This is a genomic window from Nesterenkonia sp. YGD6 (assembly GCF_022565895.1).
Lineage (GTDB): Bacteria > Actinomycetota > Actinomycetes > Actinomycetales > Micrococcaceae > Nesterenkonia.
In genome coordinates this window covers 741,436-785,714 of record NZ_JAJOYY010000001.1, presented here as the reverse complement: position 1 = coordinate 785,714, position 44,279 = coordinate 741,436, and the positions used below count along the sequence as shown (strand labels likewise).

At 68.1% G+C, this 44,279-nt stretch carries 40 protein-coding genes, 1 pseudogene and 3 riboswitches (1 of these 44 running past the window's edge); of the genes and pseudogenes, 24 read left to right on the top strand and 17 right to left on the bottom strand.

Annotated features, from left to right (window positions below; all coding sequences use genetic code 11):
• Positions 1–828, top strand: an 828-nt coding sequence (locus LTI14_RS03535; RefSeq protein WP_241475815.1) for an IS481 family transposase, incomplete at its 5' end; no start/stop codon positions are given.
• Positions 829–834: 6 nt separating this feature from the next.
• On the opposite strand, the gene LTI14_RS03530 is transcribed toward LTI14_RS03535, so the two are convergent.
• From LTI14_RS03530 to LTI14_RS03520, 3 genes are all read right to left on the bottom strand, one after another.
• Complete coding sequence (locus LTI14_RS03530) at positions 835–1,671, bottom strand: ABC transporter permease (protein ID WP_241475814.1); 837 nt, start codon at positions 1,669–1,671, stop codon at positions 835–837.
• A complete protein-coding gene (locus LTI14_RS03525) occupies positions 1,668–2,747 on the bottom strand; it encodes an aliphatic sulfonate ABC transporter substrate-binding protein (protein ID WP_241475813.1) in 1,080 nt (359 codons plus the stop codon). The genes LTI14_RS03530 and LTI14_RS03525 overlap by 4 nt, the downstream gene beginning before the upstream one ends.
• A gap of 223 nt (positions 2,748–2,970) precedes the next feature.
• Complete coding sequence (locus LTI14_RS03520) at positions 2,971–3,858, bottom strand: ABC transporter ATP-binding protein (protein WP_241475812.1); 888 nt, start codon at positions 3,856–3,858, stop codon at positions 2,971–2,973.
• 9 nt (positions 3,859–3,867) lie between these two features.
• A riboswitch (SAM riboswitch) is annotated at positions 3,868–3,980 on the bottom strand.
• A 121-nt stretch (positions 3,981–4,101) separates the two neighbouring features.
• Positions 4,102–4,201: riboswitch (SAM riboswitch) on the top strand.
• Between the two features lie 7 nt (positions 4,202–4,208).
• Here LTI14_RS03520 and LTI14_RS03515 point away from each other — a divergent pair.
• The 6 genes from LTI14_RS03515 (at position 4,209) to LTI14_RS03490 (ending at position 10,399) form a co-directional block, all read left to right on the top strand.
• Entirely contained in the window at positions 4,209–5,123 is a 915-nt protein-coding gene (locus LTI14_RS03515) for a methionine ABC transporter ATP-binding protein (protein ID WP_241475811.1), read from the top strand.
• Positions 5,123–5,791: a methionine ABC transporter permease gene (locus LTI14_RS03510; protein ID WP_241463620.1), complete on the top strand. Its 669-nt coding sequence runs from the start codon at positions 5,123–5,125 to the stop codon at positions 5,789–5,791. Before LTI14_RS03515 ends, LTI14_RS03510 begins: the two co-directional genes overlap by 1 nt.
• Positions 5,792–5,998: 207 nt before the next feature.
• Positions 5,999–6,871, top strand: coding sequence for a MetQ/NlpA family ABC transporter substrate-binding protein (locus tag LTI14_RS03505; protein WP_241463621.1), 873 nt, complete (start codon positions 5,999–6,001; stop codon positions 6,869–6,871).
• The gene (locus LTI14_RS03500; RefSeq protein WP_241475810.1) at positions 6,868–7,770 is read left to right on the top strand and encodes a MetQ/NlpA family ABC transporter substrate-binding protein; all 903 of its coding nucleotides are present in this window, start codon (positions 6,868–6,870) and stop codon (positions 7,768–7,770) included. The genes LTI14_RS03505 and LTI14_RS03500 overlap by 4 nt, the downstream gene beginning before the upstream one ends.
• Positions 7,767–8,987: an acyl-CoA dehydrogenase family protein gene (locus tag LTI14_RS03495; RefSeq protein ID WP_241475809.1), complete on the top strand. Its 1,221-nt coding sequence runs from the start codon at positions 7,767–7,769 to the stop codon at positions 8,985–8,987. The genes LTI14_RS03500 and LTI14_RS03495 overlap by 4 nt, the downstream gene beginning before the upstream one ends.
• Complete coding sequence (locus LTI14_RS03490) at positions 8,984–10,399, top strand: LLM class flavin-dependent oxidoreductase (RefSeq protein WP_241475808.1); 1,416 nt, start codon at positions 8,984–8,986, stop codon at positions 10,397–10,399. The genes LTI14_RS03495 and LTI14_RS03490 overlap by 4 nt, the downstream gene beginning before the upstream one ends.
• Here LTI14_RS03490 and LTI14_RS03485 read toward each other — a convergent pair.
• From LTI14_RS03485 to LTI14_RS03455, 7 genes are all read right to left on the bottom strand, one after another.
• Entirely contained in the window at positions 10,333–11,298 is a 966-nt protein-coding gene (locus LTI14_RS03485) for a hypothetical protein (protein ID WP_241475807.1), read from the bottom strand. The genes LTI14_RS03490 and LTI14_RS03485 overlap by 67 nt on opposite strands.
• Before the next feature lie 87 nt (positions 11,299–11,385).
• Positions 11,386–11,844, bottom strand: a complete 459-nt coding sequence (locus LTI14_RS03480) for a hypothetical protein (RefSeq protein ID WP_241475806.1) — start codon at positions 11,842–11,844, stop codon at positions 11,386–11,388.
• 200 nt (positions 11,845–12,044) lie between these two features.
• Complete coding sequence (gene panD / locus LTI14_RS03475; RefSeq protein WP_241475805.1) at positions 12,045–12,467, bottom strand: aspartate 1-decarboxylase; 423 nt, start codon at positions 12,465–12,467, stop codon at positions 12,045–12,047.
• 46 nt (positions 12,468–12,513) lie between these two features.
• Positions 12,514–15,081 (bottom strand): HAD-IC family P-type ATPase, encoded by a 2,568-nt coding sequence (locus LTI14_RS03470; protein ID WP_241475804.1) that lies wholly within the window; start codon positions 15,079–15,081, stop codon positions 12,514–12,516.
• Between the two features lie 23 nt (positions 15,082–15,104).
• Entirely contained in the window at positions 15,105–16,178 is a 1,074-nt protein-coding gene (locus tag LTI14_RS03465) for a hypothetical protein (protein ID WP_241475803.1), read from the bottom strand.
• 104 nt (positions 16,179–16,282) lie between these two features.
• Positions 16,283–17,245, bottom strand: coding sequence for an AEC family transporter (locus tag LTI14_RS03460; RefSeq protein WP_241475802.1), 963 nt, complete (start codon positions 17,243–17,245; stop codon positions 16,283–16,285).
• A gap of 90 nt (positions 17,246–17,335) precedes the next feature.
• Positions 17,336–17,803 (bottom strand): SseB family protein, encoded by a 468-nt coding sequence (locus tag LTI14_RS03455; protein ID WP_241463631.1) that lies wholly within the window; start codon positions 17,801–17,803, stop codon positions 17,336–17,338.
• A gap of 89 nt (positions 17,804–17,892) precedes the next feature.
• On the opposite strand from LTI14_RS03455, the gene dcd reads away from it, so the two are divergent.
• The gene (gene dcd / locus LTI14_RS03450; RefSeq protein ID WP_241463632.1) at positions 17,893–18,471 is read left to right on the top strand and encodes a dCTP deaminase; all 579 of its coding nucleotides are present in this window, start codon (positions 17,893–17,895) and stop codon (positions 18,469–18,471) included.
• A 45-nt stretch (positions 18,472–18,516) separates the two neighbouring features.
• On the opposite strand, the gene LTI14_RS03445 is transcribed toward dcd, so the two are convergent.
• Positions 18,517–19,890 (bottom strand): MFS transporter, encoded by a 1,374-nt coding sequence (locus LTI14_RS03445; RefSeq protein ID WP_241463633.1) that lies wholly within the window; start codon positions 19,888–19,890, stop codon positions 18,517–18,519.
• Positions 19,891–20,003: 113 nt separating this feature from the next.
• On the opposite strand from LTI14_RS03445, the gene LTI14_RS03440 reads away from it, so the two are divergent.
• Genes LTI14_RS03440 through mnhG form a run of 6 tightly spaced genes read left to right on the top strand, consistent with a single transcriptional unit; the run spans position 20,004 to position 27,149 of the window.
• Positions 20,004–23,078, top strand: coding sequence for a Na+/H+ antiporter subunit A (locus tag LTI14_RS03440; protein WP_241475801.1), 3,075 nt, complete (start codon positions 20,004–20,006; stop codon positions 23,076–23,078).
• The gene (locus tag LTI14_RS03435) at positions 23,075–23,743 is read left to right on the top strand and encodes a Na(+)/H(+) antiporter subunit C (protein WP_241475800.1); all 669 of its coding nucleotides are present in this window, start codon (positions 23,075–23,077) and stop codon (positions 23,741–23,743) included. The genes LTI14_RS03440 and LTI14_RS03435 overlap by 4 nt, the downstream gene beginning before the upstream one ends.
• Entirely contained in the window at positions 23,743–25,473 is a 1,731-nt protein-coding gene (locus LTI14_RS03430; RefSeq protein WP_241463635.1) for a Na+/H+ antiporter subunit D, read from the top strand. The genes LTI14_RS03435 and LTI14_RS03430 overlap by 1 nt, the downstream gene beginning before the upstream one ends.
• Positions 25,473–26,195 (top strand): Na+/H+ antiporter subunit E, encoded by a 723-nt coding sequence (locus LTI14_RS03425; protein WP_241463636.1) that lies wholly within the window; start codon positions 25,473–25,475, stop codon positions 26,193–26,195. The genes LTI14_RS03430 and LTI14_RS03425 overlap by 1 nt, the downstream gene beginning before the upstream one ends.
• Positions 26,195–26,770 (top strand): monovalent cation/H+ antiporter complex subunit F, encoded by a 576-nt coding sequence (locus LTI14_RS03420; protein ID WP_241475799.1) that lies wholly within the window; start codon positions 26,195–26,197, stop codon positions 26,768–26,770. The genes LTI14_RS03425 and LTI14_RS03420 overlap by 1 nt, the downstream gene beginning before the upstream one ends.
• Positions 26,763–27,149: a monovalent cation/H(+) antiporter subunit G gene (gene mnhG, locus LTI14_RS03415; protein WP_241463638.1), complete on the top strand. Its 387-nt coding sequence runs from the start codon at positions 26,763–26,765 to the stop codon at positions 27,147–27,149. The genes LTI14_RS03420 and mnhG overlap by 8 nt, the downstream gene beginning before the upstream one ends.
• Positions 27,150–27,161: 12 nt before the next feature.
• On the opposite strand, the gene LTI14_RS03410 is transcribed toward mnhG, so the two are convergent.
• On the bottom strand, positions 27,162–29,651 hold the full coding sequence (locus tag LTI14_RS03410; RefSeq protein WP_241475798.1) for an ATP-binding cassette domain-containing protein: 2,490 nt from the start codon (positions 29,649–29,651) through the stop codon (positions 27,162–27,164).
• Positions 29,644–30,309, bottom strand: coding sequence for an ECF transporter S component (locus tag LTI14_RS03405; RefSeq protein WP_241475797.1), 666 nt, complete (start codon positions 30,307–30,309; stop codon positions 29,644–29,646). The genes LTI14_RS03410 and LTI14_RS03405 overlap by 8 nt, the downstream gene beginning before the upstream one ends.
• A gap of 71 nt (positions 30,310–30,380) precedes the next feature.
• Positions 30,381–30,527: riboswitch (TPP riboswitch) on the bottom strand.
• 57 nt (positions 30,528–30,584) lie between these two features.
• Between LTI14_RS03405 and LTI14_RS03400 the strand changes: the two genes are divergently transcribed.
• Together LTI14_RS03400 and LTI14_RS03395 are read left to right on the top strand one after the other, a co-directional pair.
• The gene (locus tag LTI14_RS03400) at positions 30,585–30,854 is read left to right on the top strand and encodes a DUF4235 domain-containing protein (protein ID WP_241463641.1); all 270 of its coding nucleotides are present in this window, start codon (positions 30,585–30,587) and stop codon (positions 30,852–30,854) included.
• Between the two features lie 3 nt (positions 30,855–30,857).
• Entirely contained in the window at positions 30,858–31,688 is an 831-nt protein-coding gene (locus LTI14_RS03395) for a carbon-nitrogen hydrolase family protein (protein ID WP_241475796.1), read from the top strand.
• A 45-nt stretch (positions 31,689–31,733) separates the two neighbouring features.
• Here the strand turns inward: LTI14_RS03395 and LTI14_RS03390 are convergent, their stop codons facing one another.
• Positions 31,734–32,690, bottom strand: coding sequence for an aminodeoxychorismate lyase (locus LTI14_RS03390; protein WP_241475795.1), 957 nt, complete (start codon positions 32,688–32,690; stop codon positions 31,734–31,736).
• Positions 32,691–32,779: 89 nt separating this feature from the next.
• Between LTI14_RS03390 and cls the strand changes: the two genes are divergently transcribed.
• The 3 genes from cls to LTI14_RS03375 all read left to right on the top strand — a co-directional run bounded on the left by cls (position 32,780) and on the right by LTI14_RS03375 (position 35,895).
• Positions 32,780–34,270 (top strand): cardiolipin synthase, encoded by a 1,491-nt coding sequence (gene cls / locus LTI14_RS03385; RefSeq protein WP_241463644.1) that lies wholly within the window; start codon positions 32,780–32,782, stop codon positions 34,268–34,270.
• Positions 34,271–34,520: 250 nt separating this feature from the next.
• Positions 34,521–35,225, top strand: coding sequence for a hypothetical protein (locus LTI14_RS03380; protein WP_241470286.1), 705 nt, complete (start codon positions 34,521–34,523; stop codon positions 35,223–35,225).
• A 280-nt stretch (positions 35,226–35,505) separates the two neighbouring features.
• On the top strand, positions 35,506–35,895 hold the full coding sequence (locus LTI14_RS03375) for a hypothetical protein (RefSeq protein ID WP_241470285.1): 390 nt from the start codon (positions 35,506–35,508) through the stop codon (positions 35,893–35,895).
• Positions 35,896–36,099: 204 nt separating this feature from the next.
• Here the strand turns inward: LTI14_RS03375 and LTI14_RS13320 are convergent.
• Together LTI14_RS13320 and LTI14_RS03370 are read right to left on the bottom strand one after the other, a co-directional pair.
• Positions 36,100–36,213, bottom strand: a pseudogene (locus LTI14_RS13320) (IS110 family transposase); the annotation flags it as partial.
• A gap of 81 nt (positions 36,214–36,294) precedes the next feature.
• Positions 36,295–37,902: an anthranilate synthase component I family protein gene (locus tag LTI14_RS03370; RefSeq protein WP_241475794.1), complete on the bottom strand. Its 1,608-nt coding sequence runs from the start codon at positions 37,900–37,902 to the stop codon at positions 36,295–36,297.
• Positions 37,903–37,990: 88 nt separating this feature from the next.
• On the opposite strand from LTI14_RS03370, the gene LTI14_RS03365 reads away from it, so the two are divergent.
• Together LTI14_RS03365 and LTI14_RS03360 are read left to right on the top strand one after the other, a co-directional pair.
• Positions 37,991–38,635: a TetR/AcrR family transcriptional regulator gene (locus LTI14_RS03365; protein WP_241463648.1), complete on the top strand. Its 645-nt coding sequence runs from the start codon at positions 37,991–37,993 to the stop codon at positions 38,633–38,635.
• 72 nt (positions 38,636–38,707) lie between these two features.
• On the top strand, positions 38,708–41,395 hold the full coding sequence (locus LTI14_RS03360) for an MMPL family transporter (RefSeq protein ID WP_241475793.1): 2,688 nt from the start codon (positions 38,708–38,710) through the stop codon (positions 41,393–41,395).
• Positions 41,396–41,461: 66 nt separating this feature from the next.
• Here the strand turns inward: LTI14_RS03360 and LTI14_RS03355 are convergent, their stop codons facing one another.
• Positions 41,462–42,277: an HAD-IIA family hydrolase gene (locus LTI14_RS03355; RefSeq protein WP_241463650.1), complete on the bottom strand. Its 816-nt coding sequence runs from the start codon at positions 42,275–42,277 to the stop codon at positions 41,462–41,464.
• Positions 42,278–42,459: 182 nt separating this feature from the next.
• Here LTI14_RS03355 and LTI14_RS03350 point away from each other — a divergent pair, with 182 nt between their 5' ends.
• The 3 genes in view from LTI14_RS03350 to LTI14_RS03340 are tightly spaced (at most 34 nt apart) and all read left to right on the top strand, a layout consistent with a single transcriptional unit that may run on beyond the window.
• Positions 42,460–42,810 carry a GntR family transcriptional regulator gene (locus tag LTI14_RS03350; protein WP_241463651.1) on the top strand — a complete coding sequence of 117 codons (351 nt, stop codon included), beginning with the start codon at positions 42,460–42,462 and terminating at the stop codon, positions 42,808–42,810.
• A 34-nt stretch (positions 42,811–42,844) separates the two neighbouring features.
• Positions 42,845–43,762 (top strand): ATP-binding cassette domain-containing protein, encoded by a 918-nt coding sequence (locus LTI14_RS03345; protein WP_241470282.1) that lies wholly within the window; start codon positions 42,845–42,847, stop codon positions 43,760–43,762.
• Positions 43,759–44,279: the 5' portion of a hypothetical protein gene (locus LTI14_RS03340; protein WP_241470281.1), read on the top strand. The gene runs 256 nt beyond the window's last position; 521 of the gene's 777 nt are visible here — the first part of the coding sequence; the start codon lies at positions 43,759–43,761; its stop codon lies beyond the right edge, outside the window. Before LTI14_RS03345 ends, LTI14_RS03340 begins: the two co-directional genes overlap by 4 nt.

The following is a 44,279-nucleotide window of genomic DNA, read 5'->3' as shown; positions in this document are numbered from 1 at the left end:
GAAGGCCCCGCCGGGCTCATCGATCGGTCCTCCCGACCACGCAGAAGCCCCGGCGCCACCACCCCTGCGAAGGTCGCCCAGGTGCTCGAAGCCCGCGAACACCACCGTGAAGGACCCGCAGACCTCAGCGTGCGCACCGGAGTTCCGGCCCGCACGATCTCACGGATCATCGCCCGCGCCGGGTGGCCCCGGCTCTGGGAACTGGACCCGATCACCGGAGACCGGATCCGTGCTGGCCGCGCCACCGAGCACCGCTACGAACACTCAGCCCCCGGGGATCTGATCCATGTGGATGTGAAGAAGATCGGCCGGATCCCGGCCGGTGGAGGCTGGAGGGCACAATCAGGCCAGACCCGCGAAGTCCACAACACCGGGCGTCAGCAAGTGGGCTTCGACTACGTCCACGTGGCCGTTGATGATCACTCCCGGCTCGCCTACGCCGAGGCGCTGCGTGATGAGACCGGGCAGACCTGCGCGGAGTTCCTGGCCCGAGCGGCGGTCTTCATGGCCGCCCATGGGGCCCCGGTGAAGCGTGTGATGACTGATAACGCGCTGGCCTACACCCGGTCCCGAGCATTCCAATCGGTGCTGGGCCGGCTCGGAGCCAAGCACCTGCGGACCAAACCTCGACATCCGTGGCAGAACGGGAAGGCCGAACGGTTCAACAGAACCTTGCAGGAGGGGTGGGCCTATCGGTGCCGCTACACCTCAACGGCTGATCGGACGGCAGCTCTTAGACCGTGGTTAGACTTCTACAACCACCGGCGCCGACACAGCGCCCTTGGAGGCCATCCGCCCATCACTCGCTGTCAACAGCCTCGTGGCTGAGTACAGCTAGGCCCAGGTCTTGAGCGCCTTGCGCTCGAGCACCCCGAGCAGGGTGTCGGTGAGCTTGCCCAGCAGCGCCAGCAGCACGATCGCCAGCAGCAGCCGATCGGTGCGACCGTTGTTCTGCGACTCGGTGAGCAGGAAGCCCAGTCCCTCGGCGGCCGCGAGCAGCTCTGCGGCGACCAGGAAGAGCCAGGCCTGCGCCAGGCCGAGCCGGAGTCCGGAGAAGACGCTGGGCACCACGGCGGGCAGCTGGACGGTGCCCAGCAGCCGGAGGCCGTGGAACCCGAAGGCGCGGCCGGCTTCGACCAGCTGCGCGTCCACATGCCGCAGCGCGGAGTGGATCGCGGTGAACACCGGGAAGAACGCGCCGATGGCGATCAGGATGACCTTGGAGTCCTCGCCGATCCCCACCCAGAGCAGCAGCAGCGGCACCCAGGCCAGCGACGGCACGGCGCGGAAGGCTCCCACCGTGGGGTTCAGCAGCTTGTCCGCGAGTCCGGACAGCCCGAGCAGCGAACCCAGCGCCAGGCCGAGCCCGGCGCCGATGGCGAAGCCGATCAGCACGCGCTGCAGCGAGATTCCCATGTGTTCGAAGAGGTCGCCGGACTCGAAGAGCCCGATCCCAGCGGTGAGGACCGCCTGCGGGGGAGGCAGCTGGACCGCGGTGAAGGTGCCGGTGACCTCGGTGACCAGCCACCACAGTGTCAGCAGCAGCACAGGGACGACGGCGCCGATCAACAGCCCGCCGCCGGGCAGCCCGCGCCGGGTGCGCCGCTCAGGGGAGTGCGCGGCCCCATCGGCGGGCTGTGCCGCCGTGGAGCTGAGTGCGGTGTCTGTCACTCTTCGACCTCCTCGATGTCAGCCTCGTCTGCGGCGTTCTCGGTGCCCTCGGCGTCGGTGGCCTCGCGGTTCTCGGCGAACTCGGTGTAGAAGAGGGACTCGAGCGCCTCATCCACCGCGTCCTGGCTGTCGACGTCGCCGTTCTCCACGAAGAACGGTCCGGCGGCCTCCATGGCGGCGTAGACGTCATTGCCGGGCACCGGGTCCACCTCGAAGTTGGTGCGCTCGGTGATGACCGCCTCGGCGATCTCCAGCTCGATCCCGGCGTACTCGGCGAGGATCTCCGCCGTTCCCTCGGGGTTCTCGTTGGCCCATTCGCGGGCCTGCTCGTAGACGTTGACCACGATCTGGGCCACATCGGGGTGGTTCTCCACGAAGTCCCCGGTGGCGTTGATGACCGAGTAGGTGTTGAAGTCCACGTTGCGGTAGAGCAGCTCCGCGCCCTCGGCCTCGGCGCCGGCCATGATCGGATCCAGTCCGGCCCAGGCGTCGACGTCGCCGTTCTCCAGCGCCTGGCGGCCGTCGGCGTGCTGCAGCGCCTGGACCTCGACGTCGTCCACGCTCAGCCCGGCCTCCTGCAGCGCGCGCGCCATGAAGAAGTAGGGGTCGGTGGCCAGGGTGGCGGCGATCGAAGCTCCCTCGAGATCCTCCACGGATTCGATGTCGGAGCCTTCCTGGGTGACCAGAGCGGACCACTCGGGCTGGTTCTCGATCATGATCGTGTGGGTGTCGGCGCCGACGGCGCGGTTCAGCAGCGCGGCCGAGCCGGCGGTGGAGCCCACGTGGATGTTGCCCGCGCGCAGGTTCTCGTTCGCGCGGTTCGAGCCCTGGGACTGCACCCACTGCACGTCGACGTCGAGCTCTTCGAGCTCTTCCTCCAGCCAGCCGTTCTCCAGGATGATCAGGCTCAGCGGGTTGTACGTGGCGAAGTCGATGTTCAGCGTCTCCAGCTGCTCGTCCTCGCCGCCATCACCGCCGCAGGCGGTGGCGAGCAGCGCGACGGCGGCGGCTGCGGAGACAGCTTTGACGGAGGTGCGGCGGGAGCGCGGGGAGCGGGAAGCGGAGGTGCTGGGCATGGGGAGGGCCTTTCGATTCTTCAAGGATGGACATCGTGTTCGAGGTTCATGGTCGTGCGTGTCAGGCAGAAGCGGCAGAAGGCTCCTGGCATGTGCGGCATGTGGGGTCAGGCAGGGAATGGGCCCCGGAGGTGGTGATCCGGCAGTGCGGGGACCGCGTCGGCGGAGCCCCGCTGGTCAGGTCAGGACGAGCGGAGTCGGCCCGATCAGCTGCCGGGACGAGTCAGTGGCTGTGCGAGTCGACGCCGAGGCCGGAGAAGAGCTCCCCGCGCAGAGCGGCAAGCTCCGCGGAGGCGCGATCTCGCGGACGTCGCCCGGGCACGCTCAGCAGTCGGGCGATCGTGGCACCTTCGGCGGGATCGGGGTCCGCCGGGTCCTGCCCGAGGAGCAGCACGCGGTCTGCCAGCTGCAGCGCCTCATCCACGTCGTGGGTGACGAGCAGCACCGTGGTGCCGGTCTGCGCATGCAGATCCAGCAGCAGGTCCTGCATCTTCAGCCGGGTGAGCGCGTCCAGGGCGCCGAAGGGCTCGTCGAGCAGCAGCACGCCGGGGCGGCGAGCCAGTGCCCGGGCGAGCGACGCGCGCTGCGCCATGCCTCCGGAGATCTCCCGGGGTCGCAGCGACGCGCGGTCGTGCAGACCGACCAGCTCCAGGAGCTCGTCCACGCGTTCACGCCCCTCGGCCTTGGACAGGCTGCGCGGCAGCCCCAGGCTGACGTTCTTGTGGATCGAGCGCCAGGGCAGCAGTCGCGGCTCCTGGAATCCGACCGCGGTGCGCTCGTCGTAGCGCTGCACCGGGGAACCGTTGATCAGGATCTCGCCGGTGCTGCCGGTGTCGAGACCACCGACGGCGCGCAGCAGCGTGGACTTGCCGCAGCCGGAGGAACCCAGGATCGCGAGCACCTCACCGGGAGCGATCTGCAGGCTGACGTCGCGCAGCACGGTGCGCGATCCGAAGGCGCGGCCGACGCCGGAGAGCTGGACATCGAGTGACGTGTACTGCTGCCGGCTGTCGGGCTTGGCGGCAGCCACGGAGGTGGCGTCTGAGGGCTCGGCAGGGCCGGCAGCGGTTGTTGCGGTGTAGTCGGTCAGGGTGGAGGCAGGCGAAATCATCAGAGGATACTCCCATCGATCCTGGCGGTAGCACCCGGCGAAAAGACACCCTTGCAAAGGTGCCCCTCCCTGGGTTGCTGCGGCGTCGACGAGCCAGATCTCTCGGCCGCTCGGGATGGTACGCGGATCAGACTACGCCCAGGCGGGGAATCCGATCAATGTCGCGTTCAGCAAATGAGACAAAACGCAACACATATCGCGACTTGACTTTCTGCCCACGCTCACCATTACAGTGAAGGCACTCAACCATCCAGAGCGACCGAGAGATCTGGCTCGAAGACGTCGCAGCAACCCGGAGGGCTTCACGGCCTCCGCCGGGTGCTAACGCCAGGACCGATGGAGTATGCCCCTTGATTTCCCTGTCCCATGTCTCGACGACCTTTGCCGCCCGCGGCCACGAGCCGCTGACCGCGGTCGATGACGTCAGCCTCGAGGTGCCGCGCGGCAGCATCCAAGGCATCATCGGGTTCTCCGGCGCCGGCAAGTCCACGCTGCTGCGCAACATCAATCTGCTCGAGCGCCCCACCTCGGGCCAGGTCAGCGTCGCCGGCACCGAGCTGACCGGCTTGGACGATGCGGCGCTGCGCCGGGCCCGGCACCAGATCGGCATGATCTTCCAGGGATTCAACCTGGTCAACAACCTCAGCGTCGCCCAGAACGTCGAGCTGTCGCTGAAGTTCGCCGGGGTCATGGACCGCCGTGAACGTCTGCGGCGGGCGGCCGAGGCGCTGGAGATCGTGGACATCACCGACAAGGCCTCCGTGTATCCGGCTCAGCTCTCGGGTGGTCAGAAGCAGCGCGTGGCGATCGCTCGGGCACTGGCGACCAAGCCTGAGGTGCTGCTCTGCGATGAGCCGACCTCTGCGCTGGACCCCTTCACCACTGCCACCGTGCTGCAGTACCTCGCGGATGTGAACCGTGAATTCGGCATCACCGTGGTGATCGTGACCCACGAGATGGAAGTCATCAAGGCTCTCGCCGACAACGTCGCGGTGATGGAGGATGGGCGGGTCGTCGAGGAGTTCCCGGCGAGCGAGCTCCGCCGAGAAGGGTTCAATCCGCGGACCTCGATCGGAAAGTACCTGCTCAGCGATGGGATACGGCTGGACCGCAGCGGCCCGGCCGCGCATGGGTCGGAGTCCGGCGAGCAGAAGTCGGGTCAGTCCACGCGACGCTCCCCGCAGCACGCGGAGTCTCAGGATCAGGGTCAGACGCGCCGGTCAGAGCACGCCGCCCTGGCCGGCTCGGCAGGGGGTGTGCGCTGATGGACCTCGTCATCGAGCGGCTTCCCGAGATCAACCAGGCCATGCTGGAGACCTTCGCGATGATCGGGGTCGCCATCCCGGTGGCGGTCCTGCTGGGCACCCCGCTGGGGATCTGGCTCTTCGTCCACGCCCCCGACGGACTGGCGCCGCGGCCACGGTCTCATGCGATCGTCTCCGGGGTGGTGAACATGATCCGGTCCTTCCCGTTCCTGATCCTGCTCATCGCCATCATCCCGTTCACCCGGTTCGTGGTCGGCACCTCGGTGGGCACCGCCGCGGTGATTGTCCCGCTGACGATCAACGCCATCCCCTACTTCGCCCGCCTGGTGGAGCAGAACATCACCCAGCTGGGCTCCGGTGCGGTGGAGGCGTCCCGGGCGATGGGCGCCACGCGCGGGCAGATCATCCGCAACGTGCTGCTCGTCGACGCCAAGCCCGGACTGATCGGCTCCATCACCATCACCACGGTCAGCTTCATCTCCTATTCGGCGATGTCAGGGCTGGTCGGCGGCGGGGGCATCGGTGACCTGGCGATCCGCTACGGCTACTACCGCTATGAGACCCCCACCATGATCGCCGCCATCGTACTGATGGTGCTGCTGGTGACTCTGGTGCAGTTCGCCGGCACCCGGCTCGCCCGGGCCTCGGACCGGCGCGTCACCGCCTGACCGCGATCACCGCATGACCGAGATCCTCGCCTGACCGAGATCACCGTCTGAGCAGGATCTTCGCCTGACCCGCGCATCCGCGGAACGGCAACACCACCCCGCATCACCTCGCTCCGCTGCCAGGGCTGGCGTCCGACGCCGCGCCCTGGTCATTCCCGCACACCCTCTGGGCGCATGTCGCCCAGCCAGAGAAAGCAGCCCAAACCCATGAACGCTCTACGCCCCGCGATCCTCACCGGCGCAGTCCTCTCCGCCGCAGCCCTGAGCCTGACCGGCTGCGGGCTGGTGGAGGATGATTCCACCATCAGCATCGTGGTCACCGAATCCGCGCCCTTCCAAGAGCCCGCCGAGATCGCCGCCGAGCTGCTCGCGGAGCAGGGCTACGAGCTGGACATCACCTATATGACCGATATCGTCCAGCCCAACCAGGTGGTCAACCAGGGCGAGTTCGAGGGCAACTACTTCCAGCACCTGGCCTATCTGAACAACTTCAACCAGTCCAACGACACGCAGGTCGAGCCGCTGTTCTCGGTGTACTACGCCCCCGCCGGGCTGTTCTCACTGGAATACGACTCCCTCGAGGAGCTGCCCGACGGGGCCGAGATCAACCTGCCGGTGGATCCCTCGAACAACGGCCGGGCGCTGCAGCTGCTCGCCGATGAGGGCCTGATCGAGATCGACGAGTCCGTCTCGATCATCGAACTGACCCAGAACGACATCACGGAGAACCCCCGGGACTTCAAGTTCGTGGAGACCGACCAGCAGTCAGCTGCGCAGGTGCTGCCCGACGTCGACGCCGGCTTCGCCTTCGTCCGGCTGATCGCCGAGGCCGACCTGGACCTCGAGGAGACCACGCTCAGCATCGAGGACGGACGCGAAGAGGTGCGCACCCCGTTCACCTGCGTGGTCGCCGTCGGACCGGACGGGGTCACCGATGAACAGGCCCAGGCGCTTCAGGACGCCTTCCAGTCCGAAGAGGTCGAACAGTGGTTCGAGGAGTACCAGGGCGGGGTCATCGACTTCGAGGACTTCATCACTATCGACAACGCCGAAGAGATCTGGGCGGACTTCAGCGCATGAGCACATCCAGCGCCCCCACGCTCTCCCGGCGTCGAGTATTGAGCGGTTCACTGGGCATGGCCGCTCTGCTCGGCGTCGGGAGCCTCACCTCGGGATGCGGCCTCGCCGGCGGGGCCGGCGCCGACCGCAGCCTGCGCCTGGTGGTCACCGAGAACGCCCCCTTCCAGGAGCCGACCCGCATCGCCCAGCGCATCCTGGAGGCCGATGGCTGGGAGTTCAACGCCACCTACGTCACCGACATCATCCAACCCAACCACGCGGTGAGCAACGGCGAATACGACGTCAACTTCTTCCAGAACATCAGCTATCTGCGCCAGTTCAACGCGGACAACGACCTCGACATCGAGCCGATCTTCTTCATGTTCGAGCAGCCCTCGGGGATCTACTCCGCGCAGCACGACTCGCTGGAGGAGCTCCCGGACGGCGCCCAGATCGCGCTGCCGGTGGACACCGCGAACAACGGGCGCGGGATCCGGCTGCTCGCCCGCGGAGGTCTGATCGAGATCGATGAGTCCAAGCCTGTCGCCGCGCTGAGCGTCCGGGACATCACCGCCAACCCCAAGGACCTGCAGTTCATCGAGGTGGACCAGCAGTCGGTGGGGCAGATCTACGCGGATGTCGACGCCGTCTTCGGCTTCGCCCGGCTGCTGGCCGAGATCGATGTGCTCCCCGACGAGGTGCTGATCATGGAATCGGCCGAGGAGGCGCTGCCCTTCGCGCTCGCGGTCTGCGCGCGCCCGGGCTTCCGCGAGGAACAGCCCGAGCGCTTCGAGGCGCTCAAGTCCGCCTACCACTCCGCGGAGGTGCGTGAGTGGTACGGCGAGTACCTCGACGGTCTGCTCAACCCCGCCTTCGACCGAGACATCGACGCCGCATGGAAACAGGTGAACGACGCATGAGCCGCACCATCCCTGAAGAGCTCCTGACCCGCATCCGAGAAGGCGCCGTACAGCGTGAGCTGGAGCGGATCCTGCCCTTCGAGCAGGTCGGCTGGCTCGACGACGTCGGCTTCGGCGCGCTGCGCGTGCCGACCGAGTTCGGCGGCGAGGAGCTCAGCATCGAGGGGCTCATCGCCGAGGTGATCGCGCTCGCCGAGGCAGATTCCAACATCGCCCACCTCTACCGCGGGCATTTCGGGTTCGTCGAGTCGCTGCGCTTCCAACCTGCGCCGGTGCGCGAGCTCTGGTACGCCCGGGTGCTGAAGGGCGGCACGGTGGGCAATGCCTCCACGGAGAAGGGCGGCAACGCGCTGGGCAGCCTGAGCACCCGATTGGACCGCGACGAGCATGGCGCGGCGCTGCTCACGGGGGAGAAGTGCTACTCCACCGGCACGATCTTCTCGACCTACACCCGCGTCTCAGCTTCTCAGGCCCAGGAAGGGGAGGGGCGACGCTTCGCTGTGGTGCCCACAGACGCCGCCGGGGTGACCCTGCTCGATGATTGGGACGGCTTCGGGCAGAAGCTCACCGGCACCGGCACCACGCGGCTGGACTCCGTGGCGGTGGAGGACCTCGCGGTGCTCGGACGCAGCCCGGGCGATCACGAGTCCGTCCATGAGGCGGCGTTCTTCCAGCTCTACCTGCTCGCCGTCCAAGCAGGAATCGCGAAGGCGGCCCTGGCAGATGCCACGTCCACCCTGGCCCGGCGCACCCGCACCTTCAACACCTCCACCGCCGGACAGGCCTTCAGCCAGGATCCGCTGATCCAGCAGGTGGTCGGGAAGATGTCCTCGAAGGCCTTCGTGGCCGAGGCCGCCGTGCTGCAGGCGGCCCGCACCCTGGACCGGGCACTGGCAGCGGGCCTGCAGGCCGGCACCGGCGGCCCCGAGTTTCATGGCGAACCACCGGTTCAGATCCATGATGCGGAGATCGCCGTGGAGAAGGCCCAGATCAGTGTGCCGGAGCTGGTCCTGGCGGTGACCTCGGAGCTGTTCCAGACCGTGGGCGCCTCCGCCACGCTGCGCACCAAGGCGCTGGACCGGCATTGGCGCAATGCGCAGACCATCGCCACCCACAACCCGGTCGTCTTTCGCGCCCGCTCACTGGGCGACCATGAGATCAACGGCACCCTGCCCCAGGGGCTCAACGCGATCGGCGAGGCCAAGGAGAAACCATGACCATCCATTTCAACGCCTTCGACATGCTGGTCCCGGTGCATCAGTCGCCGGGCCTGTGGCGCCACCCAGAGTCGCGGATCGCAGAGTTCGACATGCTCGAGTACTGGACCGAGCTGGCCCGCACCGTGGAGCGGGCAGGCTTCTCATCCTTGTTCCTGGCTGACATCCCCGGGGTCTATGACGTCTACGGCGGCACCGCCGAGGCAGCTGCCCGCGGTGGAGTGCAGTTCCCGCTGCTGGACCCGCAGGTCATCGTGCCGGCGCTCGCCGCGGCCACCACACACCTGGGATTCGGGCTGACCGCCTCGGTGACCTATGAGGCTCCGTACGCCCTTGCTCGGCGCTTCGCCACCCTGGATCACCTCACTCGGGGCAGGATCGCGTGGAACATCGTCACCAGCTATCAGGACTCCGCGGCGCGCAATCTCGGACTTGCCACACAGATCCCGCATGACGAGCGCTACGACCGCGCAGACGAGTACCTCGAAGTGATGTACAAGCTCTTCGAGCACTCCTTCGAAGACGGCGCGGTCCTCGCGGACAAGTCCACCGGGGTCTTCGTGGATCCGGAGAAGGTCCACCCGATCGACCACCAGGGGGAGTGGTTCACCGTGCCCGGGGAGATGCTCACCCACCCAGGACCGCAGCGCACCCCGCTGCTCTTCCAGGCGGGGTCCTCCGCGCGGGGACAGAAGTTCGCGGTGGACCATGGCGAGGCGATCTTCGTGGTCAGCTCGTCCCCGCAGCGGCTGGCTGTTCAGGTCTCCGGGACCCGCAGTGCACTGTTGGAGGCCGGGCGTGATCCCGAATCCGTCCGGTTCTTCGCCATGGCCACGATCATCGTGGCCGAGACCGAGGAGCTGGCACAGGCGCGGCTCGCCGAATACCGCGAGTATGTGGACACCGCCTCGGCACTGACGCTCTTCGGCGGGTGGACCGGGGTGGATCTCTCGGATCTGCGCGAGGACGACGTCGTCGCCGATGTGCAGACCGAGGCCAATCAGTCGGCGCTGGCGATGTTCACCAAGGACCCGTCCAAGCACTGGACGGTGCGAGGTGTCGCGGAGTTCATCTCCATCGGTGGGCGCGGGCCGCTGATCGTGGGAGACCCGGTGCAGGTCGTCGATGAGCTGGTCCGGTTCAAGGAGCTCTCCGGGGTGGATGGGTTCAACATCTCGGCCGCAGTGCGGCCCGCGGACTTTGAACGCTTCGAGACCTTCGTGACTCCGGAGCTGCGCCGACGAGGTCTGCTGCCCCAGCGCCCCGAGACCCCGGTGACGCTGCGCGAGGCGCTGTTCGAAGATGGGCCGCACCTGCGCGCGGATCATCCCGCGCGCCGGGCTTCTCAGCGTGAGGCGCGCAGCAGGATCTCGTCGGCGATCGCGCCGGCGACGTCTCTCGGCTCTCCGTAGGCGGGCAGGTGGGCGCGGCTGATATCGGCGTCCGGCAGCACCGCCAGGACGACGGCGCCCTCGGCCGACTCGAGGTCCGGAACCTGCAGATCGACCGCGGCCGCGAAGAGTCCCGGCACCGCCATGACCGCCTCCACCGCAAGCTCGTGCAGAGCATCGGGCAGCACCGTGGTCACATCGATGGTCAGCCCGCCCGCCGAGATCTCCAGCGAGTCCTGCAGCTGCACGGGGACACCTCGTGCGGGCACGTCGTCGGGATCAAGGCCCCGGCTGCGCAGCTGGTCCTGCGCAGCGGGGGTCGAGCCGTCGGCAGGGACGGGCACCGCGGTGCCGGCGAGCAGCGCGTGCCGACTGCGCGCCTGGGCATCGGCCTGCATCAGCTGGCTCAATGTTGAGCTGCCGTCGCCGAGGACCGTGGCGGGCAGTCGCAGCAGGGAGGCGCAGACCCGCTCGCCGACGACGAAGGCGCGGATCGCGGAAGGCGCTGGGCGCACGACGGTCGTGCCAGGATCAGCGGCGCCCTGGTCGCCTGCGCGCTGGTCGCCCGAGCCCGGATCAGCGTCAGCCTGATCTGTGTGAGCCTGATCGGCATCGTTCTGCTCCGCTGGCAGCGGCACCTCTTGGAGCTGCAGGTGCCGACGCAGGAGCTGCGGATCCGCAGTGATCCGGCGCGCGTGGGCGCTCACCAGTGTGGTCACCACCGAGTCCATCCCGCCGACGACCACGCCGCCGAAGACGAAGACCTGGCTGTGCTCGCCCACAGGCTTCAGCGTCACCCGCCTGCGCCGCAGGGCTCGGCGCAGAAGCTGGTCATGGCGCGGGGCGTCGGGGTGTTCGTTCAGTGTTCGGGTGCCGAGGGTCTCGACGATCAGTCGGGCGGCGGATGTCTCAGTCGGCATAGGTCTCAGAATATAGGTTGGCCGTGGGACCGCCCCCATTCTCAGAGGCGAGCACCCACGGCCGTCACTGCTTGTCAGTGCCTGAAGTCAGCGTCCATTGCTCCCGGAGGGCTTGGTGGACGAGTCGGTGTTGCTGCTCGAGGACGAGTCGGACGAGCCGGTGCCGCCGGAGGACTCGCGGGCCTTCTCATCCGCCGCGTTGGCCTGCTTCTCGACCTTCTCGGCGGCCTGATCGACCAGCTTCTCGGCGCTGCTGCCGGCCTTCTTCACGGTGTCTTCGGCGCGCGCGGCGGCGTCGATCGCCACGTCGGCCACCGGAGTGGCGGCGTCGTTGGCGTGCTTCTTGACCGAGTCGGCCACGGTGGAGACGTACTGCTTGGCAGTCTCTCCGGCCTTGGTCACGGTCTCCTGGACCTTGGGGTCCTTCCAGGTCTCCGCGGCGTTCTTCTTCACGGCGTTGAGGCTCCGCTCGAATTCTGCCTTGCCGCGCTTGCTGCCGATGATGTAGCCGATGGCTACGCCGGCGCCCAGTGTGAACAGTCGCATGGTCAACTCCGTTCTGACGGTGGATGAGTCTCTCGTGTCTTACGAGTCCCTTTAGAACTTAGTCTGCTTTGCACGCCGATGTCACGGTCATGACCCCTGATGGACCCTGATTCCACCCTGATTCAGCACCCGGCTCCATCCCTGGTTCGCGCCGCAGGGGTCGCCTGTTCGAGCTCAGACCGGAGCCTCGGATCGGCGGCTCAGCCGAGCGTCGCGGTGCGCGGGTCCAGCTGGTCCGTCGCGCCCGGCACCGGCTCGGCCGGGTCGTGGCCGAGCGCCACGATCCGGTTCTCACCGTCCACATGGACCACCTGCGGCTCGTGGGAGGCGAGCTCGAGCGCGTCCAGCATCACGTAGCTGATCAGGATGATCAGGTCCCCTGGATCCACCAGGTGGGCGGCGGCGCCGTTGATCCCGATGACACGCGATCCGCGCGGACCAGCGATGGTGTAGGTCTCCAGGCGTGCACCGTTGGTGATGTCGACCACCTGGACCTTCTCGCCCTCGACGATCCCTGCCGCGTCGAGCAGATCGGCGTCCACGGTGATGGACCCCACGTAGTGCAGGTCCGCGTGGGTCACGGTGGCGCGGTGGATCTTGCCGCCCATGACGGTCCTCAGCATGCTCGGCTCGCTTTCGACGAAGGAAGGGTGCTCATGACGTGGTCCATTATCCAGCGTCCGAGCCGAGCTCGGTATTCCCGGGCGCGGGCCGCCGTGTGGTCAGCGCCGTGACGGCCCGGCTCCCGACCTCGACGAGCCCGCAGCCCAGGATGCTGGAGACGATCGCCGCCACCAGCAGCTCGGTCGAGGGCATCACGAAGAGGTGGTACTGCACAGATATGGGGAGCAGGAGCACCGCGGCGAGGAGCAGGTACATGGTCCCGATCAGGGCCACCCGCGGCCACGTCAGCGGGCGCAGCGCCACATTGAGCACCCAGAGGCCCACCGCGGTCAGGCACAGCGTCGTGGCGGTCTGGATCGCCGCGGAGGGCGCTTCGAGGTAACGGCCGAAGGCGCTGACCGTGACCACTGCGAGCACGATCGCGATCGCCGTCGGGATGGAGAAGAGCATCGAGCGGCGGAGGAACCCCGGTCGGTAGAGCCGTGGATTGGGCATCAGGGCGAGGAAGAACGCCGGGAATCCGATCATGAGGAAGTCCACGGTCGAGAACTGACGGGGAAGGAACGGGAACTCCCAGAAGAGCAGCCCGTAGATCAGCCCGAGCAGGATCGCATAGGCGGTCTTGGACAGGAACAGGTGCGCCACCCGCTCGGTGTTGGCGATGACCTTGCGGCCCTGTTCCAGCACCGAGGGGAGCCGGTCGAAGCGACCGTCGAGCAGCACCATCCGAGAGACCGCCTTGGTGGCCGGTGCGCCGTCGCCCATGGCGATCCCCAGGTCAGCCTTCTTCATGGCCAGGGCGTCGTTGACTCCGTCGCCGGTCATCGCCACGACGTGTCCGGCAGACTTCAGCGCCTCCACCATGGTGCGCTTCTGCTCGGGGGAGACCCGGCCGAACACCGAATGGTGTTCCAACGTCTCGCGCAGCGCCACGGGGTCTTCTGGCAGCGCGGAGGCGTCCACGGCATCGCCTTCGATGACCATGCCCACCTCGCGGGCCACCGCGGCGGCCGTCTTGGGGGAGTCGCCGGAGATCACCTTCAGCGCGATGTTCTGCTCACGGAAATACTGAAGCGTGGCGTGGGCCTCGGGACGGACGTTCTCCTTGAAGGTCAGCAGCGCCACCGGGACCATTCCCTGCGGCAGTCGCTGCCCCCGGCCGAGCGGCCCGGTGTCGCCGTCGATGATCGGGCCGTCCAAGGGCGCGTGGGCGAGCAGCATCGTGCGCAGTCCCCGGCTGGAGAGCTCCTCGGTGCGGTTGAGCAGCTGCTCCGTGCGCACCTGCGGGTCGGTGGAGTCCCCGCGGAGGATCTCCGGGGCGCCCAGCACCCAGTGCCCGGCGAGACCGCCGGCGTCCGCGGCGAAGCTCACGGCGGAGAAGCGCCTGGCCGAGGAGAACTGGACCTGACTGGCCACCCGGTGCCGAGGCAGGGCGGTGTAGGGTGCGCGCAGCGCCGCCGCGGTGGCGTTCGCGCCCTCATCGGCGCCGAAGAAGGCCAGCACCTGCTCCCACTCGGCGGTCCCCTCCAGCGCGGTGGACCCCGGGTCGCGGCGGGCCGGGGCGGGAAGCCCGCGCGGACTCAGCGCGGTGGCCCGGTGGAAGGCGATGGTGCCGTCGGTGAGCGTACCGGTCTTGTCCAGACAGACCACATCCACCCGGGCCAGGATCTCCACGGCCGGCTGCTCCTGGAGCAGCACGTTCTCCCGGGAGAGCTTCACGGCGGCCACGGCGAAGGCGATGGTCGTCATCAGGGCCAGCCCCTGGGGGATCATCGCGGTGACCGAGGACACCGAGGTGACCAGCGCGTCCCGCCACTGGCCCGACTCCCAGGCGGTGTTCCAGCCGCCGAAGGCCTGCATCTGGCCGTTGAGCACCACCGCCACGATGGGCAGCAGCACCATGGAGAGCCAGAAGGCGATCTTCTCCATCGCGCGGCGCAGCTCCGAGTTGATCTTCTGATATCGCTTCGCCTCGGTGGCCAGCCTCACCGCATGGGCCCGTTCCCCCACGGCAGTCACCCGGAATCTTCCGGATCCCGCCACCACGGCGGTCCCGGAGAGGATCCGGTCGTCGCGGCGCTTGGCCACGGCATCGGACTCCCCGGTGAGCATCGATTCGTCCACGTCGAGCCCCTCGGCGCTGAGCACCGCGCCGTCGGCGGGGATCTCGTCGCCGCGGCGCAGCTCGACGACGTCGTCGAGCACGATCTGTTCGCGGTGGATCTGCAGGAGCATCCCGTCCCGCAGCACCCGCACATCGTCCTGGTGCAGCAGCGCGATGGCATCAAGCTTGCGCTTGGCGCTGTACTCCTGGAAGAGCCCGATGAAGACGTTGGCCACCGCTGCGACCGCGAAGAGCAGGTCCAGCCAGCGTCCCAGCAGGATGATGGCCAGTGCACAGAGCCCGATGATGAGATTGAACAGCGTCATCAGGTGGGTGCGCAGAATGTCGGTGATTGAGCGCGAGGTGGTGCGCGGCTGGACGTTCGCCAGTCCCAGCCGGTTTCGCTCCAGCACCTGCACCGAGCTCAGACCAGCGGTTTCGAGCGTCTTGGGGTCCACGGCAGACCTTGTCTCCGCGGTGTCGCGGATCGCAGTCCTCTGGGCAGCCACAGGGCCAGAGTCTACAGTTCGGATCAATCGGAGCCGGAGACCGCGACGATCAGCTCCTCGCCGCTGGCACCGACCTCGATGCTGAGCGCGAAGTCGACCTGGTGGCTCTCTTCAAGGCTCGCCCCATCGTGGAAGTGCCGCGAGTCGAAGGTGACCGTGGCCGACATGTCGGCGCCGGGGGTCTCCCAGCCCTCCTCGGCGAAGTCGAGCGTGAGGCCCTCGGGCTCAGGCATCCGCCAGCTGATGGACTCGGTGACCACCTGGTTGGGGGTGTTGATGCCCATGGGGCATCCGGCGGGCATCAGCACCTGCTGATCGGCACAGCCGTCCAGATAGGCCTCGACCTCTTCCTGGAGCAGGTCCTGGGCGGCCTCGGAGGCCTGGAGCTCCAGCGTGATCTGGTGGGCCTGGCCGTCGTCGTCCCCCTCCCCGGCGTCCTGGACCACCACGTAGCGAGAGGCGCCGACCAGCCATTCGCTGTCCACGGCGATCTCCACCACGGCCGGGACATAGGTCCGCAGCGTCGCGGAGTCGTCTTCGAGGTTCACCGGCTCACCGTTCACGGTGATCTGCGCGATGCCGCCGGCCGCGGCGCCGGGCACATCGATCTGCAGCTGGCTCATCGACGCCGCCGTGAGCTCCCAGTCCGGGAAGAAGGCCAGCGTGTTCTGCTGGGATTCCATGGGCAGCTGGGTCTCGAAGCTCTCACCCTCGATGTCGAACTGCATCATCGCGCGTCCCTGCTGCCCGGGGTCTTCCTCGAACCTGGTGTTCTCGATGCCTGCGGCGCTGCGTGCAAGCGCGTCTCCGTCCAGCAGCAGGCTGTCGATCGGGGCGCCCTCCGCCGCGTCCAGCGCGGCGGGGTCGAAGAATCCCAGCGCCTCGGATCCGCTGCCTCGGGTGATCGAGTCCCAGTACTCCTGCGCGGTGTGACCCGGGGTGTAGATCCTCTCGCTGACCTGCCAGATGGCGACGCCGCCGGCCGCCAGCGCCAGGACCAGCGCCGCCGCCCACGCCACCAGCAGTCCGCGGCGGGAGCGGGTGCGCCCGGGCGCCCCGGGTGGGGGCGGCGGAGGGGAGTGGGGGGCCTGCGACATAGGGTTCAGCGTAGCAATGCCCTGACGCTCCGCCCGTCGCTCGGCTGCCGCCCCGCAGGGGCCGCCCCGGTCGCCGGTTCGGTGATCGGTCGGGTCTGCGCTGATCAGCCCAGCAGCACGGCGACCAGCACCACGGTGGGGATCGCCGCGATGGTGGTCAACAGGACCGTGTCGCGGGCGATGACCTCCCCGGCCTGATAGCGCACGGCAGTGACCAGCACGTTCTGCGCGGTCGGCAGGGCTGCCATGACCACCGCGACGAGCACCTGATGCGCATCGAGTCCGAAGACGAAGGACGCGAGCAGCCAGGCGAGCACCGGGTGCAGGATCAGCTTCAGGCCGGCGGCGAGGAACACGTCACGACGCCGGGCGGAGGCCCTGCTCAGCGGCCGGCTGCCGACCAGGGAGAGGCCGAAGGCCAGCAGCATCAGCGGGATCGAGGCGCCGGCGAGGAGCTCGATCGCCTCCTGCACAGGGGTGGGGAAGCTCAGTCCCTGCCAGGAGAAGAGCAGGCCGAGAGCGGCGCCGATGATCATCGGGTTCACCGCCGACTGCCCAAGGCTGCGCAGCACCGCGATGCGGGGGCGGGGCCGGACCTTCGGCGTCGTGCCCGCGTCGCGGGTCAGCAGGTCCAGTGCGGTGACGTAGATCGGGGTGTAGATCGCCAGCTGGAACATGATGATCGGCGCGGCGAGCGCGACGTCGCCGAGCACATAGGCCGCGATCGGGAAGCCGAGGTTGGCGCCGTTGACCAGCGACCCGCTCATTCCGCCGATCATCAGATCAGACCCGGCGCGGCCCTTGAGCAGCAGGAGTCGACCGAGCAGGATGAACGCGACCAGGGTCATCAGCGCACCGATGGTCGCGATGGCGAACTGCGGCCCGAGCACCTCGCGCAGCGAGGATTCGGAGATGGTGACGAAGAGCAGGCAGGGGGAGGCCACGAAGAACGCGAGGCGGCTCATCACCACGCGCGCATCGGGGCCGAGCACCCCGAACCTGCCGATGCTCCAGCCGACCGCGATGATCAGCCAGATGATGGTGAAGCCGGAGAGGACCGCGCCCACGACACTCCTCCCGGCTCCTGCAGCAGATTCAGCTCAACACTCTAGCCCCGGCGGGGGCGGTGCGAGCGCTGCCGCTCAGCGGAGGTCAGCTCATTGCTGGGCTTCGGCGTCCTCGGCAGGGCTGATGAAGTCGGTGCGGATCCGCTCCACGCCCTCGGCGGAGATCTGGAAGCCATGCTCCTGGCCGGCGTCGATCATGATGCCGGCGCCGGTGATCGACTGCACGATGGCGACCCCGGGGGCCTCCACGGCATGCGGAGCGTGCTCCTTGTAGTCATCGGGAATGTTCCCGCTGGTGCTGAACAGCGCGATCAACGGGTTGCCCTCGTTGTCCTGCAGCGTCAGCGGATTCACCGAACCGGTCTCGTCGTTGACCTCCTCGGGGCTGAGGAAGAAGACGCTGCTGGTCAGGAAGGTCCGGATGATCTCGCCGGCCTGCGCGGTGCCGTCCTTGCCCTCGATCAGGACCTGCTCGAGCGTGGCGGCGGGGCCGACCTGCTCGGCGGCTGCGTCGGTGGCGGGAGTCTGCTCTGGCTGGGTATTGGGAGTCTCGGTCATGTCTCTACGCGATCACGGACTCGCGCAGAATGCAATGCGAACGGGCCCGGCTCGTCTCCGGCAGTGCTGTGCTGAGGTACTTTGGGCGAGTGCTGCTATCTGACCGAGACATCCGAGCCGAGATCGACGCCGAGCGGATCAGGCTGGACCCGCTGGACACCTCGATGATCCAACCCTCAAGCGTGGATGTGCGCCTGGAGCGCATGTTCCGGCTCTTCGACAACCACAAATACGCCCACATCGATCCGGCGGCGGACCAGCCGGATCTGACCCGGCTGGTGGAGGTGGATCCCGAGGAGCCCTTCATCCTGCATCCCGGGGAGTTCGTGCTCGGCGCCACCTATGAGTCGGTCACCCTGCCCGACGACGTCGCGGCCCGGCTGGAGGGCAAGAGCTCACTGGGCCGGCTGGGACTGCTGACCCACTCCACCGCGGGGTTCATCGACCCCGGGTTCTCCGGGCAGGTCACCCTGGAGCTCTCCAACATGGCCACGCTGCCGATCAAGCTGTGGCCCGGGTCGAAGATCGGTCAGCTCTGCTTCTTCCGGCTGAGCTCTCCGGCCGAGCACGGCTACGGCACCGGGGCGCATCAGTCGCGCTATCAGGGCCAGCGCGGACCCACGGCCTCGCGCAGCCACGCGAACTTCCACCGCACGATCATCAGGTAGCCCGAGGCCGGGTCAGCTCGGGGCCACTCCGCCCCGCCTCAGCCCTCAGCTGCGGTTCAGCACCCGATGCTCGCGCATCTTCGCCGGACCGGTGGGGTTGTGCACCAGGGTCAGGGTGAGAAGCCCGATGCTCAGGATCACCACCACGCCGATGATGATCGCCTTGTCGCTGCCGCCCGCGCTCCACAGCAGCAGCGCGATCAGCCCCGGAGTCAGGAAGGACACGCTGCGCCCCGCCGTCGCGTAGAGCCCGAAGAGCTCACCGGCCCGGCTCGGCGGTGCCAGCCGGGCCAGGAACGCCCGGGAAGAGGACTGCGCCGGGCCCACGAACACGCAGAGCATCAGCCCGAAGACCCAGAAGGCGCCCGTCGGGGTGACCACGAAGCCGCCGAAGCTGCGCTCCACGTCGAGGAAGTACAGGATTGCGGCGGTGATGATCAGCGCGGTCACACAGGTGGCGATCACTCGGCGCGGACCGACCCGGTCGTCGAACCAGCCGCCGATGAACGCCCCCAGCGCCGCGGCCACATTGCCGGCGATGCCGAAGAGCAGGATGTCGGAGGTGGTGAACCCGAAGACCGTGACACCGAGGATCGCACCGTAGGTGAACACCGCGGAGAGCCCATCACGATAGATCGCGGAGGAGACCAGGAACCAGAAGGTGTTCCGGTCCTCACGCCAGAGTCCGATGACCAGCCCGACGAGCCTGCGGTAGGACTCCAGGATGCTGACCCGTTCCTGAATGACCTCCTGGTCGGCGGTCTTGAGCGGCGTCAGCAGCAGCGGCAGCGAGAAGATCAGGAACCAGGCGGCAGCCACCAGCGCCACTGCCCGGACGTTGACCATCTCATCCTCTCCCAGTCCGAACAGGTGCGGCGGCTCGCCGGCGACCAGACCGAAGTACACGATGGCGAGGATCACGATCCCGCCGAGGTAGCCCGAGCCCCAGCCGATGCCTGAGACTCGGCCCATCCGTGGCGAGTCAGCGATGTCGGTGATCATGGAGTTGTAGTTGAGGTTCGCGAACTCGTCGAAGAGCGTCATCGTGGCCATGAGGGTCACGCCCAGGACCAGGTAGGCCTGGTCGGGCTTCACGAAGAAGCATGCCGCGACCAGCGCGATGACGATCAGGGTGTTGACGGCGAGCCAGCGTCGTCGTCGGCCGCCGTTGTCCGCCCGCTGCCCGATGACCGGGGCGGTGAGCGCGATGACCAGCCCGGCGATGGTGTTCGCGGTGGTCAGATACTGCGTGCCCTGCCCGCCCGGCCCGACCGCGTCGGCGATGTAGGTGCCGAAGACGAAGGTCACCATCACCGCGCTCACCGTGGCATTGCCCCAGCTCCACAGGCTCCAGACCGCGATCAGCCGCTTCTTCAGCGGAGCGAGGGAGGAGGCCGCGACGGGCTCGATGCTGGTCATTGCGGCATAGTAACCCTGGTTTGTTAACATTGAGAGGATTGCCACCGCAGAACCTGGATCCAGGAACTCGCAGTGAGGCGTGTGAGGCTGATGACTGGAGAGGAGCGGGGTACATGATCATTGGGATGCTGGCTGTGCTGTTCGCGCTCAGCATCCTGACCCCCTTCCTGTACCACCGGTTCGGCCGCCGCACCTTCTTCTTCCTCGCCGCAGTCCTGGCTGTGGCCATGGTCGCGATCCTGAGCTATGTGCCCGCGGTGCTCGAGGCCGATCAGGCCGCCGGCATCGGCGAGCCCAACGCTCCTCCGGCCGAGGTGATCGAGTGGATCCCGCAGTTCGGCGTGGAGCTGGCGTTCCGCATCGACGCCCTGGCGCTGGCCATGTCGGTGCTGATCCTCGGCGTCGGGGCCCTGGTGATGCTCTACTGCGCCCGCTACTTCGCGTCCTCCGAGCGTGCGGCGGGCCCCTTCGCCGCGGAGCTCTTCGCCTTCGCCGCCTCGATGCTGGGTCTGGTGCTCGCCGATGACCTGGTCATGCTCTTCGTGTTCTGGGAGCTCACCACGATCCTGTCCTTCCTGCTGATCGGCTTCTCGGCACACCGGATCTATGCCCGCCGCTCAGCGATCCAGGCGCTGCTGGTGACCACCTTCGGCGGACTGGCGATGCTGGTGGGTCTGCTCTGGCTGGGCCAGCTCACCGGCAGCTACCGGCTCTCCGAGATCCTCGCCGCCGCCCCGGAGCTGGTCTCTGACCCCGCGACGGCGACCGCGGTGGACATCGCGGTGGCGCTGGTCCTGCTCGGCGCGCTCTCGAAGTCCGCGCTGGTCCCGTTCCACTTCTGGCTCCCCGCAGCGATGGCGGCGCCGACTCCGGTCTCGGCCTATCTGCATGCCGCCGCGATGGTCAAGGCCGGCGTCTACCTGGTGGCCCGGTTCGCCCCGGGCTTCCACGAGACCACCTTCTGGCTGCCGCTGGTGCTCGGGCTCGGGCTGCTCACCATGCTGGTCGGCGCCTGGCGGGCGCTGCGCCAGACCGACATCAAGCTGGTGCTCGCCTACGGCACGGTCTCCCAGCTGGGCTTCCTGATCATGATCAACGGGCTGGGCACCGAGGACGCGGCGCTGGCCGGACTCGCCATGCTGCTGGCCCACGGGTTGTTCAAGGCGGCGCTGTTCATGGTGGTCGGGATCATCGACCACCAGTCCGGCACCCGCGATCTGCGCAGGCTCTCCGGGCTGGCCCGGACCCAGCGCCCATTGTTCATCGTCGCGCTGATCGCCACCGCCTCCATGGCAGGCCTGCCGCCGCTCTTCGGCTTCGTGGCCAAGGAGGTCGTCTTCGAGTCGTTCTTCAGCTACGCCGAAGCCACCGACGGGGGCTCGGCGCTGACCTGGGGCTGGCTGGTGCTGGTCGGCGTCGTGCTGGGCTCCGCGCTGACCGTTGCCTACTCGGCCCGTTTCCTCTGGGGAGCCTTCGCCACCAAGCGCGAAGCCTCCGGCGCTGCGGCGGCGCCCATCGTCTTCAAGGGCCCGGTGCCGCGGGTCTTCCTCGCAGCTCCGATGATCCTCGCCGCGGCGACCGTGGGCCTGGCGCTGTTCCCGCAGCCGGTGCAGGCGCTGGTCGAACCCTGGGCCACCCTGTTCGCGCCGGTGGACCCCGCGGTCGAACCGACCTATCTCGCGCTCTGGCACGGACTGACCCCGGTGCTGGGACTCTCCGCGCTGACCTGGGTGCTGGGCTACGCGCTCTTCCGCCTCCGCGAGCCTTTCGGCCGCGTCCAGACGAAGGTGCCTCCGGTGTTCGACGCCGAGCGCGGCTACCGAGCCACGGTGCGCGGGGTCGACATGCTCTCCTCCTGGGTCACCGCCCGCACCCAGCGCGGTGCGCTGGGCTGGTACCTGTTCATCATCCTCGCCGTGGCGACGCTGGTGCCGCTCAGCGTGGTGATCTTCGGCGGCCCCGGAGGCGCCGGGGTCTCAGATCGCTGGATGGTGGACGACTTCATCATCGCCGAGCAGCCGCTGCAGGTGGTCCTCGCGCTGATCATCCTCGGCGGAGCCTCCGGCGCCATCTGGGCTCCCAAGCGCTTCATGGCGGTGCTGATGGTCTCGCTCTGCGGCTGGGGGATCGCCGGGATCTTCGCGCTGCAGGGCGCCCCGGACCTCGCGCTGACCCTGCTGCTGGTGGAGTCCATCGTGCTGGTGGTCTTCGTGCTCGCGCTGCGAAGCCTGCCGGCGGGCATCTGGACCCAGACCCCCACCCGGTTCAAGTTCGGCCGCGCGGCGCTGGGCATCGGCTTCGGCGTGGTCATGATGGCCGTCGCCGCGATGTCCATGAACGCCCGCACCGCCGATCCGGTGTCCGTGGAATACCCCTGGATGGCCTATGAGGTCGGTCAGGGCGCCAACATCGTCAACGTCACACTCGTGGACATCCGCGTCTGGGACACCTTCGGTGAGATCACCGTGCTCGCCGCCGCGGCCACCGGCGTCGCCTCGCTGATCTTCGTGAAACGCCGTGACGTGCAGCGCCGGGAGCTCCATGAGGTCCCCAGCGGCACCGTCGGACGGGTGCTCTCGGACAAGGCGCTCTCCCCGCGCCAGGTCCGCGAGATCAAGGTCGCCCGCTCCTTCGCCACCGTGGCCCGTGAGGCCTGGCTGGTGGCCGGCCGCACGGTGGCGCCGGAGCACCGCAGCATCGTCTTCGAGGTCATCACCCGGCTGATGTTCCACGGCATCATCATGATCTCGCTCTACCTGCTGCTGGCCGGACACAACCTGCCAGGCGGCGGCTTCGCCGGCGGCCTGCTGGCGGGACTCGCCTTCGTGCTGCGCTACCTGGCCGGCGGCCGCTACGAGCTCGAAGCCGCGATCCCGTTCTCCGCCGGCGCCATGATGGGCTGGGGCCTGGCCATCGCCTGCTTCACGGGCATCACCCCGCTGATCGCCGGCGGGCAGGCCTTCCAGTCCTTCGACTTCTACCTCACCCTCCCGATCTTCGGCGAGCACCACTTCGTCTCGGCGATCCTCTTCGACGTCGGGGTCTACCTGGTGGTCATCGGCCTGATCGTGGACATCCTGCGCAGCCTCGGCTCGGAGATCGATGTGCGCAGCGAACGTGAGGGCCAGCGCGCCACCACCACCGCGCACGGCATCCACGGCGAGACCTCTGCGGGGGTGGCCCGATGACCGTCAACCTGACCCTGCTGGTGCTCATGGGCGCGCTCTTCGCCATCGGCATCTACCTGCTCCTGGAGCGCTCACTGACCCGGGTGCTGCTCGGGATCATCCTGATCTCCAACGGGGTGAACCTGCTGCTGCTGCACACCGCCGGCCGCGCCGGACTCGCCCCGATCTATGATCCCGACATCTCCGCCGAGGAGTACCTCGACCCGCTGCCGCAGGCGCTGCTGCTCACCGCCATCGTGATCGCCTTCGCCCTGGTCAGCTTCATGCTGGCGCTGATCTACCGGTCCTGGGTGCTCGCCCGGCAGGACGAGCTCGCCGACGACGAGGAAGACCGCCGCATCGCCTCCTACGCCAACGTCCATGACACCGAGGAAGACGCTGAGCTGGCCACCGAGACCACCGAGTTCGCCGATGACACCGACTCCTCGGGGCGCCAGCTGCTGAACCCGCGCCGCGGGGTGGATGAGGTGGCTGGGACGGATGCCGCAGATGAGGCGCCCGCGGCCGGAGCGATGCACGCAGACCAGCTCGACGTCACCATCGGAGCCGGACGCGCCGACGGGCCGCCTCGGCAGGCCCCGGCAGATCCCGACGTCGAGCCGACGGCGGAACCTGACACCGATCCGGCTGAGGATCCAGACCCGACCGAAGGAGGTCAGCGCTGATGAACACCGAGTTCCTCAACTTCACCCCGCTGGCCGTGCTGATCCCGTTCTTCGGCGCGGGCTTCGCGTTCGCCTTCTACCGCAACAAGTCCGCCCAGCGGGCGATCACCATCGGCGCGCTCGTGCTCACCGTGATCCTCGAGGTCACGATGCTGAGCCACGTCTGGAACGGCGGCGCCCACGCCATCCACCTGGCCGGCTGGCCGGCGCCCTTCGGCATCGTGATGGTGATCGACCGGTTCGCGGCGCTGATGCTGGTGGTCTCCTCGATCATCACCCTGTGCGTGCTGCTCTACGCGGTGGGCCAGGGCGCCGCCGAGGAGAAGGACGACTCCGGTCCGGTCTCGATCTTCTACCCCACCTACCTGATCCTGGTGGCCGGCGTATCCAACGCGTTCCTCGCCGGTGACCTGTTCAACCTCTACGTGGGCTTCGAGATCTTCCTGACCGCCTCCTATGTGCTGCTGACCCTGGGCGGCGGTGAATCCCGGATCCGTGCGGGCGTCACCTACGTGGTGGTCTCGATCGTCTCCTCGATGCTGTTCCTGATCACGATCGGGATGATCTACGCCGCCACCGGCACGGTGAACCTGGCCGATCTCGCGCTGCGCCTGGCGGACCTTGATCCCAGCACCCAGCTGACCCTGCACGTGATGCTGCTGGTGGCCTTCGGGATCAAGGCCGCGGTGTTCCCGCTGGCCTTCTGGCTGCCCGACTCCTACCCCACGGCGCCGGCCCCGGTCACCGCGGTGTTCGCCGGGCTGCTCACCAAGGTCGGCATCTACGCGATGATCCGCACCGAGACGCTGCTCTTCCCGGGGGAGCGGATCAACACCGCGCTGATGATCGTCGCGGCGCTGACCATGATCGTGGGAATCCTCGGTGCGCTGGCGCAGGCGGACATCAAGCGCATGCTCTCCTTCACCTTGATCAGCCATATCGGCTATCTGGTCTTCGGGCTCGCGCTGAGCTCGATCATCGGCATGGCCGCCACCATCTACTACGTGGCCCACCACATCACCATCCAGACCACGCTGTTCCTGGTCACCGGACTGATCGAACGCCGGTCCGGGACCTCCAACGTGCTGCGCCTGGGCGGGCTGGCGAAGATCTCCCCGGTGCTGGGACTGCTGTTCTTCATCCCGGCGATGAACCTCGCCGGGATTCCACCGTTCTCCGGATTCGTCGGCAAGCTGGGCATGATGCAGGGCGGCATCGCGGAGAACACCTGGATCACCTGGACGCTGGTGATCGCCTCGGTGGTGACCTCCCTGCTCACCCTGATGGCGGTGGCCAGGATCTGGACCCGCGGCTTCTGGCGCAAGCCTGAGGACGCCGATGAGACTCCCGAGCGCCAGCTGATGTCCAAGACGCTGGCGCACTCCCGCGCGGCGAACAAGCGCTACCTGCCGATGTCGATGGTCGCCCCGACCGCGGCGCTGGTGGCGATGTCGCTGGCGTTCAGCGTCTTCGCCGGCCCGCTGATGGACTTCTCCCGGGCCGCCGCGCAGGATATGTATGAGCGCACCCCCTACCTGGAGGCCGTCTTCGGCCCCGACCGGACCGAGGGTGTGCGCGACGAGCTCGAGGAGTTCGCCGCCACCTTCCTGATCGACTATGAGCTCGACGACGGCGGCGCGGCCGAGCATGCTCCGGTGGAGACTTCCCTGCAGCCCGATGACGAAGCGGCCGACGTCGTCCCGGAGATCACCGACGGGGATGATCAGTGATGAAGAGACCCAAGACTCCGCTGAAGCTGGAGCTGCCGCTGATCGCGTTCCTCGGCTTCTTCTGGATGGCGATCTGGCAGGACTTCACGATCGGCACGTTCATCATCGGGGCGGTCTATGCCACGATCATCGTGCGGGTGTTCTACCTGCCGCCGCTGCGCGGCAGCGGACGGCTGAACCCCTGGTGGGGACTGGTCTTCACCGGTCGCTTCCTGGTGAAGATGGTCGCCGCCTCGTTCCAGGTCTCCTGGATCGCCGTCGTCGTCGGACCGAGGGTGAAGAACTCGATCATCTCGATCCAGCTGCGCAGCCATGACGACCTGATCGTCACCCTGACCGGGCATGCGCTTGCGCTGGTGCCGGGCTCCCTGGTCCTCGACGTCGACCGCACGACGGCGACGCTCTACCTGCACACTCTCGACATCAATTCCGATGAGGATGCCGAGAAGATCCGCCAGGACGCGCTGAAGACCGAGGCGCTGCTCATCCTGACCTGCGGGAATCGCTCGGACGTGGCCGTGGTCAAGGCGGAGAAGCGCCTGGGCAGGATGTCGGGCTTCTCCAAGACCGAGCGGGAGGCCCCGTTCATCCACCGCGGCGACGGTCCCAGCGAGGCCGAGCGGGACGCCGAACGTGCCGCGGGACGCACCCCCGAGCGTACCGACATCGATGCCGGCGCCGATTCTCCTGAGCGGACCACGATCGAGGAGGTGGAGCACTGATGCTGGACATCGCCGTGCACATCACCCAGGTGCTGCTCGCCATCGGCGCCATCGGCAGCGTCTACCGCATCTATAAGGGCCCCTCCGTGCTGGACCGGGTGATCAGCCTCGACGTGATGCTCATCATCGTGGCCTCGATGATGATCGTGGACATGGTGGTCAACGACCACCAGGACTTCATCATGTTCGTCGTGATCACGGCCGTGATCGGCTTCCTCGGCGCGGTGGCCATCGCACGCTATGTGGTCGTGCGCTCTCCCGAAGAGGTGGCCAGCGAATCCTCCGAGCAGGACCCATACCCTGCGCCCCCGCTGGCCCCGGCCATCCCCGGTGCCGCTGCGGAGAGTGAGCCGGAGGCCCCGCACGACCCGGTGAGCACCCCCAGGATGCCCGGGATCGAGGTGGAGGAGGGCGAGGACGAGTCCACCTCCTGGTTCTCCGCCCTGACCCGCTCCGGGTTCACCCCGCGCCGCCACGACGACGCCAGCGCCGACGCGGAGGAAGCCCCGAGTGCTGACACCCCTGCTCGCCCGCCCGCACAGAAGCCATCGAAGCAGGAGGATCGTGATGCTTGAGTCTCTCGACGCGGACCTGATCCTCGATGCGGTGGCCTCGGTGCTGCTGGTGATCGGCGGGCTGATGTCCCTGGCCGCCGGCGTCGGCCTGGTCCGGCTGCCCGATCTGCACTCGCGGATGCACGCAGCGACCAAGCCACAGGTGCTGGGGCTGCTTGCGCTGCTGCTGGCCGCGGCGATCAGCTGGCGGTCCTGGGAATGGGTCGCCATCGTGCTGCTCGCCTGGGGCCTGCAGCTGCTCACCGCGCCGGTCAGCGCGCATGTGGTGGGCCGCTCCGGCTACCGCACCAAGCACATGCGCCGGGATCTGCTCACCCATGACGAGCTCGCCAGCGCGGTCGAGCGGATCAGCCGGGACATCCCTCCCTCCCGCGGCTGAGCATGGACCCGCTCAGGTCCAGACGAAGTTCCAGGCTCCGGCGAGGACCGCCGCGGTCACCGCCAGCGCCCCGATTCCGGCGCCGCCCAGGATCACCGGCAGATCCGCCGCGCTGAACCGCGCGGGGCGCGCCCAGCTTCGCGGTCCCGCGCCGAACCCGCGCGACTCCATGGTCACCGCGAGCCTGGTGGCCATCCGGATGGCCTGGACCAGCAGACCGAAGGCCTGCGAGGCCGTGCCGCGCATCCGTGCCGTGAGCCCGCCGTGCGCACCCACGCCGCGGGCTCGGCGGGCGTGCCCGATCGTTCTCCAATGCTCCGCCAGCAGACCGAGCAGCCGCATCGCCGCCAGCGCACTGAGCACGAAGCGCGCGGGCAGCCGCAGCTGCTGCGCCAGGGAGTCCGCCAGATCCGTCGGATCCGTGGTGGAGAAGACGATCACCGAAGGCAGCACGATCGCGAACGCACGGGCGCCCAGCGCGAGCCCCAGCGTGATCGATCCCTCGCTGATCGTGGTGAACCCCAGGTCAGCGAGCACACGACCGGACTCTTCGGCGGCGATCGCCGTGCCCCAGGCGGCCACCACCGCGCCCGCGGCGAAGGGCCAGACGCGTCGCAGGAAGCCGCCCGGTCTGATCCCGGCCAGCGGCAGCAGCGCGAGGCTGGCGAGGATCACGACGCCGGAGCTCACCGCGTCGATGGTCATCACCAGCGCCGCCGTGATCAGGAAGACCGCGATGAGCTTGGCCAGCGCATTGCGCCGGCCCAGCCAGGACAGCGACCGCTCAGGCCCGAAGAGCTCCCCACCCGGGGGGTCTGAGCGCTCCCCGCCCCGCTGCTCGTCCGGGGCGACCGGTTCTTCTCGCCGGACCTGGTGCTCACTCGCGTGAAGTCCGCGCAGGAAGGCGGCATCGTGGGTGACCGCCAGCACCGTTCCGCCGGAATCCACATGCTCGCGCAGCAGTGAGATGAGCTCCGCGAAGGTGCGGGCATCCTGGCCGAAGGTGGGCTCATCGAGCATCAGCACCTCAGGTCCCGCCGAGAGCACAGTGCCCACCGAGAGCCGGCGCTTCTCCCCGCCCGAGAGCGTGAACGGGTTGGCCTCGGCCAGCTCCGTGAGTCCGAGACGCTCCAGCAGCCGGGCGACCCGGTCGTCGATCTGCTGCTCGTCGAACAATGGGTCCGTCGTGCCGGGGACCTCGGCCTGCTGCGCGCCCAGGGCGAGCTCCTCGCGGACGGTGCTGCGCACGAACTGGTGCTCCGGCTCTTGGAAGACCACCCCGATCCGGGCGACCAGGTCAGCGGAGCGCCACTTGTGCGGGTCCTCCGCCAGCAGCGCGCCAGCGCCCTTGAGCTCCGCAGTCGCCGAGACGCTGCCGGCATGGGCGGGCAGCAGCCCCGCCAGGGTCAGCAGCAGCGTGGACTTCCCCGCGCCGTTGGCGCCGGTGATGCCCAGGGTCTGACCTCGGCGGATCACCAGATCGAGATCCTTCACGGTCGGCGGCGCCGGCTGCGCGCGCCGCCAGCCGGGTTTGGGGGAGTGGCGTCCGACGGCGAGGCCCTCGGCCAGCAGCAGCGGTTCGGCCTGCTTCCGCCCAGTCCCGCCCAGCCGCTCAGTCCCGCCCAGCCGCTCCGTACCACCCCTCCACACCGGCAGATCCTGCAGCGGATCCCGTCCGGGAACCCAGAGCCCCATGCCGGCCAGCTCCTCGCGAAGCGCAGCATCGGTGAAGATCTCCGCGGCGGGACTGCTCCTGCGGATCCCGCCGCCGGTCTCGAGCACCAGCAGGGTGTCCATGTGCTCCGCCCAGACCTCGAGACGATGCTCCACCAGGATGACCGTGGCGCCGGTGGCCTCGGCGGCGGCGAGCACCGCGTCACGTACCTGCCGGACGCCCTCGGGGTCCAGGTTTGCGGTGGGTTCATCGAGCAGCAGCAGGCCGGGGCGCATCGCGAGGATCCCGGCCAGGGCCAGCCGCTGCTTCTGTCCTCCGGAGAGCTTCGCGCTGGGGTGATCCAGGTCGAAGCTGTGCAGTCCGACATCGGTCAGTGCGGCCCGGACCCGCTGCCAGATCTGCTCCCGCGGCACGGCGAGGTTCTCGGCGGAGAAGGCCACGTCGTCGCCGATCCGCGAGAGCACCACCTGGGACTCCGGGTCCTGCTGCATCAGGCCGGCCCGGCCGCGGGCCTGCTCAGGGTCGACGCCGTCGAGCAGCAGCCGGCCGTGGACCTCGGCCTCATCATCATGCAGCACCGCGGCCAGCGCGTGCAGCAGGGTGGACTTCCCCGCCCCCGAGGGCCCCGCGAGGAGCACCTTCTCTCCCGGAGAGATCTGCAGGTCAAGGCCCGCCACAGCAGCACGCTCGCGTTCGGCATGGGTCCAGGACCATCGCTGCGCGGTGACGGCGACCCCGCGCGCAGGGTGCGCCCGGGTCGCGGAGGCGGGCTCAGGGACCGGGGTGCCGGCGAGATCACCAGCCCCGGCGTCGACCCGTTCACCCATGTGCTCGCCCGAGGCTCAGCCGTGGCTCCCGGTGCGCTCGCCGAGAGTTCAGCGGCCCCAGCACCGAGGCCGCCGCCAGTCCACGGGTGGCGAGCCAGGGGAGCACCCCGGCGATGATCGCCCCGGAGAGCGCGAAGCAGGTGATGTGGATGATGGTCTCGGTGGGGGCGTAGGCGTACATCGGGACGATCCAGTGATAGGTGATTCCGCCGGTGAGCCCGGAGGCGGCGCCGGCTGCCATCGCGAACTCCAGGGAGAAGCGGCGATAGACCACCGCCAGGAAGATCAGCTCGGCGCCGAGGCCCTGCATGAACCCGGAGGAGAGCACGGTGAGTCCCCACTGGGAGCCCAGCAGGGCGGAGACCGCCGCGGCGACCATCTCGCAGTAGATCGCGGCGCCGGGCTTGCGGATCACCAGGGCCCCGAGGACGGCGGGGAAGAGCCACATCCCATGCACCAGGGTCTCCACCGGCGGGTAGAAGACGAAGAGGTTCCCGATCAGGTGGTAGCTGAGGTTCCAGCCCCAGAAGATGACTCCGGAGGCGACCGCGAGCACCGAGGCGACCACGATGTCGGAGACCGACCAGCGCCATGATCGGGCGGGGGAGTGTGCGCCTGTGCCGCGACCGGAGGTGGCCGCGCGTTTGCTGCTGCTCATGATGCTTCTCCCTGGATGAGGGCGGACCAGAAGCACGCAGGAGGAGAGCTCGAGCCGGAGCTCGAGCATCCGAGTGAAGATTCTCGACTTCCTTCGCAGGTCCTAACCTGATCAGGTGCGAGGGTCTGGGCCTTCAGCCCACTCTCAGCGCCCTGCCGGCGGAATCATGGCTTCTCAGCCGCGTTCTTCCGTCGAGGGGCGCTCCCCTGTCGTGTCTCAAATGACGTGCACTAGAGTAACACCAGGACATCGACCCACCCCCTGAGGAGAACATTGTGGACAAGCTTCTGGACAAGGGCATGGCCCTTGGCATCTCACTGGCAGGCGGCTTCGTCGCCACCCGAATCTTCGACTTCGTGTGGAAGAAGGCCACCGGCGACGACGCCCCGCGCGTGGGCAACGACGAGATGACGCTCAAGCGAGCCCTCGCCTTCTCCATCGGTTCCGCGGCCGTCTCTGCGACCGTGCAGGTGCTCTCCCAGCGGGGCGCAAGCTCTACGGTGAAGAAGCTCCGCAGCAAGGTCGGAGATCGCGCGGAGGTCTGATCGATGCGCATCGCTGCCGCTCAGATCACCACCGGCCCGGATCCTGAAGCCAACCTCGAACTGATCCGCGAATATGCCGCACGCGCCGCGCAGGCCGGCGCCCGCGTCGTCGTGTTCCCCGAGGCGACCCAGCGAGCCTTCGGGCACCCGCTGCCACCCGTGGCCGAACCGGTCACCGGCCCCTGGGCCGAGGCGGTCCGCGCCATGGCGCGCGAATTCCAGGTCGTGATCGTCGCCGGGATGTTCACCCCCGGGGTTCCCAGCGGCGAGGGTCGACCGCGGGTGGTCAACACGCTCATTGCCGTGGGGCCGGCCGTTTCCGGCGAAGAGGTCGATGTCGCCTACGACAAGATCCATCTCTATGACGCCTTCGGCTTCAAGGAGTCCGACGGCGTCCAGCCCGGCCGCAGCCCCGCGCAGTTCGTGCTCGACGGGGTCACCTTCGGCCTGGCAACCTGTTATGACATCCGCTTCCCGAACCTCTTCACCGACCATGCCCGCTCCGGGGCGCAGGTGACCCTGGTGCCGGCCTCATGGGGAGCAGGGGAGGGCAAGCTGGAGCAGTGGCGGCTGCTCGCACAGGCCAGGGCGCTGGACTCCACGCAGTACATCCTCGCCTGCGGTCAGGCCGACCCCGCCGCCGCGGGGGTGGACGCGGTCCAGGGAGCGCCCACCGGAATCGGTCATTCGATGATCGTCTCCCCGCTGGGCGTCCCGCTCAGCGAGGCCGGCGGCGCACCCGAGCTGCTGGTCGCAGAGGTGGACCCGGAAGTGGTCAGCCAGACCCGAAAGATGGTCCCGGTGCTGAAGAACGCCCGCCAGCTGCAGAGCTGACGGGCGTTCTGCAGCACCGGCTGTGCCGGCGAGCTGTGGACGCGCTCAGTCCACCGGGTGATTGACCGGGAGGTCCTGGTCCAGGAAGCTGTTCAGCTGCGCGGTGAGTTCGGGGTCCACGGCGAGCTCGTGCTCATCGATCCGGTTCACCGGAGCGGCGAGCCGCACCGAGGACAGCAGCCACACGTGGTCTGCCGCGTAGAGATCCTCCGGGGTGAGCGGCCCATAGCCGAGCTTCCATCCCGCCCGCTCTGCAGCGGTGAAGATCGCGCCCTGCGTGGTGCCGGGCAGGATGCCGGTCTCCAGCACCGGGGTGATCAGCGTCGGGGGCTCGCCTGCGGCGCCCGCCTCGGCGATCAGCACCGTGGAGGTGGGCCCCTCGAGGACCTGGCCGTCGGAGGTGATGAAGATGACGTCGTCGAAGCCGCCGGCGTCGGCGTGGCGCAGCGCCGCCATGTTCACCGCGTAGCTCAGCGTCTTCGCCCCGAGCAGCAGCCAGGGCGCCCGCTCGGCGGCGGTGGAGTCATAGCCGCGGTCGAGCAGCGTCACGCCGAGCGGCTTTCCGCGGTTGATCCGCATGCTCTCCGCCACCGGGGTCAGCATGAGCCAGTAGGTGCCGGCGAAGGCCGGATCCTCGGAGGCGGGCTCGTTCTCCACCCCGCGGGTGGCCACGAGCTTGATCGCGAGCTCCTCAGGCACTCCGCCCCGCGCGCGGTACTCCTCGAGGCCCAGCCCGACGGCGGCCTCCCAGGAGTCTCTCGGAGGGATGCCGATGTCGAGGATGCCGGCGGAGCGTCGCAGCCGGGCAAGGTGCGCGTCGAGCTTCCGCGGCGTCCCGTTGATGGCGTGCATCGTCTCGAATATCCCGTCCCCGCGAATGGCACCGAGATCGGTGATTCGCAGCTGGGGCTGGTGCGGGTCAAAGACCGCGCCGGTGGGGTGTTCGGCGTCGATGCGTACGGCGACGGCGGCCACAGAGTCATCACGAAAGTGCTCAGCCATGGCTACAGCCTAGCTCCTGCGCGACCTGCCGGGGGCGATTGACGTGAGCGGACCCAGTAGGCTGTCTTGGAAGGATTGGGAGGGATGCGTTGCTGTGGCCATTTAGCGGGCTGGGACTGGACTCCCTGCCGCAGGGGATCTTCCTGAGCATCCTCGTGTTCGAGATCGGCGTCCGGGTGGCTGTGATCGGCATCATCCCGTCGAACCGCCGTCCCAACACTGCGATGGCCTGGCTGCTCGCGATCTTCTTCATCCCCGCTATCGGGCTTCCGCTCTTCCTGCTCCTGGGGCGCAGCAAGCTCTCGGCTCGGCGGCAGGAGCGTCAGCAGCGGATGAACGCGGCGCTGCTGGAGGCCACCAGCCAGATGCAGCTCTCCGACCAGCTGCGCGAGCACGAGCAGCTCAGCGCCACCGTGGTGCTCAACCGCAACCTCGGCGCGTTCCCCATCCAGGAGGGGAACCAGCTCACCCTGATCACGGACTATAAGGCGTCCTTCACCTGGCTGGTCGATCAGATCGATGAGGCGCGGGAGTACGTCCACGTGCTCTTCTACATCGTCGGCGATGACCCCGAGTACACCGGCCCGGTCCTCGACGCCATGGAGCGCGCGGCCGAGCGCGGGGTCAAGGTGCGTTTCCTCTACGACCACCTCGGCACCGCCCGGGTCAGCGGCTACCGACGGCTCAAGCGCAGGCTGCGCAGCTCGAAGATCGAATGGTACCGGGTGCTGCCGATCCGCCCGCTGCGCCGTCGCTTCTCCCGCTTCGACCTGCGCAACCACCGCAAGATCGTCGTGATCGACGGCATCACCGCACTGACCGGCTCCACGAACCTGATCGAGCCGCACTACCAGCGCCCCGCGGCGGTGCGGATGGGTCGGCGCTGGGTCGAGCTCAACGTCGTGCTCACCGGCCCGGCCGTGACCGGGCTCGACATCGTCTTCGCCTCGGACTGGTATGCCGAGACCAACGAGAACCTCGGCGAGAAGCTGCTGGTGGACCTCGAGGCCGATGAGGCCGCCTCGGGCGGTTCGCTGGTCCAGGTCGTCCCCTCCGGCCCGGGCTTCCCGGACGAGAACAACCTGCGACTCTTCAACGACCTGATCTACCAGGCCACCCATCGGATCATCATCTCCACGCCGTATCTGGTCCCCGACGATTCGCTGCTCTACGCGCTGACCAATGCCGCGCACCGCGATGTCGAGGTCCTTGTCCTGGTCTCCAAGAAGGCCGATCAGTTCACCATCCAGCATGCCCAGCAGTCCTACTATCAGATCCTGCTCGAGGCCGGGGTGCGGATCTTCCGCTACCCGGACCCCGATGTGCTGCACGCGAAGTTCATGATCATCGATGACCACGTCGCGGTGCTCGGCTCCTCGAACATGGACATGCGCTCCTTCTCGCTGAACCTGGAGGTCACGCTGATGATCGTCGACGCGGGCAAGGTGGCCGAGATCGAAGAGGTCTTCACCCGGTACCTGCTGCTCTCCACCGAGCTCGATCTTCAGGAGTGGGCCCGCCGGCCGTGGCACGTCCGATACCTGGACAACACGTTCCGACTGACCTCGGCTCTGCAGTAGAGCCCTTTCCGATGAGCGGATATACTCACTGCCCAGGGCGCCGGAGCGCACAATTCGGCCCCTCTCACCCTGCGCCGACGAGACCTGAGGAACCATGATCGGATTGCGTTCGACGGCTCACCGAGCCGTGCCCTGCGCGACTCGGGCCAGGGGTCTCCTTGCGCTGTCTGCGGCTGGAGCGCTCGCCGTGACTGCCGCCGGCTGCTCCCCAGACGCCGAGGATGCGAGCTCGGCGCAGGATGTCGCATCCATGAGCTCCCTCCCATCGGAGGCTGGCGAGCCTGATGGCAGCGCCGACGAGGATCCCGCTGAGGATGAGACCGGGACCGAAGAGTCAGCTGCGTCTGACGCAGACGAGCTGCTCACCCAGCGAGAGATCTCCCAGGTGCTGGTCACCGAGTCCGAGCTGCCCTTCGCCCCAGACAGCCACTCCACGCTGACCGGACTGAACTTCTTCAAGGACCAGCTCGGAGCGGCCGCAGAGGTCTATACCGAGAGCTTCGGCGAGGGCGAGTGCGCCTCGGCGATGGACCGGATCAATGCGGATCTCATCGGGGAGCGCCCGGAGCTCGGCGTGGTCCAGGAATACAAGCATGAGCTCGCCGATCGCACCGAGAGCCTCTACGTCTGGATGCTCGGTCTCGAGGACCCGCCGGAATCGGCTGTCATCTGGGACCGGGTCATCGAAGCCTGCACCGCCGAACCGCTGCGCGGTGAGACCGATTCGGTGGACGTCGAGGCCTTTGAGGCCCACGACTTCCGCGGTCTGGAGCTGAACATGAAGGTCCACGACGGGGAATCCATGGTGGAGGTCCTCGGCTTCTCGGCAAGCGTCGACTACGGCAGGCACCTGCTGATGGTCAGCGCCGCGAACATGGACGCCGAGACCTTCGATGCAATTGTGGAGCGCCAGGCAGGGAAGCTCGCGACCTTCGACCACCAGCGCACCGACTAGTTCTACTCAGCCCCGGCCGACCGCCACAAGACGGCACGCATCGTGCGCAGGGCCCGGGTCCAGTGTTCAAACTGATGCGCCGTTGCCCGCGCCGCTGGCGCGATCCCGACCCGCACTTTGATCTGTGCTCGATCCGCGGTCGGATCTGGACGGTCGCCCTAGACGTGGCCACCCCGGGGTGCCAGCATTGAAGCGTTATCACCGGTGGATCCGGCGTCATGAAAGGACGTTGCCCATCGCACGGGTGGCACGTCCGTGGCTTACGAAGGAGTGATGGGCGATGGTGCGTCGAGGCGTTCTAGCCACATTCTTAGCAGCGGGGATCTTCGCAGGAAGCGTCACGGCCGCACAGGCCGCGCCCGTGAAACCGGACTTCCCCCTCATCACCGTCGGGTGCCCCGACGGCGAGGGCGGCTACGACATGCTACAGGTGAAGCCCCGCGGAGCTGTCGCCTTCGTCTTCGACGAGGCGGGAGTGGCCACGGGTGAGAAGCTGTTCATTCGCTCGATCGACGCCGCCCTCTTCTCCGACGCTGGCCAGCTCCTCTGGGAGTACAACAAGGCCTACGGCAAGCGGACCGGTCACGGCGAGCCGGTCTCCTGCTCCGGGTCCTTCAGGAAGGGCTCTGATGGGACGGTCTTCTTCGACGTCCTGGTGACACGCCGGTAGGAGGGACCGCTCACCCGCGATCCACTCTCGTGGATGCCCGCCGCCCCCGAGCGGACTGACCACCCTGAACTTCGAGGATTCCCCGGTCGCAGGCGAACTCTTCGGCTGGTGCAGCCACTGTGCCGGACGAGGGCCTCACTGCGGGCAGCATGGGCGCGGCATCTTCGAGACCGCCGGGTGCAGCGAGATCCCGCCGGAGACGGGGAGCAGTCGGGGCAGGTGCGCCGCGGCTTTGGTGTCGGTCTTGACCCGGTCTGCGGCTGGTCGCTGGAGCTTCGACGGGGCAGGAACCTCGCACCGGATTCCGGCCGCGAGGACTTCGTCCGGTGCCCCATGAATCTCTGTGAGTGGGGGCCCGGCCCGCAACCCCTCGCCGACCAAGGAGCTGCTATATATCGTCTAGTCCGAGGTCGCGGTCTCAGATTCGGGGAACCGGGCGCCCAGGGCCTCCAGCACCCCGCGCGACTTGGTGCGGATCTCCTCCCATTCCTCGGCAGGGTCGGAATCAGCGGTGATCGCTCCGCCCAGCCCCAGGTGGAAGCGGCGTGACTCACCCTCGCCGCTGAGCACCGCGGTGCGGATGAGCACTGCCAGGTCCGCAGCGCCGTTCGTGCTGAAATACCCCGCCACCCCGGAATAGGGCCCGCGCGGACCCGTCTCCAGCCGCTGCAGGATCTCCATGGTGGAGATCTTCGGCGCCCCGGTCATCGACCCCGGGGGGAATGCGTCAGCGACGACCCGGGCCCGCGGCACCGCATCCGGGATGCGGGCGCTGATCGTGGAGACCAGCTGGTGCACGCTGGGATAGGTCTCCACCGCGCAGAGCCGCTCGGTGCGCAGGCTTCCCGGGATCGCGTGGATGGAGAGGTCATTGCGGACCAGGTCCGCGATCATCACGTTCTCCGCCCGATCCTTGGGGTGGGTGCGCAGATCCTCGATCATGGCGCGGTCCTGCGCGGCGGTCACCCCGCGGGGTCTGGTGCCCTTGATGGGCTCCGAGCGCGCCGTGCCGCTCGCGCTGATGCTGAGAAAGCGTTCGGGCGAGGTGGAGAGGATCTCGGTCTCACCGATGCTCAGGAACTGGGTGAAGGGGGCTCGGTTGCGGGTGCGCAGGGCCGCGAAGAGCTCGATGCCGCGTGCGCGTCCCGGTGCCAGCGTCCCGGTGACCGCCGTGGTCAGGCAGATCTCATAGCTGTTGCCCTCGGTGATCTCCCGCTTCGCCCGCGCGATCGCGGCGAGATAGTCCCGGCGAGAGTCACGGACCGCGATCTCGCGGAGCAGTGCGGCGTCGGAGCCTCCTTCGTCGCAGCCTCCTTCGTCAGAGCCGTCCCTCAGCGCCAGGCCCTGCAACGTCTCGAACACCTGCTCCTTCCAAGCAGACTCCGCCGCTGCGTCCCAGCACTGAAGCTCCAGCTGCCCCTGGGCATGGTGGATGACCACGGCATGGGTGGCGCGGAACAGGCTGGCCTCCTGGGCCGGACGGTCTGCCGGCTCCAGGGCCTTCTCCGCCGGGTCTTCAGCGCCGACCTCCCGCTTGAGCTCATAGCCCAGCCATCCCACCCAGCCGAGCGCGAACCGCGGGAGATCATGGCGGGTCGCGTCCGGTCCGTCAGGCTGTCCAGGTCGGTCAGACTCGGCAGGCTCGCGACCCTCGTCCGGCTGCTCTGCGGACCCGGTCCAGTTCTCCGCCAACCAGCTGAAGAACGGCTGGCGGCGCTCGATGGTCCCCTTGGGCGTGGTGACGCTGGTCTGGCCCTGATGGTGGCTGACCAGCACCGCATGGTCACCGAAGGAGAAGGCCAGGATGCTGTGGGCGCTGCGCGCGGGCTGATCGGTCCTGGCGTGATCGCTGCTGTCCAGCAGCGCAGCGGGAACCCCGGGCAGCTGCTCACACAGAGCGGCGAACAGCTGCGGTGCGAGGTCCTCGAGCGCGTCGCCCGCCACCTCGTCGAGACCTGGCAGGTGGCCCGCGGAGAGACCCGGCAGGTCCATGGGGCGGCTGGTCAACGCAGCCCTCGGGGAGTCCCGGGTGCAATGGTCATGGGTCAAGGATGGCACAGGCCGGGAATCGTCTCGGCGCGCTACGATGTCGCCCATGGCATCTGAGGCGCAGCGGGCCGAGACCGCAGAACCGCGACGGGGACGTCCGCGCAGCGAAGCCTCCCACCAGGCGGTGCTCGACGCCACGATCCGGCTGCTCCGCGTGAGCTCATATGAGGAGCTGACGGTGGAGGCCATCGCCTCCGAGGCCGGGGTGAGCAAGCAGACCATCTATCGATGGTGGAAGTCCAAGGCTGCAGTGGTGCTGGAGGTGATGCTCACCGGAGACGCCGAGATCGAGCTGGTGCCCATGCCGTCCACCGGTGATCTGCGTGCGGACTGCCTGACCTGGATCCGCGGCATGATCGTAGAGGCCTTCCGCGACACCCACGTCGGGATGGCGCGCAGTCTCGTGGTGGCAGGACTCCAGTGTGATCCCGGGACCGAGCGGCTGCTCCAGCAGGCGAGCATGTGGGATCACGGACAGCTGGCGGAACGACTGCGTGAAGCCGAGCGGGCGGGCGAGCTTCGCGCCGGAGTCGACATCTCAGCGGCCGCCTCGGCGATCGGCGACCCGCTGATCTTCCGGATGCTCATCGGCTCCGCACCGAGCCTGACCTGGGCGGAGAGCCTCGTCGACGTCGTGGTGACCGGGCTCCTGCGACCCGAGACGAACCAGACCCACAACCCGCCGCGGTGAGTTTCACCACAGTCGTCCTTCACAATCCTCTCGGTGAATTTCGAGACGCGGCGTTCCGTTTATGATCGTGTCATGGCAAAGCTCCTTTACCGCCTCGGCCTGTTCTCTGCGCGCCGAGCCAAGACCGTCGTCGCAGCCTGGTTCGCCGTGCTCGCCCTCGCCGTCAGCTCCTTCCTCGCCTTCGGCGGACAGCTGACGGATCAGATCACCCTTCCTGACCTGGAGACCACCGCGGTCGCCGATCGCCTGGCCGAGGAGATGCCAGACTCCGGCGGCGGCAACGCCTCGGCGATCATCCGCACCGACGACGGCGAGCCGTTCACCGGCGAGCAGGAGCAGCAGGTCGCCGAGTTCATCGAGGAGCTCGAGGCTGACGACATCGTCAGCAGCGTCACCGACCCCTTCGCCACCGAGGATCAGATCGCCGACGCGCGCAGCGAGATCTCCGCCGGTGAAGCTGAGCTGGAGTCCGGCCGCGAGGAGATCGAGACGAATCGCGAAGACATCGAGACCGGTCGTGAGGAGATCGAAGCCGGTCGTGAGGAGATCGAAGCGGGCCGTGGGGAGATCGAGTCCGGATTCGCCCAGCTCGACGAAGGTCAGGAGCAGCTCGACGAGGCCATCGCCGGCGCCCAGGAGCAGGGCATCTATGAGGCCGCGCGGCCTCAGTTCGAGGCTCAGCAGGCCGAGATCGATGCCAACCGGGCCGAGCTGGAAGCCGCAGAGCAGGAGCTCGAGGCCGGGGAAGAGGAGCTCAACGCCGGGGAAGAGGAGCTCAACGCCGGGGAGGAGGAGCTCAACGCCGGCGAAGATGAGCTCACCGAGGCGGCCGCCGAGCTGGAGCGCGGCGAGGCGCTTCTGGAGCTCTCCTCCGGCGCCCAGGTCGTCTCCGACGACGGCGACGTCGCCGTGCTGATGCTCAACTTCACCGAGCCGATGGAGAGCATCGGCACCGAAGACCTGGCCACCGTCTCGGCGGCCATCACCGACGCGGAGATCGACGGAGTCGAAGCACTGCCCGGCGGAGACCTCGACTTCGAGCTTCCCCACCTCTTCTCGGTTGCCGAGCTGATCGGCCTGATGATCGCCGCCGCCGTGCTGCTGATCATGCTCGGCACGCTCATCGGCGCAGGGTTGCCGCTGCTCAACGCCCTGATCGGCGTCGGAGTCGGCGTCGCCGGCGCGATGGCGCTCTCCGGCGTCGTCGAGATGATGTCGATGACCCCGATCCTGGGACTCATGCTGGGCCTGGCCGTGGGCATCGACTACTCGTTGTTCATCATCCACCGGCACCGCCGGCAGCTGAAGGACGGCATGGCCGTCCATAAGTCGATCGCCCTGGCCACCGGGACCGCTGGCAACGCCGTGGTCTTCGCGGGTGCCACCGTGGTGATCGCGCTGCTGGCGCTCAACGTCACCGGCCTGCCGTTCCTGGCCCTGATGGGCAGCGTCGCAGCCGCCTGTGTGGCCATCGCGGTGCTCATGGCGGTCACCATGACCCCGGCCATGCTCTCCCTGGTGGACCGCAGGATCCTTGCCCGCCGGGAACGACGCCACATCGGCGAGCGGCGCACCAAGGAGATCACCACCCAGATGGGCCACGGCAAGGCGATCGGCATCGCCGCCGCTGCGCTGATCGGCCTCGGCGTGCTCTCCATCCCGACCTTCGACCTGCGCCTCGGCCTTCCCGATGCCAGCTCCAATGCCGAGGACTCGGCCTCCTACCAGGCGTACTCCGCGACCGAGGAGGCCTTCGGCCAGGGTGTCAACGGGCCGCTCCTGGTCCTCGCCGACCTGCCCTCCGGGCTGGATGACACCCAGGCGCAGGACTACCAGATCGAGATCGGCACCTCGCTGCTGGAGAACGAGAACATCGCGGCAGCGGTCCCCGCCGCACTCAGCGAGGACAACACGCTCGGGGTCTTCCAGATCATCCCCGAGGAGGGGCCGGCTGCCGAGTCGACCGAGGCTCTGGTGCATGAGTTCCGCGACGGCGCTCCGCTGGCCGGCACGGACGCCGCCGATGTCGAGCTCTCCGTGGCGGGCATGACGGCCGCCCAGATCGACATGTCAGATGTGATCGCCGATGCGCTGCCGCTCTACCTGGCGCTGGTCATCGGGCTCTCGCTGCTGCTGATGATCATGGTGTTCCGCTCGATCCTGCTCCCGGTGATCGCCACCCTCGGGTTCGTCGGGTCCTTCGCCGCCGCCGTGGGCATCGTCGTGGCAGTGTTCCAGTGGGGCTGGTTCGCCGACATCGTCGGAGTCACCGAACCCGGGCCGATCGTGACCTTCCTGCCGGTGCTGATGGTCGGCATCCTCTTCGGACTGGCCATGGACTATCAGCTCTTCACCGCCTCGGGCATGCGCGAGGCCTACGCCCACGGCTCTGCGCCGCGGCTCGCCGTGCGCCAGGGACTGCATGCCGGGCGCTCCGTGGTCACCGCCGCGGCGCTGATCATGTCCTCGGTCTTCGCCGGATTCATCTTCACCGACGATCCGATGGTGGCCTCCATGGGCCTGGGGCTCTCCGTGGGCGTGCTGCTGGACGCCTTCGTGGTGCGACTGCTGCTGGTGCCCGCCCTGCTGCACCTGGCAGGTCCCGCCGCCTGGTGGCTGCCGAAGTGGATGGATCGCCTCATCCCTGACGTCGACGTCGAGGGCGCTCAGCTGGAGCGCGAGGTCCTGCCCGATGCTTCCGACCCCTCGGACGGGATCGAACCGCTGGCTCGCGAGCAGGAGCCGGCGCACCCGCGCTGACCGCTCTGCACACGCAAGAACGCCCGGCACCTCTGCGAAGGTGCCGGGCGTCTCTGCGTCTGGGTCCTACTGGGTGTCGTCGTCCCGATCTACCGGATCGTCGAGCAGCTCATAGACGCCGTCGATGATCCGATTCGGGCGGAACGGGAAGTCGGCGATGCTGGCGCGGCTGGAGAGTCCGGTCATCACCAGGATCGTGTGCATTCCGGCCTCCATGCCGGCCACGATGTCGGTGTCCATCCGGTCCCCGATCATGGCGGTCTCCATGGAGTGCGCCCCGAGGTGGTTCAGCGCCGACCGGAACATCATCGGATTCGGCTTGCCGACCACATAGGGCTTGCGACCGGTGGCCTTGGTGATCAGTGAGGCGATGGCGCCCGTGGCGGGCAGCACGCCCTCGGGGCTCGGGCCGGTGGCGTCGGGGTTGGTGAGGATGAACCGGGCACCGTTGTTGATCAGCCGGAGGGCCTTCGTGATGGCCTCGAAGCTATAGTTCCGCGTCTCACCGACGACCACATAGTCCGGATTGGTCTCGGTCATGATGAACCCTGCGGCGTGGATCGCGGTGGTGAGCCCGGCTTCGCCTATGACGTAGCAGCTGCCCTGCGCGTTGGACTCCGGGTCGATCTGGTTCGCCAGGAAGGTCGCGGTGGCCAGGGCGGAGGTCCAGATCCGCTCCTCGGGCACCACCAGTCCGGAGTTGCGCAGCCGAGCGCTGAGATCGCGGGCGGTGAAGATCGAGTTGTTCGTCAGCACAAGATAGGGGAGGTCCTGGCGCCGCCACTGTTCCAGCAGCTCTGCGGCGCCGGGCAGCGCCTCCTGCTCGCGGACGAGCACCCCGTCCATATCGGTCAGCCAACATTCGATGTTCTCACCGTTCATGTGCTGATCCTATGTCCTGAAGCTGGTGCCCTGCCAGAGGTGACCCTGGGGCCTCCCACACGCGGTGAGGCGTCGAACCTTGACCCAGCACTACCTCTATGGTTAATTAGTAGAGTAATTAACCATAGAGGTAGTGGACTCGGTATGCTGGAGCTGTTCCTCGATGAAGGGTGGATGGGTCCGTGGAAGAGGGTCGCGCACTGTTCGTGCAGATCGCTGAGCAGCTGGAGGCCTCCGTCCTGGACGGATCCCTGGCAGAAGGTGAGCGCGCCCCCTCGACCAACGAGCTCGCGTCCTTCCATCGGATCAATCCCGCCACCGCAGCCAAGGGTCTGAACCTGCTGGTGGATCGCGGGATCCTGCTCAAGCGTCGCGGCCTCGGCATGTTCGTGGCCCCGGGCGCCCGGGAGATCCTCATCGCGCAGCGCCGGCAGCAGTTCGCGACCCACTACCTCGATCCGATCATCACCGAGGCCCGTACCGTCGGGCTCTCGGTGGACACCATCATCGAGATGCTCCGCTCCAGAGCGTGAACAGCGCCCCGGGCGCTGAAGGAAGGAGGCGGTCATGGACGCCGCCATAGAACTGATCCGGGTCTCGCGTCGATACCGCAGCGCCACGGCGCTGCAGGACATTTCGCTGAGACTTGAAAAGGACGCCATCCACGGGCTTCTGGGCCGCAACGGTGCCGGCAAGACCACGCTGATGTCCATCGCGACAGCCCAGGACTGGCCCACCGCGGGCGAGGTGAAGATCCTAGGCATGCGCCCCCATGAGAACGAGCAGGTGCTCCCGAAGATCTGCTTCGTCCGTGAAGAGCAGCGCTACGTCGACGACGCGCTCGCCAAGCACGCCTTCAACGCCGCGGCCCAGGCGTTCCCTCGCTGGGACGAGGAACTGGCGGCCCAGCTTGCCCGCGAGTTCCGCGTCCCGGAGAAGACCCGGATCAAGAAGATGTCCCGCGGCCAGCGCTCCGCCGTGGGCGTGATCATCGGGATCGCCTCGCGCGCCGAGGTGACCTTCTTCGACGAGCCGTACATGGGACTCGACGCGGTGGCCCGGCAGCTGTTCTACGACCGGCTGCTCGAGGACTACGCTGCGCACCCGCGAACCATCGTGATCTCTTCGCACCTGATCGATGAGATCGCACACCTGATCGAGAATGTGGTGGTCATCGACCAGGGAAGCATCCTGCTGCAGGAGCCGGTGGAACAGCTGTGTGATCGTGCCGTCACCCTGGTGGGACGTGCAGATGCCGTGGCCGAGATCGCCGGCACCCGCGAGGTCCTGCAGCACGAGGCCATGGGCCGGATCGTGCGGACCACGGTGCTCGGGGCGCTCGATGAGGCTGAACGCAGGGCGCTTCAGGAGCGCGACGTGGAGGTCGTCCCAGTCTCGCTCCAGCAGCTCATCGTGCGGCTCACCGCACGCGAAGACACGTTGAAACAGACCACGATGGATCCATCCCAGGAGGTGGCCCGATGAGCAACGTCGCAGTTCATTCAATGGCGGCTCCGGCGGCACGGGAACAGGAAGCCCCACGTTCGAGCTTCGCCCGCGTCCCGTCCGCCTTCAAGCTGCAGTTCACCGTGCCATCGCAGATGATCTGGGTGCCGCTGAGCGTGTTCCTGCTGTCATGGGCCGTGGCGATCGGCATCGGTCTCTGGCTGCGTCATGTCTCCGGCGATGGGCCGACGATCAACACCGGCGCCTCGCAGGCCACCATCTGGTGCCTGGCGTTCATCGCGGCCTATTCGGCATCTCACACGTTCCCCTTCTCCATGGCGCTGAGCTACAGCAGGCGGGTCTTCGTGCTGGGGGCCTTCTTGGCCTTCGCGACAGTCTCGGCCGGCTTCGGTGCACTCTTCTCGATCGCCATCCTGCTCGAGCGGGCCACCGGTGGATTCTGGGCCGAGAGCTACACCTTCGACATCCCAGCGGTCACGCAGAACGCAGGGGTCCTGGGGGCCGGGATCCTGGCGGGAGCGGTGTGCCTGTGGGC

Bases quoted from the DNA above. Each gene is read 5' to 3' on its own strand.
- LTI14_RS03495 (WP_241475809.1), top strand. From the start codon at position 7,767: ATGAGCCGCACCATCCCTGAAGAGCTCCTGACCCGCATCCGAGAAGGC.
- LTI14_RS03345 (WP_241470282.1), top strand. From the start codon at position 42,845: ATGGACGCCGCCATAGAACTGATCCGGGTCTCGCGTCGATACCGCAGC.
- LTI14_RS03435 (WP_241475800.1), top strand. From the start codon at position 23,075: ATGACCGTCAACCTGACCCTGCTGGTGCTCATGGGCGCGCTCTTCGCC.
- panD (WP_241475805.1), bottom strand. From the start codon at position 12,467: ATGCTGAGGACCGTCATGGGCGGCAAGATCCACCGCGCCACCGTGACC.
- LTI14_RS03505 (WP_241463621.1), top strand. From the start codon at position 5,999: ATGAACGCTCTACGCCCCGCGATCCTCACCGGCGCAGTCCTCTCCGCC.
- LTI14_RS03455 (WP_241463631.1), bottom strand. From the start codon at position 17,803: ATGACCGAGACTCCCAATACCCAGCCAGAGCAGACTCCCGCCACCGAC.
- LTI14_RS03490 (WP_241475808.1), top strand. From the start codon at position 8,984: ATGACCATCCATTTCAACGCCTTCGACATGCTGGTCCCGGTGCATCAG.
- LTI14_RS03380 (WP_241470286.1), top strand. From the start codon at position 34,521: ATGAGCTCCCTCCCATCGGAGGCTGGCGAGCCTGATGGCAGCGCCGAC.
- mnhG (WP_241463638.1), top strand. From the start codon at position 26,763: ATGCTTGAGTCTCTCGACGCGGACCTGATCCTCGATGCGGTGGCCTCG.
- LTI14_RS03480 (WP_241475806.1), bottom strand. From the start codon at position 11,844: ATGCGACTGTTCACACTGGGCGCCGGCGTAGCCATCGGCTACATCATC.
- LTI14_RS03445 (WP_241463633.1), bottom strand. From the start codon at position 19,890: ATGACCAGCATCGAGCCCGTCGCGGCCTCCTCCCTCGCTCCGCTGAAG.
- LTI14_RS03430 (WP_241463635.1), top strand. From the start codon at position 23,743: ATGAACACCGAGTTCCTCAACTTCACCCCGCTGGCCGTGCTGATCCCG.
- LTI14_RS03395 (WP_241475796.1), top strand. From the start codon at position 30,858: ATGCGCATCGCTGCCGCTCAGATCACCACCGGCCCGGATCCTGAAGCC.
- LTI14_RS03465 (WP_241475803.1), bottom strand. From the start codon at position 16,178: ATGTCGCAGGCCCCCCACTCCCCTCCGCCGCCCCCACCCGGGGCGCCC.
- LTI14_RS03510 (WP_241463620.1), top strand. From the start codon at position 5,123: ATGGACCTCGTCATCGAGCGGCTTCCCGAGATCAACCAGGCCATGCTG.
- LTI14_RS03405 (WP_241475797.1), bottom strand. From the start codon at position 30,309: ATGAGCAGCAGCAAACGCGCGGCCACCTCCGGTCGCGGCACAGGCGCA.
- LTI14_RS03485 (WP_241475807.1), bottom strand. From the start codon at position 11,298: ATGCCGACTGAGACATCCGCCGCCCGACTGATCGTCGAGACCCTCGGC.
- LTI14_RS03525 (WP_241475813.1), bottom strand. From the start codon at position 2,747: ATGCCCAGCACCTCCGCTTCCCGCTCCCCGCGCTCCCGCCGCACCTCC.
- LTI14_RS03500 (WP_241475810.1), top strand. From the start codon at position 6,868: ATGAGCACATCCAGCGCCCCCACGCTCTCCCGGCGTCGAGTATTGAGC.
- LTI14_RS03360 (WP_241475793.1), top strand. From the start codon at position 38,708: ATGGCAAAGCTCCTTTACCGCCTCGGCCTGTTCTCTGCGCGCCGAGCC.
- LTI14_RS03390 (WP_241475795.1), bottom strand. From the start codon at position 32,690: ATGGCTGAGCACTTTCGTGATGACTCTGTGGCCGCCGTCGCCGTACGC.
- LTI14_RS03410 (WP_241475798.1), bottom strand. From the start codon at position 29,651: ATGGGTGAACGGGTCGACGCCGGGGCTGGTGATCTCGCCGGCACCCCG.
- LTI14_RS03440 (WP_241475801.1), top strand. From the start codon at position 20,004: ATGATCATTGGGATGCTGGCTGTGCTGTTCGCGCTCAGCATCCTGACC.
- LTI14_RS03365 (WP_241463648.1), top strand. From the start codon at position 37,991: ATGGCATCTGAGGCGCAGCGGGCCGAGACCGCAGAACCGCGACGGGGA.
- LTI14_RS03355 (WP_241463650.1), bottom strand. From the start codon at position 42,277: ATGAACGGTGAGAACATCGAATGTTGGCTGACCGATATGGACGGGGTG.
- LTI14_RS03520 (WP_241475812.1), bottom strand. From the start codon at position 3,858: ATGATTTCGCCTGCCTCCACCCTGACCGACTACACCGCAACAACCGCT.
- LTI14_RS03420 (WP_241475799.1), top strand. From the start codon at position 26,195: ATGCTGGACATCGCCGTGCACATCACCCAGGTGCTGCTCGCCATCGGC.
- LTI14_RS03425 (WP_241463636.1), top strand. From the start codon at position 25,473: ATGAAGAGACCCAAGACTCCGCTGAAGCTGGAGCTGCCGCTGATCGCG.
- LTI14_RS03375 (WP_241470285.1), top strand. From the start codon at position 35,506: ATGGTGCGTCGAGGCGTTCTAGCCACATTCTTAGCAGCGGGGATCTTC.